This window comes from Apibacter muscae, from assembly GCF_007845635.1.
GTDB classification, from domain to species: Bacteria; Bacteroidota; Bacteroidia; order Flavobacteriales; family Weeksellaceae; genus Apibacter; species Apibacter muscae.
Genome location: NZ_SELG01000029.1, coordinates 1 through 57,671, shown reverse-complemented (window position 1 = coordinate 57,671; position 57,671 = coordinate 1). Strand labels below are relative to the sequence as shown.

Genomic DNA, 57,671 nt, shown 5'->3' with positions numbered 1-57,671 from the left:
TATAATTTTAATTTATAGCCTCAATTCATATATATACACTGCTTATAAAATTAGTTGGGGAATTAGTTGTCTGATAGCAATGGTTATGGTTTATTTTACGAATTGTAAACAAGCATATCTATATACGCGTTTTTGGGTTGAAGCCTGTTCAAGCTTTCCACTTTTCCTCTTATATATATTTAAATAAGTAAAAAGCCGTCATAAAAATTATGACGGCTTTTAGCACTCATTAAAAAGTTGTTATGAGTTTTAACGGAATCTATCTACAGATTTTATAAGTTTTTCGTCCTTATTGATATATTTATTTGCCATGGCAAGCAGAATAATCAGCAGAACCGGAACAAAAAATTCAACACCTTTCATAGGAGAAAGAACTCCTCCAGGAGAGCTTAGTAGATGGTAAACCATATAACTAATTAACATTACGTTGATAATTATATTTAGATAATTAATTTTCATTTGTATTTTTCTCTTTTTAAAACTAAATAGAGAAAAGAAAGACAATATACCAATCAAAAATAATAGACACATATCTATCCAATCATCAGGAATAAGGTCAGTAATAAATCCAGCAACAAGACTTAATATTCCAGTAATCGTTAAAAAAATACTCTGAATTCTCTGAATCAAGATTTATAGTTTTAAAGCTACAAATATAAAAAAAATTCGTGTTTTAATAAAATATTTTGTAATATTGCCTTACAAACTACTAAAGATTAGTAAAGTATATTCTATAAATTAGAAAGTCACTACTTTGTCTTAAACAAAAAAACAAATTAATCAAGTTTATTTTTTACGATAATAACAACATTTAAATCATTTTATTTAACATATATATGTTTGAGGAACAGAAGCTAAAAGCAATGAAAGTTGCTGAATTGCAAGAGATTGTAAATAAATTAGGTATTAAAACTTCAGGGTTAAAAAAAGCGGATTTAATAGAATCTATTTTATCTAAACAAAAAAACGAAAAAAATATAGATAACTCAGAATCCCATAATTCTACTTCAGAATTATCCACAAATCATAAGAAAGTCCTTGAAGAAGATAAATCTCAGAGAAAAAGAATCGTATCTAAACAGTCTCAAGATAAGCCTTCAAATCCCAAACAAGTAGAAATAAATGTAGAAGATAATATTAAAAGTTCTTCTATTGAAGAAAAAAAAGATAGAATTCCTGAGGAAATTATTGTAGAAAGTCAGCAGGCAAGACGTTCTCAAGTTATTTTAAAAAAGAATTCTGGTAGCACTCATTTTCAAAAACCAACAGTAGAGAAAGAAGAAAGAAAAACTACAGATGATGTAGAAAAAAATAATTTTCAAAAGAAAAGAAAGCCCAACGACTACAATAAACCCAATAATCACCATTCTAATAAATATAGATCTTCAGAATATGAATTTGAAGGCATAATAACAGCGGAAGGGGTTCTTGAGATTACCCAAGACGGTTACGGCTTCTTACGCTCATCAGATTTTAATTACCTATCCTCTCCTGACGATGTTTACGTATCACTGTCTCAAATTAAACTCTTTGGATTAAAAACTGGAGATACAGTTACAGGAGAAGTTCGCCCCCCTAAAGAAGGAGAAAAATTCTTTCCTTTAGTTAAAATTATTGAAATAAATGGAAGAGAGCCTTCTTATGTTAGAGATAGGGTTTCTTTTGAACATTTGACTCCATTATTTCCAGAAGAAAAGTTTAAATTAGCGGGTGTAGGAGCAACGCTGTCCACTCGCGTGGTAGACTTATTTTCTCCAATAGGAAAGGGGCAAAGAGGAATGATAGTGGCTCAACCCAAGACAGGAAAAACTCTTTTATTGAAAGATATTGCAAACGTAATATCTATGAATCATCCAGAGGTATATATGATTGTACTTCTTATAGATGAGCGACCGGAAGAGGTGACAGATATGCGAAGAAGTGTAAAAGGAGAAGTTATTGCTTCTACCTTTGACGAATCTGCAGAAAAACATGTTAAAGTAGCTAATATAGTTCTTTCAAAAGCGCAGAGAATGGTTGAATGTGGGCATGATGTTGTAATATTGTTAGATTCAATCACAAGACTAGCAAGAGCATACAATACCGTATCTCCAGCGTCTGGAAAAGTACTATCCGGAGGTGTAGATGCCAATGCTTTGCATAAACCAAAAAGATTTTTTGGTGCAGCTAGAAATATAGAAGGAGGAGGATCTCTTACTATTATAGCGACGGCTCTTATTGATACGGGTTCTAAGATGGATGAAGTTATCTTTGAAGAATTTAAAGGGACAGGAAATATGGAGTTGCAGTTAGATAGAAAAATTGCAAATAAAAGAATTTATCCTGCTATAGATTTAGTTTCATCATCCACGAGAAGGGATGATATTTTACTAGACCCAGTTACGCAACAAAGGATGTGGATTCTAAGAAATCATTTAGCTGATATGAATTCTTTAGAGGCTATGGAATTTTTAAAAAATAGATTATCTAAATCAATCTCTAACGAAGAATTTTTACTTACTATGAATAAATAAGTTATAGTTCTTATTTATTCAAGAGATTTTTATGAATGTTTGTAAATTAATAACTATTTGGATTTAACGGTTAGTAAATTCATCATTATAAACATTCAATAAAAGAAAAAAGGTTGATAATAATATAGGTCCAAAGATTAAACCTAAAAAACCAAATATTTTCATTCCAAAAATTACTCCGAAAATTGTAATTAATGGATGTACGTTGTCTAACTTTTTTAATAAAGTAAATCTAGCTATATTATCAGAAGATCCAACGATAATAAATCCATATAAAACAATAAATATTGGTTGCCAGGTTTGTCCAGAAGTAAATAATATAATTCCTATGGGCAGATAAGCTAAGGTAGCCCCAACTAAGGGGATCATTGCAGCAAATATAGTTACAGCAAACCAGAACCATAAGTTATCTAAACCAATAATTATATAACCAATAGTTGCTATAATACCTTGAATCAATGCAACGGCTGGTATGCCAATGGAATTGGCTAATATCATCCTTTTTAAACGATTTCCTAATTTTAAAGTATTTTCTAATTTTAAAGGAGACCATTGGGTTAAAGTACTCTCTAGTTTACGAATATTCATAATCATAAAAAAGAAAATTAAAAAAGAAAATACAAAAACAACACCTACATTTATAGTAGAATTAAGAATTTGAGGGATAAATTTTCCAGCCCAACTGCTTACCTTTAAAAGGTTTTCTTTACTTAAAAGATCAAAATTATACTTCGTTTGTAAATCATGCATAATTTTAAGAATAGAATCATTTAAGTTTTTGGAATATGCAATAGCTGTTGATACTTTGGAATAAGTTAGTTCTATAATAAGATAAACAGGAGCTGAAATAAGTATAAATGCTAATATAAAGATTAAAAAAACCGTTAACCATTTATTCCATTTCTTTTCTTCAGTCAGTTTTAAAAATAAATCTCTAGATAGGGTATATAAAGTAATAGCGCCTAATAAACTTGGTAGAAATATTACCAGTTGGCTGAATATTAAGGTAAATAGTAGCAATAATATAACAATAAAGAGAACTTGATGTATAGTTTTTTTGCTTATTTTATCAACCATTGTGTATTTAAATTTGATGTAAATATAAAATTAAAATGTAAAAAAATGATTGAATTTATTATAATGCTAGTTCGGTTTAGTTAATTTTTTTTCAACCCAAATAGTTGCAAAAGGAAAGAAGGCTGACATTAAAGCAAATACAAAATCTTCATCGTCCCACTTATACAATTTGCGTGCATAAATTGCTAATATTAAGTACGCCGTAAAAAAAAATCCATGAATAATTCCCGCTGGAATCATAATAATAGGAGTATTAAACATATATTTTAAAGGCATAGCAACAAGAAAAAGCAGAAAGCAACTAAATCCTTCAGCATAACAAACTAATTTAAAATATTTATCTAAATTATTATTATTCATAGTACGAATATACCATCAATTTGCAAATTTAGAATTATAATTTGATTATTCGCTTATGAATGATTAATATTGTATCGAAAATGGCTTAATTTATATGAATACTATATAGAAATTCGAGTATGAAAAAATATTTTATCTTCTTTTTATTATTTTTATTACCTTTTGCTGGAAAAAGTCAATCTAAAATTAACGTAATCTTTCAAATTGTTGATGCTAAAACTAAAAAATGTTTAAGTAACGATTTAAATAAAGAAATTACCTTTCAGTATAAATATGATTCCTTGTTTAAAGATGTTAAAACATTTACTACAAATAAATGTTTTAATAGTTATACGATTTCTAAAAAAACAGGTAGATTTAAAATATTAATTTCAGTATCAGGATATCAAACTCAAGAAATTATTTTTGATGTTAAAGAAAAAACATTAGGTCCGCTATATCTAGGCAAAGTTTATGTTAACCTTCCCAATAATCAACAAATGTTGAAGAAAAACAAGTTCAATAAGAACCAAGGGATTGTCGTGAGTGGTAAAAAGGAATATCTAAAACCTAAAGAGATTCCCAAACAAAATCAAGATAAGATAGGAGATAAGGATTCTACTGTAGGAATACAATATACTAAAAGCATAGGTGAAGATAGTATATCTACTCTTCCAAGTTTAAAGTCGAGTACTTTAAAACCCACTCCATTTAACAATAATGATGACAATATTTATTTATATGATAAAGATAAATTACTTTCCTCAAATCCTAACACGAAGTGGAATGTAGATAACCATAGCAATAAATATAAACCTTTGTCAAGTTTTCCTATTTTAAATAAAAATGAAACGTCAAATGTTTACACTCCTATTGATAATTCTATAAAAAATCATGAGAGTGAGGAAAAGCCATTAGAATCTAATGTTCATATAAACAACGAATCAACTCTAAATCTCATATTTAAAATAGTTGATAGTAAAACAAATGCTTGTTTAGCAGATGATTTAAATAAAGAAATTAAATTTCAATACAAATATGATTCCTTATACAAGGATGTAAAAACATTTAACACAGCTAAGTGTTATAATAGTTATACGATTTCTAAAATACCAGGAAAATTTAGAATTTTAGTATCCACTATAGGTCATCAAACTCAAAGTATAGACTTTGATGTTGTAGAAAGTCTTCCTGATACCTTACTTATAGGTAATGTTTACATGAATAATATTGGAAATATAGGGGAAGTTCCGGATACTCTAAGCAATAGCGAAATAACAAATATGGAAGGAGTGGTTGTAGTAGGTGGAAAAAAAGAAATGATAAAAGTGGAAGCGAATAAAACCACATATTCAGTGAAAGATAATGAGTTACTTTCAGGGGGTAATGCAGAAGAAGCATTAACTAAAATCCCAGGTGTTATTAAAGGTTATGGGGGAGAATTAACCGTTAATGGTAAAAGTATGGCTATATATATAGATAATTCACCTACCGGTTTGTCAGGTTCTGATTTGGAAGGATTATTGCAAGGAATGCCTGCAAGTTCGATTGAAAAAATAGAAATAATTTCTAATCCTGGAGCTTCTTATGAAGCTAATACTGGGGGAGGGATTATTAATATAGTTACCAATGGAAGAGCATCACTGGGATTAAATGGTACGGCAACCGTGAACTATCGTTTTAATAAACTAAATATTGTTAGCCCATCAATCAGTTTAAATACTCGTAGAGGATCTGTAGGTTTACAGCTAAACTCAGGCTTTAGTTATAGAGAAAATGAAACTTTTACTTCCAATAATAGAGAATTCACCTCATTTTCACCCTCTATTTTAATGATTCAAAATAATAATAATAGTAGTTACAATCGTTTCTATTATTTTAGACCCTCTGCCAATATTCGTTTGAATGAAAGAAGTAATATTCTTATAAACTATAATTTTAATTATAGCCATGATAATAATTCTAACTTGGGTGTATTATTAGGTATGGACAATACAGGAAATTTAAATCTTATTAATAATTTTAATTCAAAAAATGATAATACGAATCATGAAATCATAGCAAAGTACAGAACAGAAATTGATAGTTTAGGGAAAGTATTTGATATTACTGCTTATTACTCTAATTTCAATAAAAATTTGCAAAATAGAGGTATACAAAATAATTTAGGTATATATGACTATTCAATAAATGAAATCGACTCAAAGTCAGATAACTTCTATCTTAAATCAAATATTGAAATACCTATCCATGAATTAGATTTAACAATAAATGCGGGTGGAAAATTTTCCTTAAATAGTTCTACAAGCAAAGGAAGATATAATTTATTAAATAGTTCACCATTAATTTTTGAAAATCCCAATTACAATACTTTTATGGATTTCAAATACGATGAAAATCAATATGCATTATATACGGAATTAAGCAAAAACTTTAATAAGTTAAGTATAACCGCTGGTTTAAGATATGAAAACTTAGAATATACTAGTAAAGTAAAAGAAAGCTTACAAAAATCAAAACATTCATTAGAAAAATTTTACCCATCATTTAGCTTATTGTATAGGCTTAATTCAACCATCAATTTTAATGCTTCCTATAGGAAAAGTATTTCGCTTCCTTCTTATACTAGCTTAGACCCAAATATTACAGGGTATTATGATGAATACAATACCACTACGGGTAATTTATTTTTAGAACCCAATTATTATGATAATTATGAAGCGTCTATAAGCGCATTCAATTATTTAAGACTCGGTTTTCAATATACTCATTCAAAAAGCATTAACCTTATGAGTTATGAGAACGCACAAAATTCGTTGGTGGTAAATCAAACAACTAAAACTTATAACGGAGTGAATAGTTATAATATATCCTTAGGAGTTCCAGTGCCGTTTGGGTTAATTACTAAAGGGAAAAAGTTTTTCGATGAACCCATGAATGTAAATAAAATGAGTTTCTTATATTTTTATACGATGTATAATTACTATAAGGTTGATGACTATCCTTATATGGATAAAGTGAAACCTATGTGGTTTTATGCTTTATATACTCAAATTGTTCTTCCTAAAGAAATAAAATTAACAGGATTTTACTTATTTAGTTCCAAAGATGGTTATTTCCAAATATATAAATCACAACAGCCGATAAATTATTCTAACATAGAATTATCAAGATCTTTCTATAATAATAATTTAAAAGTTTCTTTAGGGATGAATAATGTATTTAGCCCAACTAAATTAAAAGCACAGATTACTAATCCGAATTTATTAACCAATTTTTATCAAAGGAATCAAAATCAATTATACTATATAAAACTATCGTATAATTTTGGTAAACTTAAAAATATGAAAAAAGAGAATACGGAAATTGAAACCGATAAGACTAAGGAAAGTAATCAACTAATTCCAACACCCTTAAATCCTTAAAATTTAAAAGGTCGGCTTATTTATAGCCGACCTTTTTTAAAATTATTTTTTTAGCATTTTTATATGTTCAATTCCATCTTCTAAATATATTTTTCCAATTTCTTCAAAACCTAATTTTTTATAAAAATTAGTGGCGTAAAATTGAGCACTTATTTTAATAGGCTGTTTACCTAGAAGATTGTATAAATTTTCAATTGATTTATTCATAAGTATTTTACCTAAACCAATAGAACGAAATTTGTTTTTTACAACAACTCTTCCAATAGAAGCTTCAGTAAAGGAAATATTCTTAGGTAGAATTCTAGAATATGCACCCAATTCATTTTTTATATATATTAACATATGATAAGCTTCTAAATCTTTGTCATCTAAATCCTGATATATAGAGTTTTGTTCAATAATGAAAACTTCACTTCTAAGTTTTAATAAATGATAAAGCTCAGTTATTGACAATTCATTAAATCTTTTAATTTTTAGAGATATTTCCTCAGATTTATTTTGCATTTTTTATAAAGTATTCAACTTTTTCAACCATTTCTTTAGAACCACAAATAAAAGGCGTGCGTTCATGTAATTCAGACGGAGTTATATCTAATATACGATGAAATCCATCGCTAGCCTTGCCACCGGCTTGTTCTGTTAATAAAGCGATGGGGTTGCATTCATACAACAAACGTAATTTACCTTTAGGCGCATTGGAATACGAAGGATAAATATATATTCCACCTTTTAATAGATTTCTATGAAAATCCGCCACTAACGATCCAATATAACGAGAGGTATAAGGACGATCTTCATTTTCTTCTTGACAATATTTTATGTATTTTTTAATGCCTTGTGGGAATTTTATGTAATTTCCTTCATTAATAGAATAAATTTTCCCATTTTTAGGAATTTGAATGTTAGGATGAGAGAGATAAAAAGTGCCTAAGGAAGGATCTAAAGTAAAACCATTAACCCCATTTCCTGTCGTATAAACAAGCATGGTAGAAGAACCATAAACAATGTATCCAGCAGCAACTTGATTTTTTCCAGGTTGTAAAAAATCCTCAGCCTGAACGGAACCTTCTAAAGATGTTCTTCTATAAATAGAAAATATGGTTCCTACGTTTACATTTACATCAATGTTTGAAGATCCATCTAAAGGATCAATAAGAACCACATATTTGCTTAAATTAATATTATTTTTAGCATGAACTTTAATATAGTCCTCATTCTCTTCGGAAGCAATTCCGCATACCACTTCTCGATTATTGAGCGCAGCTATAAAAGTTTCATTAGCAAAAACGTCTAGTTTTTGCTGTTCTTCGCCTTGGATATTATGATTCCCCATAGCACCAACAATATCAACCAAACCAGCTTTATTAACTTGTTGGTTAACTACTTTAGCTGCTAGTTTTATGGAGCTTAAGAGCCTAGAAAGTTCTCCTGATGAATATTGGAAATCGGCTTGTTTCTCAATAATAAATTCACCTAAGGTTTGTGGGTTTTTAGTTTTAGTATTTGTCATTTTAATTCAATTATGAATTTTTCAAATATATTCAAATTTTAAGTAGTTATTTAGTTATAAATAGATTTGTCATATATTTGTTAATATTCCTATGAATCAGTAGCGTTTTTAAAAAAATCTTGCTTAGATGTTCGATTAATGATACAATTAGTAAGAAAAAGAAGATTAGAAACGATGAAGATAGAATATAAAATTGATAAACAATGAGCTTAATATCTATTAAAGATTTACAATATGTTTTAAAACTAAAAAAATTTGGCTTTCTAGGAAAAAGCGTTGCTTGGTTATTAATGTATATTTTAAGACTAAACAAAGTAAATGAAGTATACGATAAGGTAAAAGATTTATCAGCTCAAGAAGCATATCAGAGAATTTTAGACGAACTAAAAGTAACCTATAAAATACATGAAGAAGATTTAAAAAGAATTCCCGAAAGCGGACCATTTATCATAGTTTCAAATCATCCTTTAGGGGCATTAGACGGAATAATACTTATGAAAATTATTTCTGAACGAAGATCGGATTTTAAGATTATGTCTAATTTTTTACTAAAAAAAATAGAACCTTTAAAAGATATAATTATACCCGTTAACCCATTTGAAACACGTAAAGATGTTTTTGATAACAAAATGCCAATTATGGAAGCTTTACGATATTTAAAGCAAGATCATTGCATAGCAATGTTTCCTGCAGGAGAAGTTTCGCATTACAATAGAAAAACAAAAAAATATGAAGATAGGGAATGGCTAGAAGGTAGTTTGAAATTAATGAAAATGGCAAAAGTGCCCATTATTCCTATTTATTTTCACGCAAAAAACAGCAATTTTTTTTATAAAATGTATGACATTCATCCGGATCTACAAACGGCAATGCTTCCGGTTGAAATGGTTAGGAAAAGAAAAAAACCGATACAAATACGAATAGGGAAATCCATTTCCGTTAAACAGCAAAATGATTATCCTACAATTAAAGAATATGGAAACTTTATAAGGAGTAAAGTGTATATGCTAAAATCTTTTTACACTGTTAATAAAGATCCATTTAAAAATTTAAGATTTCTTTCAGTCGCAACAATGATGAAATCGGCGAATTCTGCCAAACAGAAACCTATCATAGATGAAACTCCAAAAGAATGCATCTTAAAAGAAATAGAATTACTTAGAGAATTTAATTGTGATTTGTTTACCAATTATCAATACGAAGTTTTTTTTGCAAAACCCGAAAAAATCCCTAATATCTTAAGAGAGATTGGCAGGTTGAGAGAAATAACCTTCAGGGAAGTAGGTGAGGGAACCAATGAAGCTTTTGATTTAGATGAGTTCGATCAGTTTTATCGACATCTTTTTCTTTGGGATAGTGGAAAACAAGCCATAGTTGGTTCCTATAGAATGGGAATGGGAGAGGAGATCTACAAAAAACATGGAATTAAAGGTTTTTATACAGCTTCATTGTTTGAATATGACCATGAAATACAACCTTTTTTTAGAAAAAGTATTGAAATGGGACGTGCATTCATAATGAATGAATTTCAGCAAAAACCAATGCCGTTATTTTTACTATGGAAAGGAATTGTTCATGTATGTTTAAGAAATCCTTATTATAAATATTTGATTGGAGGAGTAAGCATTAGCAATCAATTTTCAAATTTTTCAAAATCTATAATGGTAGAGTTTATGCGCTCGCATTATTACGATGCTTACGTGGCGCAATTTGTACATCCAAAAAATGAATTTAAAGTAAAATTAAATGATACTGAAAAAGATCTTTTTTTTGGCGCGGCTGAAAATGATTTGAATAAATTTGACAAATTAATAGACGAATTAGAACCCTCTTTAAGATTACCTGTACTTATAAAAAAATACTTCAAACAAAACGCTAGAGTAATAGCATTTAATGTAGATCCTAAATTTAATGATGCTATTGATGGATTAATGTATATAAGAATAAGTGACATTCCTAGTGATACGATTAAACCAGTTCTCGATGAATTACAAAAAGAAATGGATAAAGAAAAAATTAGTAGTTAATATATTATTAAATATTTTTTAACTAAAATTTTTGTCATTTAATTTTAAAACAATAATATTTACTAAACAATCTTATTAACAAAACATAAGTTTTTTAATTTTTAGCTTATTTAGCTAAATAATACTCAATATTTAATTGTTTTTTATAAAATTCTAATAATTTATTTTCACACTAAATTGTTATCGTTAAATTTTATATATTTATCGTATTAATTTAATATAAATAATGATAAACAGTTTATTAAATAAAAAATCTATTAATCAATTAGATACAGTTAAAGTAAAGCAGGGGAGATTTGTAAATTTTACTGATTCTGTATCTGTGGAAGAGCCTCTCGAGATTAGAATTTTGTTTGGATCGACTGGAAATAAAACGGAAAAAAATATTTCTATTACCATGAGAACTCCAGGGAATGATGTGGAACTGGCAATAGGTTTTTTATTTACAGAAGGAATAATTAATTCCTATAAAGAAATAAAGACTGTGAAAAGTACCGAAGAAGGTACTCCTTTATTGCAAGAAAATAGAGTTATAGTAGAGTTGTCAGACGGCTATAATCCGGAGATAGGAAATTCTGATCGGAATTTTTATACAACATCTAGTTGTGGTGTCTGTGGTAAAAGCTCCATACAGGCTATAAAAACAGTGAATAAGTATCAAAATATTAAAAAAAAATCATTAAAGATAAATACAGAAATTTTTTATGCTCTAGCCGAGGTATTAAAGAAAACCCAATCAAATTTTGAAATTACAGGGGGTATTCATGCATCAGCAATTTTTGATTTAGAAGGGAATTTAAATGCTATGAGAGAAGATGTTGGTAGGCATAATGCACTAGATAAATTAATCGGGTATTTTTTAATCAATAATCATTTGCCACTAAATGATAAAATACTTTTATTAAGTGGAAGAGCAAGTTTCGAACTTATTCAAAAAGCATCAATGGCAGGGGTTTCATTAATAGCTTCCATAGGAGCTCCGTCAAGTTTAGCAGTAAGTATAGCAAAAGAATTTGATATGACATTGATTGGGTTTTTAAAGAAAGATAGTATGAATATTTATCACAAATCATTAAAGCATTCTTTTTACTAAAAAGTATTTAGAATATTTAAATCAATATTCGTAATAATATAAACATAGATTATAAGTATACTACTAAACAGAGAATAGTTATGGCTAAAGATAATAATACAGAAAATTTAGAATCAAAGGATCCAAAAGATGAAAATCCATATAATTTAACAGGAAAATTAAAAGTAAGTGATCCAGAAAAAAAGGCAGCTGGTTTTACAGCAGTAAAGGTTTCGTTAGAAAACCTGATTGATGAAAAAACTTTATTAAGAGGAGGAAAGGCATTATTTAGCATGAATCAATTCACAGGGTTTGATTGTCCCAGTTGTGCATGGCCAGATCCAGATGATGAACGATCTTCTCTAGGTGAATACTGCGAGAATGGTGCAAAAGCTTTGGCAGCAGAAGCTACTAGTAAAAAACTTGATCCAGAATTTTTTCAGGAAAACTCTGTCTATGAGCTTTCAAAACTTGATGATTTAAAAATTGGAAAATTAGGTAGATTAACTCACCCATTATATTTACCTCCGGGGGGAACCCATTATCAAGCCATTGAGTGGCAGGATGCATTTAATAAAATAGCAAATCATCTTAATGAATTAGATTCACCCGATCAAGCAGCATTTTATACCTCTGGTAGAACCAGCAATGAAGCTTCATTTGTATATCAGTTATTTTGCAAAGAGTTTGGAACCAATAATATGCCGGACTGTTCAAATATGTGTCATGAAACTTCAGGTACAGCATTGTCTCCAACCATAGGTATAGGTAAAGGAACGGTTAAATTGGAAGATCTGTACGAAGCTGAGATTATCATTAGCATCGGACATAACCCAGGCACTAATGCTCCAAGAATGTTAAGCGCTTTAGAAAAATGTAAAAGCAATGGAGGTAAAATTATTTCAATAAACCCTTTGCCTGAAGCAGGTTTATTTGGATTTAAAAATCCACAAAAAATTAAAGGTATGCTTGGTGGAGGAGTTAAGTTAACGGATGTTTATTTACCGGTTAAAATAAATGGGGATATGGCTTTATTAAAAGCTTTAGAGATCCTATTATTTGAATTTGAAAAACAATCCCCAGGTAAAGTTCTAGATAAATCATTTATTCAAGAAAAAACCGTAGGCTTTGAGGAATTTTCTAAACAATTTTCTAAATATAAATTAGAAGATCTGTCCGTAGAATGTGGTATTTCCGTACAACAATTGCGTGAAGTTGCAGAAATGTTAGCCTTTAAAAATCGAATAATTATCTGTTGGGGAATGGGTATAACTCAGCAACCCAACGGTGTAGATATGGTGAAAGAAATGCTTAATATTCTCTTGATGAAAGGGAGTATAGGAAAGAAGGGAGCCGGTGTTTGTCCAGTGCGTGGACATAGTAATGTGCAAGGGAATAGGACAATGTTAGTGAATCATAAACCTACAGATGAACAACTAGATACGTTGGAAGAAGTATACGGATTTAAAATGCCAAGAAGTCATGGTTATGATGTAGTTCATACCATTAAAGCTATGCACGAAGACAAGGTTAAAGTTTTATTCTGCATGGGAGGAAATCTTTTATCAGCAGCTCCCGATACAAACTTTACGTCTAATGCGATAAAGAAATTAAACCTTTTAGTTACAGTTTCTACCAAATTAAACAGAGGACATTTAGTACACGGTAAAGAATCAATTATTCTGCCTACGTATTCACGTTCAGATATGGATATTATGAACGATGAAGTTCAGATTATAAGTACCGAAAACTCCATGGGAGTAGTACAAGCATCCAAAGGGGTTTTAAAACCAGTTTCCAATAATCTGATTAATGAAATGCAAATTGTTTGTAGGATGGCTATAGCAACTTTTGGAGAAAAAAGTAAAGTTAATTGGAAGCGTTTTCACGATAGTTATGATGCTGTTAGAGATGATATTGCTAAGTGTATACCAGGTTTTGAAAATTACAATGAGAGAGTGCGAGTGAAGGGAGGTTTTTATCTGCCTAATGGAGCAAGAGACAAACAGCAATTTTCTTCAAGCTATAACTATAAAGCACCCTTTACTATTTCTGACGTGCCAGAAAATAAATTGGAAGATGATGAATATTTAATGGGGACAACACGAACACACGATCAATTTAACACAACGATATATGGAATGGATGATCGGTACAGAGGGGTGCATAATGAGCGTAGAGTGATCTTTATGAATGATGATGACATACAAAAAGCAGGGTTAAAGAATGGGGATAAAGTTGATTTATTTAATTACGATAATAATGTAGAAAGAATTGCTCCACTGTTTATAGTAGTTTCTTATAATATTCCTAAAAAGAATACTATGACCTATTTTCCTGAAACGAATGTATTAGTGCCTATTGATAATACTGTTAGAGGTAGTAATATGCCAGCATCTAAATACGTAAAAATTAAAATTAAAAAACACGATCCTAAAATTTATGATAGAATTGAGGTGTAGCTTCGTAAGCTCAAAATTATAAATAAAGAAATATTAAATTTAGCGTTATAAAAAAATAATAGATTTATATAAGGCTAAGTCAAACTAAAACCTGATTCATAAATAATTGAATCGGGTTTTAATTTTTCAATCTTATTTTTGATAGAATTAGAAGCTAAAAATTAATTTATTAAGTTAATAGATAAAATTAAATTTAGAGAAATTATATAATAGTAATTTACTAGAGTAGTATTTTTTTATTAAGAAAGCAATCTATAAAAAAACAAATGAATAAATAATATATTTATATCATTATTATATAATTTTATTTAAATTTGCTCATCAAAAAAAACTAATTATAATTAATTATTCTAATATATAAGTATTTATACTTATTAAATCCCAACCATCTTACTATAGATTAAAGTAATATCAAGCACTCATATTATGCTTTATGATAAAGATATATGTGTTCAGGATTTGGTATGCACAATTAATAACCTTTTAATAATTACTTATGACAGAAAAATCAAGAGTAAAACTAACTCCTTTTCAAAGTCTATTCTACTATGAATGGCTAAAGAATCCATTGCGGAACGATTATAATATGGTAATGGATAGTTTTGTAAACGGTGATCTATGCGTTAAAAAGTGCGAAGCTGCATTTTTAAAATTAGTGAATGAGCACTTTGTTTTTTTTCATAATCCTAGGGTTTATGAAGGAACTTTTTATTGGAAGTTAAGAAACAAAGCTAAAAAAGTAATAGATTATTTTCCTGCTAAATTAACGGAAGATGAAATCTACAATTATATTTCTAAACCTTTTAATCTTGAAAAAGATCTGCAACTTCGATTAGGTATTGTAAAGCTAGAAAAAAGTAAATACAGGATACTTTTAGTAATATCCCATTTAGTTATTGATGGTATTACAACCAACCAGATTTATGAAAAATGGGCAGCCATTTATAACGGTATAGGATATACAACCTTTTCATTTGAAAAACAAATGGAAATGCACAATCAATTAAACGAATATTTTGATTCAATTTTAATTAAAAATAAAGAGGAAATCCATGGGTTTTGGAAAAAACATTTAGAGAACCTTACCGGAATTGATTTAAATTTTTTAAAAAATAATCTTTCAAGTCAAAAAAGCCCCAAACGTTTAGTTAGTGAAATTGTATTTACCTATGATGGAACTATATATAATCAATTAAACAGTTTAAAGCATCTTTATAAGATAACCCCATATGTGTTTGGACAACTAGTTTTAGCAATTTTATTGCATAAAGTATCAGGAGCAGATAATATCCCTATTAGTTACCCCATTGCTATTCTAGAAGGGACTGATTTTATTTACGGGGCTCATGTAAATACTATGATTGTAGATTACAGGTTTCATGAAAAAACAACTTTAGAAGAAACCATCCAGAATGTATTACAATTTTTTAAAGATCTAAAAACTTCAAAAGCAAAATATTTACCAACCTCACAAATCGTTCAATATGCAGAAAATTCAAATATACTAGATATAGGTTTTGCTCAAACATTTTTACGAGATTTTGAGCCAAATTTAGATGGAATTACGTTTGAAGAAATAAACCATGAATACCAAATTGATCTAGTTAATCAATTGTTATTTGAACAAGAATTACACAATAAAAATATTAATTATAGAGTAAAGTATGATAAAGATTTATTAGATGAAAATTTAGTAAAAAATTTTATTCAACTATATCAAAAGTTGTTTTTAGAAATATTAAACGATTTAATTAGTGAGAATAAAAATAGAGAAATCACTACTTACAAATTACTAAACGAAAAAGAACCAGAATATTTTAAAATAGTAAATAAATGGAACCAAACGTATGTTCATAAAAATACTGCTCCTACAATTCATGAAATATTTGAAAAAAAAGTAAAGCAGAATCCTCTCAACAAAGCACTTATTTTTCAAGATGTAGAATATACTTATAGTGAATTAAATGAAAGAGCAAATAAATATGCAAAGTATTTAAAGGAAAAATATCAAATTAGAAAAGGAGATATAATAGTACTTGTTCTTGATCGTAATGAACATATTATAACTACTATTTTATCTATGTTAAAATTGGGTGCAATTTATGTGCCTTTAGATCCACTCTTGCCTGATTCAAGAATTGAATATGTAGTTAAGGATACACATTCAAAGCTAATTATTACAAATAAAAATTATTTTGAAAGAATTTTTAAAATTATATCCGAAGTTGAAATTATTGATAAAGAAGAGTTATGGGATAAAACATTAATTCATTATTCAAGTGATAACTTAGTGAATTTAACGAATCCAGAAGACATCGCTTACATCATTTACACAAGTGGAACTACGGGTAATCCAAAAGGAGTTATGGTTATGCATAAAAATGTAACCAATTTAGTTTTCAATGCGGATTATGTATCAATTGATAATACAGATAGAATACTAAGTTTGTCAAATTATCAATTTGATGGATCTGTATATGATTTTTTCACTGCTTTATTGCATGGTATTCCTTTAGTATTAGCAGATAAAGAAGATTTAATAAATTCAGCACTTTTAAATAAAAAAATTAAAAAGTATAAAATTACCAATGTTCTAATAACTACAGCTTTATTCAATATGCTAGTTGATGAAGATTTGTCTGGTTTTAGAAATTTAAAATATATTCTTATTGGAGGAGAAGCAGCCTCTGTAGTTCATGTTTCTAAATTTGTAAAAAAGTATCAGAATGTTACACTAATTAATGCCTATGGACCTACAGAGACCACTACTTTTTCTACTTGTTTTTTGATCAATCCTCAAAAAATATACAATATTATTCCCATTGGGAAACCCATACCTAATGTTACTAATTATATTTTAGATAAAGAAAGAAATCCTGTTCCAGTGGGAGTTGTAGGGGAGCTTTATATTGGAGGTGATGGAGTGTCTAAAGGATATTTGAATAATTTACCATTAACATCAGAACGATTTATTATTAATCCCTTTCAAACTGAGAAAGAAAAAGAATTAAATTACAATTCTACCATTTATAAGACTGGAGATTTAGTAAGATATCTTCCAGATGGTAACATTGAATATATAGGAAGAAATGACTTTCAAGTAAAAATAAGAGGATTGCGCATTGAATTAGGCGAGATAGAATCGGCGTTTAATTCTATAGAAGGCATAAAAAATTCTATTGCTTTAGTGAAGGACAACGGTGAAGGAGCAAAGTATATTGTTTGTTACTATTCTTCTAGCCATGAAATGGGTGAAAATTTATTAAGAAACGATTTAGGTAATAAACTACCGGATTACATGATTCCTTCTGTCATAGTTCCATTAAAAGGTTTTGCTTTAACCGTGAATGGGAAAATAGACAGAAATCAATTACAAGAACCTACATTTACGATTAAACAAAATTATGAAGCTCCTGAAAATGAGGTTGAGAATAAAATTTTGGGAATATTTTCGAGTATTTTAAATATAGATTCTTCCAACATAGGTGTGAATGATGAGTTTTATAAATTAGGAGGTAATAGTATACAGATCATTAAACTATCTGCGCAAATAAATAATAACTTTCAAATAAAAGTTCCAGTATCCGAATTATTTGACCACTTAACAATTAAGAAATTAGCAAATTATTTATACAAATATAAAGGATATAAAGATATTAATATCCAAAAATATTATTTTAAAAATGTAGAAGATCAATGTTTGTCATTTGCGCAACAACGTTTATGGTTCATAGATTATTTCGAAGAAGGAACCTATGCATACAATATTCCCCTCTTGTTTAAATTAAAAGAACAGGTAAATATAGACTTACTTAAACAGTCCATTACTAAAATTATAGATAGACATGAAGTCTTGCGGAGTTTAATTAAAACAGATCAATGGGGCAATGGCTATCAATACGTTAAAGATTTAAAAGATCGACCCCTAATAATTAACACAACAAATTTCAAAAGTCAAGAAGAACTAGATGAATTAATGTCTAAGGATGTTTGGCATATATTCAAATTAGAAGAAGAATATCCGATTAAAGTACAAATTTTTCAAAATGAAAGGGATCTTTATTTAAGCGTAGTGGTACATCATATAGCTTTTGATGGTTGGTCTACAGACATATTTATAAAAGAATTGATATACAACTATGAATATTTCAAATTAATAAAATCTGAAAATCCAATTCATGCAGAAAAGTATTTGTTACCAGATCTTAAAGTTCAATACAAAGATTACGCAATCTTTCAAAGAAACTATTTAAAACAAGAACTCTATAATAAACAATATGCTTTTTGGAAAAAACAATTGCAAGGCTACGAGAGGTTGAATTTATCAACAGATCATAAACGCCCATTAAAGATGGACTATAAAGGAGAAGATATAGAATTTCATCTGGATGAATTTACAAGCAAGAGATTGGTTAGTTTAGCTAAAGAAATGAATATTAGTTTGTACAATTTACTATTAAGTGGATATTATTTATTACTATCGGCTTATAGCAATCAAGACGATATTCTAATAGGCTCCCCGGTCGCTGGTAGAAATCATTCACAGATTGTAGATAATATTGGTTTCTTTGTAAATTTACTTGTTTTAAGACAAATCATTAATGATCAACAATCCCTCTATAATTTTATTTTAGAAGTATCCAGAAACTCAACAGAAGCACAGAATAATCAAGATTTACCGTTTGATCATTTGGTGGATGCATTTGGAGGAGAAAAAGATCGATCTAGGAATCCAATAGTTCAAGTGGTATTTGGCGTTCAGGCCTTTGCTAAAGAAGTTGAGGATAAGGAAAAAAATATCTTAGAATTTTACCAAGGAAGTTTTTCGCGAAATTTTAATATAGCCAAATTTGATATTATGACTATGTTGGATGATTCAGGAGATTCCATTAAAGGGGTTTTTAATTACGCAACTAGCCTTTTTAACAAGGCAACCATAGAAAATTATATATCAACATATATAACTATCTTAAAACAATTTGCGGATTTAGGTTTGCAAGAGATTAAAAATAAAAAAATTGAGAATATTAAATACCTAAATAAAACACAATTTGATAAAATCATCTACACATTTAATCATACCAAGCAGATTTACGATTCTAACAAAACCCTTGTTCAATTGTTTGAAGAACAAGTACTAAAGAATCCAGACAAAGTTGCTATTATATTTGAAAATAAGAATTTTACCTATACAGAGATTAATCAAAAAGCCAATCAATTCGCTAATTTTTTAATAAGTAAATATAAAATAAAGATAGGCGATAGAATCTCTATGTATTTAAATAAGTCCGAAAAACAAATTTACACAATCCTTGGGATCCTAAAAACTGGGTCTGCATATGTACCTATGGAGCCTGTAATGGCTGAGGAACGATTGAGCTACATAGTCGATAATATAAAAGCAAAATTAGTTATTACCGAAAAGGCTTATAAAAGCAACTTAGAAAAATTAATAAATAATCCTGCTCAATCAATTCTTGTTATTGACGATCATTCCTATGAACAAGAAATAAATATAAGCAACCCAGTCCAAAATTTAGATTTGAATATTTCATCTGAAGAAATTGCCTATATCATATATACAAGTGGAACAACTGGAAGTCCAAAAGGCGTAAAAATAAAACATAAAAACACCAATAATTTAGTAAGCAATGCTAAATTACTATCAATGAATGAAACGGATATAGTTTTGAGTCTATCCAGTTATCAGTTTGATGCTTCTATTTATGATTATTTTTTAACACTTCTATCCGGTGCTACAGTAGTTTTAACATCCAAAGAAATATTTTTAAATCTTGAAAAATTAGATGAATTAATTGCTAAATATACAATAACTAATATTTTTGTAACGACATCCTTGTTCAATGTCCTAGTTGATGAAGGGATTAAAAACTTAGATTCTGTGAAATGTATAGTTTTTGGAGGTGAATCTGCCTCTTATACTCATATATCAAGAATGCAAAAATCTTTTCCAAAAATTAAGCTAATTAATGGATACGGACCAACAGAAACGACAACATTCGCAACTATAAATACTATAGATACCCTTTTAGAAGATAATACCCCTTCTGTTTATATTGGAAAACCATTAAATAATTATACCACTTATATTTTAAATAAAAATTTAAAACCTTTACCTTTAGGTTCTATCGGAGAATTATATATTGGGGGAGATGGAGTTAGTGATGGATATTTAAACAATTTAAACCTTACAAAAGAAAAATTTTTAAACAATCCCTTTCAGACAGAAGAAGAAAAAAAAGAAAATTATAATCAAATTATTTATAAAACCGGAGATTTAGCAAAATATTTACAGGATGGACAGATTGAGTATATAGGCAGAAACGATTTCCAAGTTAAAATTAGAGGTTATCGCATTGAGTTAGGCGAAATTGAAACTACCATATGTAAATATCCAAAGATCAAAAAGGCAACAGTAGTAGTAAACCAAACTTCCTCGGAAATTAAAAGCTTAGTTGCATATTATGAAGCCGATAAAGAAGTGAAGGAAGATGAATTAAAAGATTTTTTAAGCAAATCTCTTCCAGATTATATGATTCCTAATCATTTTATACATTTATCAGCATTTCCCACTAATTCCAATGGTAAGCTTGATAGAAAAGCCTTGCCAGAAATAACTAAAATTAATCAAACCACGTGTATTAAACCCCATACAGACAATGAAAGAAAACTAATAAAAATTTATAGTGAAATTTTAAATTTAAATAGTACAGAAATTAGTACAGAGGATGACTTTTTTAGTCTTGGAGGGAGTAGCATATTGGCAATTAAGGTAATGAACGCAATTAAAAAAGAATGTAATGTAAGCATTGATGTTGCATCTATTTTTACCAATAGAACCATAAAAAAATTAGCTCAAAAAATCAATGAAGGACAAAATACTTTTACCCAAGTAAAAAAGATTACGGTAGATCATCCCGAAGATCAATTATTATCATTTGCTCAAGAACGTTTATGGTTTATAGAATCTTATGCCGGAGGAAGTGATGCTTATAATATACCCTTAATTTTAAAATTCAAAAATGAAGTCAATTATAAAATTGTAGAAAAAGCATTTATACGGCTGTTATATAGACATGAAGTATTACGAACATTGATTAAGACGACTCATGAGGGTATTGCTTATCAACAAGTGATCAAAGACTTACCTCAACCTTTTATTATTAAAAAGGCAACGGTTGATTCTAAAATGGAATTACATAAGTTAATACAAACCGATATTCATAAAAAATTTAAATTAGAAAAGGAATTTCCATTTACAGTTGGCTTATATACATTAGACAATGAGTTATATCTTTCTTTGGTAGTTCATCATATAACCTCAGACGGGTGGTCTCTAGATGTCTTTATGAGAGACTTGATGAACAATTATTTATTTGAAGAAAAAAATCAAAATTCTTTAGAATTAAAGAATGATAAACCATTGACAAACCAAGAAAACTTGTTACAATATAAAGATTATGCATTATGGCAAAGACAATTTTTACAAGGAGATGAACTTAAAAAGCAATTGGATTATTGGAAAAAGCATTTAGAAAATTATGAGACATTAAACCTACCAACTGATAGAATCAGACCATCTCTAATTGACTATAAAGGCGCTTATGTAAATTTCAGTTTAGAAGCAGAACTAAGTAATTCTTTACGTTTAAAAGCTAAAGAACTAAAGGTGAGTCTATATAGTTTACTTTTAAGCGGATATTATTTAATGCTATCTGCCTTTAGTAATCAAGAAGATATAGTAGTAGGAACCCCTGTAGCCGGCAGGCATTATGAAGGAATAAAAGATTTAATAGGTCTCTTTGTAAATACATTAGTTCTTAGGCAAAAAATAAATGCCAGCCAAAGTATCGCTTGTTTTATAAGTGAGGTGGGTGAAAACGTGAATAACGCATTAATGCATCAAGATTTGCCATTTGAAAAGTTAGTTGACGAATTAAAACTTGAGAAAGATTCCTCTAGAAATCCTATTTTTCAAGTCATGTTTGGAGTACAATCATTTGGAAAAGATCAAAGAGAAGAATACGAAAATATTTTTACCCTTTACGAAGATTTAGAAGGTTTGGGTTATTCACCGGCAAAGTTTGATCTTACTACCATGTTAGACGATTCCGAAGATAAAATATCAGGGATATTTAACTATGCGGTTAGTTTGTTTGATAAAGATACGATACAAAACTACATCCATGTTTATCTTAAAATTTTAGAGCAAATAGCAACAGTTTCAATAGAAACTAAAAAGCTAAACCAGATCTCTTATATAAACGATGATGAGCAATATAAAATTATAAATCAATGGAACCACACTTATGCAGATTTTCCATTAGAAAAAACCATGCATCAGAAGTTTGAAGAACAAGTAACCCGAACGCCCGATCAATGTGCGGTAAAGTATAATAATGAGGAGCTAAGTTATAAAGAGTTAAATGAAAAAGCCAATGCATTCGCACAATTTTTAATTACCACTTATAAGATTAAACCAGACGAGCTGATCCCTATATGTATGAGCCGATCAACAAATTTAATGGTTGCTTTGTTAGGGATTTTAAAATCAGGAGCAGCTTATGTTCCCATTGATCCAAAGGCTCCACAAGATCGAATATCCTACATATTGAATGATACTAAACCTAAATTAGTTGTAACCGATGATGGAACCAAAATAGAAAAAATTCAGACAACATCCTTAGATATTATAACTCTAAACTTCGAATTTATCTATCAATTGAAATCCACCTATTCTGTTTTAAATCCAGAAGTTGAAATAACCTCTAAGCATTTAGCTTATGTCATTTATACAAGTGGTACAACTGGAAATCCCAAGGGGGTAATGGTAGAACATAAAGGAGTTATTAATCGGATGGAATGGATGCAAAATTATCATCCAATTTTACCGTCCGATATAGTTCTTCAAAAAACGAACTATACTTTTGATGTATCTGTTTGGGAGCTATTTGGAGCCAATTGGTATGGAGCAACCCTAATTCTTGCAGATTCAGAAGAATATAAAGACAATTTATATCTCATTGAACTTATAAGAAAAGAAAAAATTACGATGATTCATTTTGTTCCATCCATGTTAGCCTCATTCGTAGAAACATTAAACAACTATCCAGATAAACAGAGCCATGTATATACACTTCAAACTTTATATTGTAGTGGAGAAGCATTGGGATTAGAGGAAGTAAAACAATTCCAAAAGTTAGTTCCCCAGTGCAATATTTACAATTTATACGGGCCCACAGAAACTACAATTGAAGTTTTATATTATGAATGTAATACAAAAAACCTCTCTAAAGTTTTAATAGGAAAACCCATAGCCAATACCTCAGTTTATGTCTTAGATAAACATTTAAGACCTTTGCCGGTAGGGGCAATAGGAGAGCTATGTATAGGAGGGGTTCATGTAACAAGAGGGTATTTAAACCAAGAAGAATTAACCAAAGAAAAATTTTTAGATAATCCATTTCATAATTTTCAGATCACCGAACACTATGAAAATAAACGAATTTATAAATCTGGAGATTTAGTTAAATATCATAAAGATGGAAATCTGGAATACCTAGGGCGCAATGACTTTCAAGTTAAAATTAGAGGTTTTAGAATTGAATTGGGTGAGATTGAAGCAAGTATGTTAACACATCCGCAGATAAGCCAAGCAGTAGTTGTTGCTAAAGAACATGATTCAGGAGAAAAGTACCTAGCCGGTTACTATGTTTCTGAGATGCCTATCGAACAAAGTGAATTATCAAAGCATCTGCTTAACAATTTGCCAGATTATATGGTTCCAAGTATTTTTATTCATATGTTTGAATTTCCTTTATCTACAAGTGGAAAGTTAGATCGAAAACAATTGCCTAGTCCCAAATTTACAGGGGATAAAACGTATATTGCACCTAAAACAGAGGAAGAAAAGAAATTATGTGCACTTTTTGCGGAGATTTTAAAGATAGACATTAAAGAAATAAGCGTTGAAGATAGCTTTTATAGATTAGGAGGAAGTAGCATAAAAGCTACCCAACTCACTCATAAAATAAATAATTTATTTGGATCTAAAATTAAATTAATAGATTTATTAAAAGCTCCTTCTATACGGGAATTAGCCTTGCTAGTTCAAGACATTAAACTATACTGCCCAATAGTAGAATTGAACAATAGCCAGAATAAGCCCTTGTTTATGATCCATCCAGGAGTGGGAGGTTGTGAAGTATACGAATCCTTAGCTACTAAACTAAACCCTTATTATCATTGTTATGGAATTGATTCGTTTAACTTATACAACGTAAATAAAATTCTAGAATTGTCAAAATTGGCAGAATATTATTTACTATCCATGGATGAAATACAAAAATCTAAAACATCTTATAATCTTTTAGGTTGGTCTTTGGGTGGACAAATAGCTTTAGAAATAGCTGTACAACTTGAAAGAAGAGGGGTTAAAGATATTAAAGTCTATTTGCTTGATACATGGATCAATTTTAAACTAAGGCATGGACTTGATCACGCTGTTGATAGGTTTATATCCAGATTTGGAAAAGATATCATGGAGCGAGAAAAAATTTTAGAATTAATGGAGGTCGATAACATCATTCAAAGTCAACCATTGTCCGGTCTATTGCAACATACAAAAGTAATTTTGTTTAAAGCATTAGTACCTATAGAAGGGCTAGAGGATGATCGTATGGTAATTTGTCCATACAATAATATTGAAACCTCAGTTAAAAATTTTGATCAACTACGAGCAGTAAATTTAGAAACCGATCATTTTTCTATTCTTGATAAAGAATTTGATATCATGAATAATATGATTGGTTAGAATTTAGATCTATACTATAACTTACCTTTTCAGATAATGAAAAGGTAAGTTTTTTATTTAAAAGGTATATGTAAAGCCTGATAATTCATGGGTTTAGAAGGATTTTTTATGGCAAACTTACATACGTAATCTTCATGTATGTCAACCATATGTATGGAGTAATTATTTCCATCCATGAAACAATTTTGATTTATAATCTCAAAAGAATTTAAACTTATATTTAAACCTGAACTTTCCGCTTTTAGTACAGCTTCTTTTTCAGTCCAAAGCTCATAAAAATTTTTTAAAGAATTGTTATTTTGGAATATTTGATGCCATTCTGATGAGGTAAAACATTCTTGATAATCCTCTATTTCAATTGGAACAATGGCTTCAACATCAATGCCAACCTCATTCGTAGAATTAATAATGCAAACCGCTAATTCTTTAGAATGACTAATATTAAAAAAGATAGGATTATTTTTTAGGTATGGCTTCTTGTATGGATTGTATATCATATTTTGAACAACAAAACTAGAAGAATAACCGAAATATTTAGCACCATTAATTAGAAGGGCATATCCTAGTAATAATCGTAATGCATCTTCTGTGTTTTTAAAACCATATATTTTGGATTGAATGCCGGTAGGCAAAATCTTAAGGTAAGATAGCAAAGTATTTTCTAAAGATTGATCAGGGATAAAAGAATAAAAAATTTTCAACTGTACTTAAATTTAACCATTCATTGGGATAAAAATACTCATTTCATTGAAATAAAATTTAGGAATACTATTAGTTTTAAAAAGTCCCAATGAAGAAATTCAATTAAAAGAATTGAAACTAAGAAATAATTAAAAACATATTGCAAAAAGCAAAGGCAATAAATAAATTTTATATAAGCTTTAGGATAAATAGATATATTTACAAAAAAATATAAATTACAACGATAGAAACTTAATATTTTATGGGAAATAAAAAATTAAAAAACCGCTGGCTAATGGTGGTTTCAGCAGTAAGTATGCATCTTTCCATAGGTTCAGTATATGCATATTCTGTGATGGTAAAACCCGTTAGTGAAATTTTTAATGTTAATGGCAGTGTAATCAATTGGGCTTTTAAATTAGCAATCTTGCTACTTGGTTTTTCTGCCGCTTTTATGGGAAGATGGGTAGAAAAGGTAGGTCCAAAAAAAAGTGGAACAGTCGCTGGAATTTTTTACGGAGTTGGAATTATAGGTTCAGGTTTAGCCATTTACCTGCATTCCCTACCACTTTTTCTTTTTTGCTATGGGGTTATAGGAGGCATAGGCTTAGGAATTGCTTATATAACACCTGTTAGCACCTTAGTAAAATGGTTTCCAGACAAAAGAGGATTGGCTACCGGCATGGCAATCATGGGATTTGGCTTTTCAGCTTTAATCTTTGGTCCCTTAATGCAAATACTATTTGAAAAAGTAGGAGTAACCTACACCTTTTTTATTTTAGGAGTGGTTTACTTGGCAATGATACTATTAGCGGCAAGTTATATAGAAAGACCTCCAGAAAACTATTTACCCCATGGGTTTAATCCCGGAGAAGGGGCGACCCTTAAAAAAGATTTATCCAATATTGATGCAAAAGCCGCATTAAAAACCGCTAGGTTTTATTATATCTGGATTATGATGTTTATTAATATTACTTGTGGAATTGCTTTAATTGCAGCCGCCAGCCCTATGACACAAGAAAAACTAGGCTATACTCCTTTGCAGGCAGCTGCTTTGGTAGGAGTTATTGGAGTGTTTAATGGTTTGGGTAGAATCATGTGGTCCAGCCTTTCAGATTATTTAGGGAGAGCAAACACCTTTATATTATTTTTCTCCTTTCAAATTTTAGCCTATTACTTTTTACCACAGATTACCATTGAAATAGTATTTTTAGTAATATTATTTACTGTAATAACCATGTATGGAGGCGGTTTTGCTACCTTACCTGCTTTTTTAGGGGATCTATTTGGTACCAAGCAGTTAGGAGCCATTCATGGGATGGTTTTAACTTCATGGGCGTTGGCAGGAGTTGCAGGACCATCCATCTATGATTACGTAAAAGAAACTACAGGATCTTTAACCATTACTTTACAAGTATTTTCAGCAATGTTTATAATTGCCTGGATAATATCATTGTTAATGAAACGTTCAATAAATAAATTAAAAAGAAGTTTAAATAATGCTTAATATTTTAAACCTCTAATTTTAAAAAGTTAAAATAGGTATAATACATTCATCAACATTCACTGTTTCATCCGATCAATAAATAATGAACAGAAATTAAATAATAAAAGCTTTATGATATTAGAACAATTAAAAAATGCACCCGAAAGTATAGAATTTAATGAGGTAATAGCATATATTGATAATCACTACAATTTTACACCAACCTCATTTAAAAATGGTGATATAAACAATGAATCTGGACAAAATAACGGATCCTGCAAAGTATTTAGCTTTGCAAAGTTACATCAAGTCTCCAAAGAGAAAACACTTTTTCTATTCGGGAAATTTTATAGAGAAGATGTACTTAAAAATCCAGAAGGAACCGATCATGCCAATATTCGAAATTTTATGAAATACGGTTGGGAAGGCATGGGCTTCAAAGATCAGGCATTGAAAAAAAAAGTAGCCTAAAATTTAAATTGTATTCAGAAAATATAGATTCATTTTAAAAGCCCCATTATGGGGTTTTTTATTTGCTTATAACAACTGTAATAAAAGTTACTTACTTAAAGATGTAAGGATTTTAAAACTTAGTTTATTTGAACTGCTCTATTTTTTTCTTGAAAAAATAAGTTTTAAAGTGAATGCAGGGTAAATTTTAAGTCATCGCAATTTATCAATAACTATAGTATAAATAATTCACAAGTCATAATTAATTGGAATGGGGATTCTTTTTTGCGAAAGAATAGTGAAATTTTTCGTATTATACCCTATAATTTTAATATTGAAAGTACAGATAGAATTCATAGAAAACCTTGTTTTAAACTTCATATATAAAATAAAAAATAAATATTTTATATTTAATTCATCAAAAAAAGTAAACCATATTTTAATTTTATTATATCTTTACGAGATAAAATTGAATTATTATCAATTATTTATGATGTCAAGAACATACAGTTCCGTGCCCGATGGAAAAGGAAGCATTATAGCCTGTACCATAAAAATAGACGGCAAAGAAGTACTCCACCAAAGCGGAAGCTACCATTTGGAGATGAAACAAAGCATGTGCGAACATTCCACCTTTCGACTGCTTTGCCCCGCCGATGCCTTTGAAACCTCCCGAGACTTTCCCCTCACCAATAGCAAAAACCTATTCGGAAAAAAAATATACATATCTTTTAAACAATTTGGAGAAACTACCTTTATCTTTCAAGGAATTATAACCCAGCTCAATTGGAAAATAGAAGACAACAATCCCCAATTAGAACTTATCGGACAATCTCCCACCATTCTTTTAGAACAAGGAGAACTCTGCAAAAGCTATGAAAACCAAACGCTCGAACAAATAGTCACCCAAACCTGCGAAGGTTTACCCAGAGACATATTTGAACTAAAAGTAAAACCCAAGTATAAAAATAAGATACCCTACAACGTACAATACCAAGAAACCAACTTTCAATATTTACAAAGACTAGCCAAACGATACGGAGAACTCTTATACTGGAATGGAGAGCAGCTCGTTTTTGGAGGATACGGAGGAAGAAAAATTCCAAAACAAGAAGGAGAAGATGCCCAGTACCTCCAATTACAAATGAAAGCCCAACCCCAGAAGTTAAACCTATACGCCTATCAATCCGAATACGATATACTTCATCAACTAGATAGCGATCAGCTACAAAAAAAAGGATAATCAACCATTATCAAGAATTCGCCCTAGAAACCTCAGAAAAGCTCTTTACACAAAAGCCACAGTTATTTTATAATTATCCATTATTAAACCATATCCATTATGACCTGTATGACACATTAGAAAGAAAAAGACAAGCCCAGCAAAACGTGTTTTATGCCCAAGCCAAAACCAACAATCTCAATTTAAGAGTAGGAGATCTAGTAAAGTTATCCGCTTGGACCCCTGACAGCAAAATATTTAAAAACGGAATCTCCCCCCCCTAGAAACCTATACCATACTGGAAATCAACCATCAATACGAAATGGGCAACGGATATACCAATGAATTTATAGCTATGCCCTGCGACCAGTTTATACCCCCGTACTACAATGAAAAAGCCTACCCAAAGGCAGAAAAGCAAAGAGCCCTAGTAACCGATAACAACGACAGCCTAGGCTTAGGAAGAGTAAGAGTACGTTTTGACTGGATGAAACCCGAACAACAAAGCCCATGGCTCAGAATCGTTTTTCCCTATGCCGGAGCAGGAAAAGGACACTATTTCCTGCCCGAAATAGAAGAAGAAGTAATGATAGACTTTGAAAATGACAATATGGAAAAACCATTTGTCATAGGAACCTTATACAATGGCAACCAAAAAAGCAACTATTACAACTCCAAAAACCAATTAAAAGCCCTGCATACCAAACATGGACACGTCCTTGAATTTGATGAAAGAGAAGAAAGCATTGGTATTACCATAAAAGACAAGAACAACAACTATATACACCTAAATACGAAAGAAAATAATCTGGAGATGGAAGCCTTAGAAACGATTCGTATGAAGGCTAAGAACATGGAGATCGATATACAAGAGAGTATAAACACGAAAGCAGGAAAGGATATTAAAACTACCGCAGGAGAAGAGATCTACCAACACAGTGGAAAGAAAACTCTGCTACATAGTAGTCAGAATATGGAAGTAGAAGCCATGAACCACCTAGACCTCTATGGAAAACAAAAACTAATCACCTATACACAAGGGAATGCAGAAATGGGAGCTTTGGGGCAGATGCATGTGCATGGAACAAGTGCTTTATACTCCGCCAAAATCACTTTGGATTATAAGGCTCCGAATATGGGTAGAATATCTGAAGAAGGTGATTTTTTATATAGTAAAGAGGGTGAAATTATAATGGTAAAATGGGTAAATAAGAAAGGAGATAAAATTATAACTGATTTAAGTGAAAATAAAAGAGCTTCAATATGGATTCAAACAAGAAATATAAAGGAAGGAGAAACAATAACTATAAATGTAGAGGAGAAAGATATACAAGGGAATATAAACAATATTGAATATAGTGGGATAATAAATTCAAATGGAGAAGCTTTATTAAGTAGTATTTTTAGTTTTAAAAAAGATTTATAATGGGAGAAAATAAAATATTGAAAGCTACTATTACTAAAGCTACAATAGGTAGTAAATCTAAGCCTCTAAATGAACATTTAGGGAATACAAATTTATATTCTTATATCATAGTTATAGGTTTACAAGCCCATGCTGGAGATTGGAAAAAAAATGCTGTAGCACCTTTCTATGGAGGTTATGTTGGGGAAGGTAGCAAATTAATGTTTGTGCATCAAGCTTTAAGAAGAATGAAACTTAACAATGGAGATATTAAATATGAAGTCTTACTATGTAATAGTATTGTACCTACACATTATTACTCTAAAAATCAAGTAACAAAAATAACTGAAGCTGTAAGAGGTTATGGAGGAATACTTATAGAGGTTAAAAATGCAGATGAAATTATTAATTATATTAATAAAGGAGATATTAAAAAATCAAGTACTAAAAAAAGAAATAATTTTATAAAGCAATTAATATTTTACTCACATGGATTGGTTGGAGAATTAGCTTTAGGAATGCCTCCTCTTGGAAATAGCACAAGCTTATCTATTAAAGAGGAAGAAGTTAATAAGATGAATAAGATTGCATTCTCAAGTGCTTGTAATATTTATAGTTTTGCTTGTAGAACAGGGTTGGGTAATCATAAAGTTGATAAGTCTGTATATATAAATCCGAAAGGAAATAAAAAAGACCCTAATAATAAATATAATTTATTATCCTCTGAAAGTTTAGCTCAAAAATTAGCCGATAAAACAGGAGCTACAGTTTTTGCTTATTTATGTCGTTCTGATTATGCAGAAACATTATTTACAAAGGATGAATTATGCTTTAAGGATTATTATCAAGCTAGAGAGAAAAAAAAGACAAGAGTTGAAAATGCTCGTTGTGGTGATACTTATAAGCATCTACTCAATCAAAATTATAAATTAACTGAGGCTGAAAAAGCAAGAATTAAGGAATGGAAAGAAATAGAATCAAATATGATAATGATTGATAAAGCATGGTTTGACCCCGATGGAGCAAGGCATCCTGTTAAGGGAGGAACTACACCTGAAGGAACTCCTAATGATATGAAAACATATAAACCTAAATACTGATTTAGTATGAATTTATTTTGTAAAGGAGTAGTATATAGTTTATTATTCTTTTTGTTTATTACATATTCTCCTCCTCTTGTTGAAACTATTGATCCTTGCTCTGCTACCCCAAGTTATGAGTATTCTAATACTATATTTATTATTATTTTTTATACTATTTTGTTTTTAATACTAGGTAGTTTTTATACTTCTCATATAGTAAAAAAAAAATATATCCTTTTAATATTAGTATTTTTATTACCTATAATATCTTTCTTTTTTAGTTATATTATAATATCATATCTAATACATTCTGAATTTTTAAGTAACAATAACATAATTAATTACATTAGAACCTATGATGAATGTTATAATAATAAAGAAGTAAAAGAAATTCCGTTAAATATATTATGTTCGATAATTTTATTTATTAGTTCTTATTTAACATTAAAAAAAAGGTGAAATAATGAAAATCATAATTCTTTTATTAACAATATTAATTTTATACAGTTGTAATATGAAAAATCAAATTTGCAAAACAGAAGATAATAGATATGAAATTTGGGGAACTACTCCTTTTGATGTAACTAAAAGGATAGAAGAAGAGGGATGTCGTTGCCTTAGCCACACTCTATTATGGAATCCTAAGCCTAAATTTTTTGATTATAAACAATTAAAAGAGATAAGAGAAAAACTACCAAATTGGTTATCAGAAAATGCATCAGATTTTTCTAAACAAGATAAGGAAGAATTTATACAAGAGTTAGCTAGAATGACTGATGGTGAATTATTACAAAAATTGATCTATCAATATTCTTTTTTTAGAACTAGTCAATATGAAGAAATTTATGTTTTTACATTGAAAATAGCTAATATACAGGCTTACTGTATAAATTATAATGAAGTATACAGTAATTATAATAACAAAGATATTTATCCTGAAGGAGATGAATTTTATGATAGGTTAAAAAAATATTATCCCATAATAGAAAATGAAGCATGGGCTGAAAATGAATTTGGTGATTCAGGAATTATTCCAGTTAATAATAAATCTAATAAACAACCTACTAGTAAATTTTTATTAGAAAATTAATTCAGTAAAAAAAATGCCCCATCCAATTATCCAAGACACCCAATTAGAATGTTCTCAAGGAACCAAGCCAACCCCAATACAGATAACCAGCCAAAGTTTCGTATGTATAGCAGGCAAATTACAAGCCACTGAAGCAGACAAAGAAGCTAACACCAACATTATCCCCTTTGGACTATGCAAACTAAAACCCATCTCAGGAGGCTATTTACCCTGCCAACCTGCCTTAATTAAATGGCAAAATACCTCTGTTTTTACCATAGACGGAAAACAAGAACTAACCACCGATTCTTTTTGTATGTGTTCCACAGGAGGAAAAGTAACACCCAAAACAGATATAAACAGTAGTTTTGAAAATATACAATAGTTAACTAGCCCAAAATCTAAATACTTCAAGGTATTAAATTAGGACTAATAACATAATATTTTAAGGATGGAGAATCAATAAATTGGGTGTAGCACTCAAAAATTTGTATCTATTCAATTAGTTGTAAAACAATGATAGAAAGATATTTTCAAGGTTAAACCTTTGGGTTATTGAAAATATTTGTTAAAAAACATATAATAACCTAAAAAAATATATATACAAAAAACAATTGTATATTACTCTATTTGCTTATTTCTATGCAGTGGAGTATATGAAAATCAAGTAGTTGAGGCGATATATGTATAAAAATTTCCTTTGGGATTAAAAAAAAATGAATTAGAATTTTAAATTTTTTAAAAGGCAATTATACTCATTTTATTTTTGAGAATGAATAAAAAAATCGCTAATCAATTTGGATTGATTAGCGATTTGCTTGGTACGGATGAAGGGAATCGAACCCCCACGCCTCACGGCACTAGATCCTAAGTCTAGCGTGTCTACCAGTTCCACCACATCCGCATTTACTGGAGTGCAAATATATAGTATATTTTCTAAATCACAAAGAAAAAATAAAATTTAATTTCCAGTCTTTTATCTGGATAAAAAAGACACAAAACTGGAAATTACCGAAGCATTGATTAGGTCAACGAAAAATGCACCAACTAAAGGAACGATTAAAAAAGCTTTATGAGAATTCATGTATTTAGAAGTGATGGCTTGCATATTTGCCACTGCTGTTGGAGTTGCACCCATTCCAAAACCGCAATGACCTGCGGCTATAACTGCCGCATCATAATCTTTCCCTAAAGCTCTAAATGTCACAAAATAAGCATAAGTAATCATTAGTAAGGTTTGTGCTCCTAAAATAATTAAGATAGGAATTGCAAGATCAATCAACTCCCATAGTTTCAGTGAAACCAAAGCCATAGCTAAGAATAAAGATAAAGAGACATTTCCAATAACATCTATACAACGATCAAAAACATCAACTTTAAAAAGATGAGAAAGAATATTTCTTACAATCACACCACAGCCTAAAGCCCAAACAAAATTTGGGATCTTAATAAAAAAGTCAGGGTAATTTTTTATCATAAATTGACTCATAAGAAAAGCAAATCCTATACAGATAGCAAACATTGTAATAGCTTCTAAGGTAGAATTTACTGTAATAAGTCTAGGGGTTTCCGGATGTTCAAAGGTAGTATCTACAGTATTTGCTTCCTTACCATCATTGGATAAATGATCTTTTTTTAATGGAATTAATTTTTTGGTTTTTATAAGCCTCTCCGCCAAACCACCACCGATAAGTCCACCTAAGACTAAGCCAAAAGTAGCACAAGCGATCCCTAGCGTAGTAGCACCGGAAACTCCTAAATTTTCTAAAGTGGTACCCCATCCGGCAGCAGTTCCATGCCCACCGGTAAGGGTTATGGATCCAGCAACAAGACCCAATCTTGGGTCAACCCCCAACAATGAAGCAATACTTACCCCGACCAAATCTTGTAAAAGTATAAATACAGCAACTACAATGGTTAACACTAAAAACGGTTTACCTCCTTCTTTTAATCGTGAAAAGTCAGCGCCTAAACCTATAGAAGCAAAAAACATAAGCATTAAACCTTCCTGTAAAGAGGTATCAATGGTAATACTAACGTTAGACGTATAATGCAGTACCGTTAGTAAAAATGCAACTAATAATCCCCCGGCAACAGGTATGGGAATATTAAATTTTTTTAAAAAGCTAATCTTTTTAGTCATAAAATTCCCTATAAGCAATACCATTGAAGCTATAATTAGGGTAAAATAGCTATTTAATTCAAAATTCCCCATATACAAATTGATTTAATGGGTTCTAATATAGAATTTTAATTATTTATTTCAAACTATTTGAGGGATTTTTTATCCTTTTTATAAATTCTATATGTAAGGGAGATAATAAATGAATGGTTAAAAGTTAAACAAGCTATATTCATTATCTTGAGTAATTTTACTTAAATTCAATATGATCTAAGTTCTCAATATGAAGAGGAATGATTCAATTAAGATTATTACAGAACAACTATATAAATTCAGTTGTTCTGTAACATTATATTTAAAGTTAATTATTTAATAAAAATTTTTTAAGTTCTATAAAATCATTTTTTATAGGCTTCGCTAGGCTAGTTTTATTTTCTAATTCTTTTACTTGTGTAGGAATTTGAATTTCATTTTTTAGATTATCGGAATAGACATCAATGAATTTACATGGATGGGCGGTAGATAAAAATATAGTGAATTCTTGAGCGTTGCAAATTTCTTTGGCTCCTAAATAAGCAACTGCGGTGTGGGGGCAAGCAATGTAGTTGTATTGCTGATAAAGTTCTTGTATTCCAGATAATGTTTCTTCATCTGTAAAGGAAGCGGAGGAAACTATTTCTTTTATTTTTTGAAGATCATTATTGAATAATTCCATAATACGTACCCAATTGCTAGGATTACCTACATCCATAGCGTTTGATAAGGTTTGTATCGAAGGTTTTGGCGTAAAAACACCACTTTGTAAATATCTAGGAACTGTATCGTTAATATTTGTAGCAGCTATAAAATGTTGAACCGGTAACCCCATTTTATAAGCAAGTAATCCAGCGCCAATATTGCCGAAATTTCCGCTAGGAACCACAAAGTTTATACTTTTTTTGTTCTGTCTTAATGCTTGCGCATAAGCATGAAAATAGTAAAATGTTTGAGGGATTAATCTAGATATATTTATGGAATTGGCTGAGGTGAGATTGAAATGTTCATTAAGTTCAGGATCATTAAAAGCCTCTTTAACCATGGATTGACAATCATCAAAAGTACCATCCACTTCCAAAGCTCTTATATTTTGTCCGTTGGTGGTTAATTGTAGTTTTTGTATTTCGCTTACCTTTCCTTTGGGAAATAATATGGTCACTCTAGTTCCTTCAACCCCTAAAAAACCTTGGGCAACTGCTCCGCCAGTATCTCCAGAAGTAGCCACTAAGATATCCAAGGTTTTATCATTTTTATCTGAGAGATAAGCCATAATACGGCTCATGAATCTTGCACCAAAATCTTTAAAGGCTAAAGAAGGTCCGTGAAATAGTTCTAAAACTCCTAATTCGTTTGAAAGCGGTACTACCGGAGCTTCAAAATTTATAACCTCTTCAATGATTTTTTTTAAATCTTCTTCCGGGATTTCGTTTCCTAAAAATGCTTGAGTGACTAGAAAAGCTATTTCTTGGAAATTATAACGATCTATATTATTTATAAAATCAGAGGATAATTGAGGAATTTCAACGGGCATATACAAGCCTTTATCAATCGGAAAACTGTTGAAAACAGCTTCTTTAAAAGAAACTCTTAAATCTTTATTATTAGTGCTGTATAACTTCATATTAAACTGTTTTTTAAGGAAATTATTTAATAACGATAGCGCCATGGGTATTTATCCTAGAGGAATAGCCGTTACTTCCTATTTGTTTATTTTTTAATTGTAATTGTAAAGCTTCGGTAATTTCTTTAGCCTTACCTAACCCTTTAGTGAAAGCTACGACAGAAGGGCCAGAGCCTGAAATGCCAAAACCTAAAGCTCCAAGTTCTTTAGCTATTTCTTTCATCTGGTCAAATTCTGGAATTAAGATAGACCGAATAGGCTCAATCAATTTATCTTCTAAAGATCTAGAAATAAGCCCATAATCTTCTAAAAATAAACCTGAAATTAGTCCTGCAATATTCCCCCATTGGTGAACCGCATTTTTTAATTCTATTTGTGTTCTTAATATTTGCCTAGCAGCGCGCGTGGGTACTTCTACATGTGGGAAAATAATAGAACAACATAGTTCCTTAGGGGTAGGTAAATTAATAACTTCCAAAGGATGGTAACTTTTGATAAGTGTAATGCCCCCCAATAATGAAGGAGCCACATTATCTGCATGCCCATATCCACAAGCCAATTCTTCTCCTTTTAAAGCAAAAGGGAGAAGTTCTTGCCTGGTCAATGGCTCTCCAAGCAATTGATTGATTGCAAACAATCCAGCAATTGTACTAGCGGCGCTAGATCCCAAACCACTTCCAATAGGCATTTTTTTGTTTAGTTCTATTTCTATACCTAAATCTTCTCTGTTAAGATGTTGCAAAACCATTTCAATACATGCACCCACAGTGTTTTTTTTAGGATCGGTGGGTAATAGTCCTTCATCTCCGGTTATTTTTTTTATAACTACTCCAGGAGTATTTACGCGAGTTAGTTTCACTTCATCGCCAGGTTCTTCAAGAGCTAAGCCTAAAATATCGTAGCCACAAATGAAGTTTGCAGAAGTTGCTGGGGCAAAAACATGGATACTATCTTTTTCTTTCATTCAAGATATTTAGAATTTTACAATGGTAAACGTATTTTACAAAGTTATAGTAAATCTATGGAACTATACAATAGATTAAAAACTGATGTTTAATAAATAAAGGGTTTAAAGCTTTATTTAAACCCTTTTATCAATAAAATATTTTTGAAAATATTAATTAGCTCCTACATTAATTAAATCTGCAAAAACCCCGGCCGCAGTAACCTCTGCACCAGCACCAGGACCTTTAATTACTAAAGGATTAGATTTATATCGTTCAGTGGTAAATGAAATAATGTTATCACTGCCGGTAAGGTTGTAGAATGGGTGATTACAATCAACCATTTCTAAACGAACAGTAGCTTCACCATTTTCAAGTTTACCAATGTATCTTAGAACTTGATTATTATTTTCTGCTTGTTTTTTTATTTGATTGAAATAATCCTCAGATTTCTTTAATTCTTCATAAAAAGCCTCAACGGTTGGAGCTTTTATACAACTTTCCGGAAGAATTTCCCCGAGTTTGATGTCTCTTTCTTCTGTTGGGTTGCCTAACTCTCTAGAAAGTATCATCATTTTTCTCATAAAATCCTTTCCACTTAAATCATCCCTAGGATCAGGTTCAGTAAAACCCAATTCTTGTGCTTTCTTCACAACATCATGAAAAGTTGCATCACCCTTAAAATTATTAAAAATATAAGAAATGGTTCCGCTTAAAATAGCTTCAATTTTTATGATTTGATCTCCGCTAGTCATTAAATCCTTTAACGTTCTTATAATGGGAAGACCGGCACCTACGTTGGTTTCATAGAAAAAATCTACACCCCGTTTCCTTGCCGTATTTCTTAGTAAGTTATACTCATCGAAAGAAGAAGAATTGGCGATTTTATTACAAGTAACTACAGAAACATTGGATTGAAATAATTGTTGGTAGAATTTACTAGTTTCAGGACTGGCGGTGTTATCTATAAACACACAATTGGACAGATTTAATTGTTTAATTTTTTCTGTAAATTTTTCTAAAGTTACCTTTTCGCCACTTTCCTCTAAAATATTCTTCCAATTTTCTAAATCTATTCCATCTTCGTTAATAAACATTTTACGGGAGTTGGAAATACCTACAATTTTTACTTCAATATCATTATTTTCTCTAAGATATTTACTTTGCTTTTCAATTTGTTTAAATAACGTGGAACCAATATTACCCGTACCCACATTAAAAACATGCAGAGTCTTAGTTAATTCAATAAAGAAAACATCATGAACAGCATTGAGAGCTTTAGAAATATTTTTGTTTTTTATTATGACAGAGATATTGTACTCCGATGAACCCTGCGCAATGGCGTGAATATTAATTCCATTCCTCCCTAAGGCATGAAAAAATTTGCCGGAAATCCCAGGAGTTTGTTTCATATTTTCTCCTACAATGGCTAATATAGAAAGATTTTCCTCAACAGTGAGTGGATTTAGTTTATGGGTTTCAATTTCAAGTTCAAATTCACGATTGAAAACCTCTTGGGCTTTTGAAATGTCTTGAGGCTCAATGGCAAAAGTTATACTATGCTCGGATGAAGATTGAGTGATAAGAATAACATTTATATTTTCTCTTGCTAAAAGTGAAAATAATTTACCACTAAATCCAACTTTTCCAATCATGCCACTACCGGTTACGTTTACTAAACTTACATGATCTATAGAGGAAATTCCTTTAATAGGATAGGAATTTTTTTGAACTGTTTCTTTTATTTGGGTACCTTTAAAATCAACATTAAAAGTGTTTTTAAGAGTAATTGGAATTTTTTTGCTAATAGCAGGAATCATAGCTGGAGGATAAATGACCTTAGCTCCAAAGTAAGACAATTCCATTGCTTCTGTATATGAAACCTCAGCAAGAGGAAAGGCTTTTTTTACAATTTTAGGATCTGCTGTTAGCATACCATCAACGTCAGACCATAGCTCAATTTCATCAGCATCAATAGAAGCAGCTAAAATGGCTGCTGTATAATCGCTACCTCCACGCCCAAGAGTTGTAATTCTGTTGTCTTTGGTGGAAGCAATAAAGCCGGTTGCAAATAATATTTTATCTTTATTATTCGTGTAAAATTCTTGGATTCGTTTTTCAGTTTCCGGGAAATCTACTTTTGCATTCCCAAAATAATCGTCGGTTTTTATTAAAGTAGAAGTGTCAACAAATAGGCTATTAGGAAAATATTGTTTGGCAATTTGGCTAAGTAAAAAAGTGGAGCACTTCTCACCGTAGCTTAAAATAAAGTCTTTGCTCTGTAAACTTAATTCTCTAAGGTTTAGTACCGCTTGTAAGAGATCCTCAAGCTCATTGATATAAATTTTTATTTGAGTTAGAACAGGGTTCTGGTATTTAACTTCAATTAAATCTTTAATAACTGTAAAATGCCTTTTTTCAAGGTCTTTAAGTTCATCTTTAAAATTGATTCCAGTAGCTGCTTGTTCCGAAAGTTGGGTTAGTAAGTTTGTAACTCCACTCATGGCAGAAGAAACAACGATAAACTTTTCTCCTTGCGAGTATTTGTGTTGTAAAATATCTATTATCCTACGGATGCTTTGACTGGATTCCATTGAGGTTCCTCCAAACTTAACTACTTTCATGAGATTTTCTTCATTTAAATACAATTTTAGTGAATTTTTATTTTCTAAACTAAAAATATGAAAGTTAGTTTTGAATTTATGTGTGTTTTTAAACAAGAATTACACAATTATTTGTTTGCCCTAATTCTACTTAAGGATACTTGTGACATGCCTAAGTAGGAGGCAATAATTCCTAAAGGTACTCTTTGCAAAAGTTCTGGATGATTTTTTAGCAAATACTGGTATCTTTCCCTTCCTGAATGGAACAGTTGAAATATTAATTGATTTTCGGTTTTTATAATTTCCTTTTCAATAAATTTTCTCCCCCAATTAGCAATATGAATATCTTCAAGAAATAATTTTTCAAGAGATAGATTATTTATTTTATACAGTAAGCAGTTTTCAAGGGTTTCAATGCTTTCGTAACTAGGCTTATTTTCCACATAATTCCTCATGGAACATATTACATGACCTTCAGTACCTATCCAGAAGGTAGTTTCTTTACCATTAATCGTACTAAATGCTCGAACTAAGCCCTTAGATAAAAAATAAGTTGAATTCTTAATAGTACCTTCCTCGCTAATTAAATATTTTTTTGGATATTTTATTTCTTCAGATAGCTGTACAATCTTATCTAACGAGGCATTTGGGATATTGTATATAGAAGTTATTATGGTGGATAAATGCATATTTTCCTATAAAAATTTTAATAAACTTCATTTTTTAACAAATGTAAAAAATGTTTTCTAGGATTTTTTGGAAATTTGCACTTCTAAAAATTGTGTAATGAATTGGATAATTTTAATCGTAGGTGGATTATTTGAAGTAGGCTTTACCTATAGTTTAGGACAAGCAAGAGAATCTCAAGGAAATTCTAGTTATTTATGGTATACTATTTTTGTGATTTGCTTATTTGCAAGTATGGGATTACTTATGAAAGCTACCCAAACCTTACCTTTAGGTACCGCCTATGCCGTTTGGACTGGAATTGGAGCGGTAGGGTCTGTTTTAATGGGTATTCTAGTTTTTAAAGAACCGGCTACTTTTTGGAGAATCTTTTTTGTTACTACTCTTATTGCTTCTATCATAGGATTAAAAGTAGTTTCTAATCATTAAAAACTTTTAATTAATAAAATTTGTAAGAAAATTTTTATTTTTTAGGCTTCTAATAATAAAACAATTGAAGATAGGATTGGTAGTTTTTTTATAATATCAAGCAAATCAATTTCTGTAAATGTAATATAAATAGTTATTTATAATTTATGTGTTGATTATTCCAAGCTTTTTTGTAGTTGTCTTTTTATTAATTATAATATATGCTAGACAGTTGTAAAATACTAAATAATAATATTTTTTTCTTTATAAAGATGTTTTAAATTTACATCATGTCTGATTTATTAGATCCTGATAAAAATAAATATACCGGAGAAGAATTGGCTCAGGAAGAGCAGGTACGTCCCAAGAATTTTTTTGAATTTACGGGGCAAACCCATATTATGGATAATTTAGAGATTTTTGTTAAAGCTGCAAAGCTTAGAAATGAATCTTTAGATCACGTTTTGTTACATGGGCCTCCGGGTTTAGGAAAAACTACTTTAGCAAATATAATAGCGAATGAATTGGGGGTAGGTATTAAAATTACCTCCGGCCCAGTATTAGATAAACCTGGAGATCTTGCCGGATTACTTACCGGTTTAGAAGAAAATGATGTGCTTTTTATTGACGAAATTCATAGATTATCTCCAGTAGTAGAAGAGTACTTATATTCTGCTATGGAAGATTATAGAATTGATATTATGATAGAAAGTGGTCCAAATGCACGTTCCGTTCAAATTAATTTAAATCCATTTACCTTAATAGGAGCCACCACGCGTTCCGGATTACTGACTGCACCTTTACGTGCTCGTTTTGGAATAAATTTCCGTTTTGAATATTACAACACGGAATTATTAAGTACCATTGTTGAAAGAAGTTCACGCATTATGAACATGCCGATTGAGCAACAAGCTGCTATTGAAATTGCATCTAGAAGTAGAGGAACACCTCGAATTGCCAATGCTCTATTAAGAAGAATTCGGGATTTTGCACAAATTAAAGGCAATGGGAAAATTGATTTAAAAATAGCAGATATAGGGCTTGAAGCCTTAAAAGTAGATCAACACGGGTTGGATGAAATGGATAATAAAATTTTAAGTTCTATCATTGAAAAATTTAAAGGCGGACCTGTGGGATTAACTACGATAGCTACTTCGGTGGGTGAAAATCCAGGAACTTTAGAAGAAGTTTACGAGCCGTTTCTTATTCAAGAAGGATATTTAATGAGAACACCTCGAGGTAGAGAAGTAACAGAAAAGGCTTACAAACATTTAGGTAAAAAAGTTAAATTTAAAGGAGATCAATCAGAATTATTCTAACCCGTATGAAATCATATTTATACTTGCTTATGGCAATTTGTTTTGAAGTAGCGGCAACATCTACTTTACCTAAAACGGAAGGTTTTACTAAATGGAAGCCTTCAATTATATTTTTCCTATTATTTTTTGTTGCTTTGTTTGCATTAAATAAAGCTATCAAAACGATACCTATTGGTATTGCTTATGCCATATGGGCGGGAATAGGGATCGTTTTGATAAGCGGTGCGGGATTTGTATTGTATAAACAAAAGTTGGATACACCAGCCATTATAGGAATTCTCTTTATAATTATAGGAGTTGTAATTATAAATCTTTTTTCTAAAACTGCAGGGCATTAAAATAATTAAACCATGATTCTAATCAAAAATGCAACCCTAATCAATGAGGGCAAATCTTTACTAGGTTCTGTACTACTTAAAGATAATATTATTTCAGCTATTTACTTTTCAGAAGAAATACCTGAACAAATAATCAATCAATCCCAAATCATTGATGCGGAAGGTTTATGGCTTCTCCCTGGAGTTATAGATGATCAAGTACACTTTCGGGAGCCCGGCTTGGTACATAAAGGAAATATAGAAAGTGAAAGCAAGGCTGCAATAGCAGGAGGGGTAACTTCATTTATGGAAATGCCTAATACAAACCCACAAACTGTTACAATTGATGCGCTTAATTATAAATTTGAATTAGCTTCACAAAAATCTTACGCCAATTATTCCTTCTTTATGGGAGCAACCAATGATAACATAAAGGAATTAAAAAAAGTAAATCCTAAAGAAGTTTGTGGTATTAAAATTTTTATGGGTTCTTCCACTGGGAATATGTTGGTAGACAATAAAAAAGCCCTTGAGACTATTTTTTCAGAGATTGAAATGTTGATAGCTACTCATTGTGAGAGTGAAGAAATTATTAAATCTAATATCCAAAAATATAAATTAAAATTTGGAGAGAATATTCCTATTTCTTACCATCCTCTGATAAGAAGTGCAGAAGCCTGTTATGCATCCTCTTCCGAAGCAGTAGAATTAGCTCATAAATGTGGAACCCGTCTTCATATTTTACATTTATCAACAGAAAAGGAATTAAGTTTATTTGAAAACAAACCTTTATCTCAGAAAAAAGTAACCGGAGAGGCTTGTGTTCATCACCTCTGGTTTACAGATGCGGAGTATGAAACCTTAGGTTCTAAAATTAAATGGAATCCGGCAGTAAAAACCAAGCAAGACCGAGAGGCTATCTTAGAAGCAGTAAAACAGGGTAGATTAGATGTTATTGCTACGGATCATGCTCCTCACTTAGTGGATGAAAAAGAAGGAGGATGTCTACAAGCAGCTTCCGGTGGACCTCTAATTCAACATTCTTTACAAATTATGTTGGAGCTAGTTAAACAAAATAAAATTACAAAAGAAGTAATAGTTGAAAAAATGTGTCATGCACCGGCAGAACTATTTCAAATTTATAAAAGAGGTTATATACGTAAAGGTTATTATGCCGATTTAGTATTAGTGAATCCTAATAAACCTTATACAGTAACTCAAGAAAATATTTTATCTAAATGCAAATGGTCGCCATTGGAAGGAAAAACATTTACAACTTCTATTGAAAAGACTTTTTTAAATGGAAAATTAGCTTTTGATAATGGTACTATTAATCAGGTTAGAGGAGAGGCTTTAAGTTTTGAACGATAGATAAAATAAGAATTAAAACAATAATCAGAGATTGAATTCTATTTAATTGAAAATTAACGCAATCATTGATTATTATTTTAGCTTTTTATGATTCTTGATAAATAATTTTATTTTAAAGCTTGATACAATATTAAAAATTGAAGATTACCTCATAAATTTAGATCGGCTTCTCATATTTGGGTTTATCATATTGCTTCTAGAAACGTTAACCCTTTTCATTTGTTCCTTCATCATTTTAATTTGATCTCCCAGCATATTAGAACTGTCCAATTTTTTTGCTTCATTTAATAAACGTTCAGCTTCCAATTTATTTCCGCGCATCATAGCACCGGCAGCTATATTTAGAGTAGCTAAAGCTCTGTCGTGCTTAAAACTTAAACCATAATCTAAGGCAGCTCTCATAAAACCCTCTGCTTTAGCTGGGTTTTTTTCAGCTTCTGTAATACCCATTAAATAATTATAATATCCCAATTGTTTTCGAACAAGTTGTCCTTTGGTATTGGTTATTTTATTTAACCAAGAGCGAGCGCCAGCAAGATCTTGCTTTCGCAATTTCCAAAAAGCCAATAAAATATATTCATTTCTAAAAAATAATAAAATAGGAATTGCAGATAAAAGGATCATAACGATTCCTAAACCTATATTTCTGTTAAACATTAAATATATGCCTAGACCAATGATAGCAACTGCAATAACTAACTTAATATATTTATTCATGACAATACGGAAATTCAATTTTTCACAAAGATAGTAATATAGATCAAAAAAAGGAATCTATAAAATTGATTTACTATAAATATCTTTAGGTTTACTATAAATGTTAGGGTAGATACCAGTAAATTTGATTATTTAAACGGAGGGCTATTTTATAAAACTTGTAATGTTTATTATAGAAAAATATTTCATTGTGGGAAATTGAGCCATAGGGATTCAAACGGATGGTAGTTGAAAAATTCCCTTGTTTCAAATTAGAAAAGCATAAATCAATTTCATTGGACTTAGAATAATATTCGTAGTTTAGTTTTTCATCCTTAGCAAGAGTTAGAGAATAACAACTATCTGGTCCTTGATTTTTTAAAAATAAGTAAGATTTACCATTCGAAAAGCTATTATTAATATAATATTCTTTATTCCTAGAATGTAACTTATACGAAATAATTTTTTCATCGTTGAAAATATTATTTATAAGGATGGAATCTTTGCTATAATCTACTTCAATTCTATAAGGGATATCTTCAGTGATTTTGTGTTTTATTAATTGTTGCTGCAAAAGAAAAGTTTTCTTTTCAGATGTATTAGGATTATTATTACTACTTCTACAACTAAATACAAGAAATAAAAGAATAGCAAAGTAAGAGGAAAAAATTCTTGCCATTATGAATTGGAATACCCAAACGCTTTTAAATCTTTATCATTAGATCTCCAGTCTTTTTTAACTTTTACAAATAGGTTTAAAAATATTCGAGAATCAAAAAATTTTTCTAAATCCAATCGAGCTTCTATACCAACTTTTTGAATTTTTTCTCCTTTATGTCCAATCAATATTCCTTTTTGGGTTTCTCTTTCAACGTATATTACTGATTCTATACGAATCATGTTATCTTCTTCTTTAAAACTTTCTGTAACAACTTCTACGGAATAAGGAATTTCTTTTTTATAATGTAGAAGAATTTTTTCACGGATACATTCGTTTACAAAAAATCTTTCAGATAGAGTTGTAAATTGATCTTTATCGTAATAAGGAGGAGATTCGGGTAATAAACTAATAATTTTCGGTATAATTAAATCGGTATTTAAACTGTGTAATGCAGAAATTGGTAGAATTTCTGCAGTCGGAATTTGCTCATGTAAAATTTCAACCGCTTGGGAAATTTGTTCTGAATCTTTAGAATTATCAACTTTATTTAGTAATACCAGGATTGGAACTTTAGAGCTGTTTATTTTATTTAATAAATATTCAGAAGGATTTTTTTCATCCCTAAGTTCAGTTAAATATAGAAGAATATCAGCGTCATGGAAGGAATCTTTAACAAATTCATTCATCTTTTCCTGCAATTCGTAGGCGGGCTTTTGAATAATACCTGGGGTGTCAGAAAAAATAATTTGAACATTGGCATCATTCCAAATACCAAAAATTCTATGACGCGTAGTTTGTGCTTTGGAAGTAACAATGGATAATTTTTCTCCCATTAATAGATTTATTAAGGTAGATTTACCCACATTCGGTTTGCCTATAATGTTTACAAATCCAGATTTAAAAGGCACTTCGGTCATAAAATTTATTTAGTTCTATATTTTTTATTTAAAGCCTGTAAAATAGCCCAAGTTTCTGCATCAATTATGCCATCTCCTTTTTGCGGTCTAAAATGCCACTGGAAAGCTCTAGTAACAAGTTTTGTATTTTTATCATAAACTCCGGTTAAATTCACAGAATAACCATATTTTTTTAGAGCTTTCTGAAATTCTAAAACAGAATTGTAAGGAGCAATATCAGGCTCATACATATTTAAGAAATAGAGCTTATCTTTTTCATCGTACCAAGCCCCTAATTGGTGTTCTTTGTATAATTTTTCCCATGGAAAAGCCGGACCTGGGTCTTGTTTACGTAAAGGAGCGATATCACTATGTCCAATAATATTAACTGGGTCTATATCGTAACGCTCCGCAATATTTTTAACAAGGGAAATCACTTTTTTTATTTGGTAGTTAGGAAAAGGTTGAAAAACCATAGAATCTCCTATCTTTTTATATCCACTATTAACTATTTCAATACCTATGGAAGTATCGTTTAAATTTACCGCATTTCCCCACGAACTAATTCCTGCATGCCAAGCTCTTTGATTCTCGCTGACTAATAAATCAATTGAATCATTAGGCAAATCATTCACTAAATAATGAGAGCTAACATTGCCTTTTTTTGCCAAAATTTTCACTGAGGTTGGATAATCAGAAACTGTGTAATGCAGTACAATAAATTTTACTCTATGGTTAGAAGCAACAGAAGGAAAATTTTTTTTAGAGATAATGTAATCTTTAAGGTTTGCCTGTTCAACAAAATGATATTTTGGGTCAACATCAGTTACGTATATAGTGTCGTGTACTGTTTTCGTTTTAACAATCACTTTTTCTTGAGTGCTACAACTGGTTATAATTAGAGTTAACACAAAGGTGCAGATCAGTAACTTCAGTATAAATTTCATGTATTTATTTTTATCTAACAAAAATATAAAAAAATCTTTGATAAAAGGGGTTGATTAAAAAACTTAAAAAAAATTTGCATAATTTAAAACTTACAATTACTTTTGCACTCCATTTAATCAATATTTGAATTGATTATTATTGAAGGAGAGTTGCCGGAGTGGTTAACGGAGCAGTTTGCTAAACTGTCGGCGGGAAACTGCCGCGTGGGTTCGAATCCCACACTCTCCGCTGGGAAGATTTTCGGGGTGTAGCGCAGGTGGTAGCGCATCTGGTTTGGGACCAGAGGGTCGCAGGTTCGAGTCCTGTCACCCCGACTTTTTTATAGTTCGGTCGCGTAGCTCAGCTGGATAGAGCATCTGCCTTCTAAGCAGACGGTCAAAGGTTCGAATCCTTTCGCGATCACAAAATAGAATCGTAAATAATTATATACTAATTGTTTGCGATTTTTTGTTTCTTGATTTAGACAATATTTAGACAACGATTTTTATTTTTATAAAAAAAGAAAAGAGGATGTAATTAAACCTCCTCCTTAAATATTATATAAAAAAATCTTTAAATTATTTATTTAGATAACTTTTCAATTAATTCATCTCTATCTTTTATCATTCTTTCATAAAGTTCAACTACTTTATCTAGTGGATTGAAAGTGCAATTATATGAATTAAAAGATTCTACCTTATCATTAAAAGTATTAATGTAGTTGATAGTAGCTTCATCATTCATATTTTTAATAGCTTCTACAGGTACTTTTAAAGCCTGAGAGACTTTCTCTAATATTTTATCTTCCAATTGTTCTTTTTGTTCATAATCTGATACCGTAGACTGGGTGACTCCTAAATCTAAGGCTAAAGATTCTTGTTTGATTCCCAGCATTTCTCTTAGTCTTTTTATGTTTCTTCCCTGATGTACTTTTTTAGGAGCTATATCTGTATTCATAAACAAAGGATTTTAGCTTATCTATGAAAATACCACTAAAAGCAGAGAATTATTTTATACGATTATTTTCTGTATCTGTATAATAAATAGAACTTCTGAAAAAGATAAATGAAATAAAATTTACCTTAAACTTAAAGCATTTAATTTTATAATTTCTATAAATACTAAAACCTTATGTTTCACTTTCTTCTTTAATTTTAGTTCAGATTTTATATATATTTTTTAAGTAATATCATGTATTACAAACATTAAACTCTTTGATTAAAAAAGAAAAGTACTAGCAAATTAAGAAATCTCAATTTATAATTATAAATTTTATGTTTATTATTTTACATTAGGATATAATTTATATCTTAGCAAAATAATCTTAATTATAAATTATGTCATCATTCCTCGCAAAATTATTTTTAGATGGAGAAACCTATACCATTTTAAAATGTAAATACCAATTTGACAAATTAACCGATCCCACTTTTAAACCCTCCGGAGAAGTGGTTGGCGGTAAAATAAAATTAACCATTGAAAGCCGTGGTCATGTAGGTTTATTGGAATGGATACTTGCCAGAGACAAAGAAAAAGAAGGCTACGTTGAATTTTATCGCAGGGACGGGATGAGCAGACAACTAAGAATTGAATTCAAAAAAGCTTTTTGTATTCGTTATAAAGAGAAGTTTAACTCCGTTGGAAATGTACCTATGCATATATCCTTTGTTATTGTTGCTCAAAAACTAAAATTTAATCATTTAGAATTCCATAACGATTGGGTGATCTAATCGTTTTTATCTAACTCAAAAATTTACATTACTAACTATTATGGATCATACAAATTCCCCGTATGTGTATCACCGTAAGGGAAACGGAGATTTTTCTGATACTTCAGCGGTGGTTACTTTGAACGGAAAGGAAATTTCTTTAAGAAATTCCATAGAGGTAAAGATTTCTCAGGAAATGCTCTCTCATACTACTTATCATTTAATTTGCCCTAGCGAAGCTTTTGGGGATAAAGACGCTTATCCGCTAAGTAATTCTAAACAGCTGTTAGGTTCTAATTTATCTATACAATTCCGTAAAAAAGGAGAAACAATTGCTCTTTATACAGGAGTAGTTACTCGGGTAAATTATAAGAAGAAAAATAAATATCCTTTTATTGTAATTGAGGCTAAATCTTTTTCTGTATTACTGGATACTCAAAAAAGATGCAGAAGCTATCTAAATCAATCTTTAAAAGAAATTTTAAACAAAGCTTTTTCTGAATATTCGGGGGATCGGGTGGAATTTATTTGCGAGCCTAACTATTCTTCTCTTATTCCTTATACGGTTTCGTATAACGAGACTATTTTTGCTTTTATGCAAAGACTAGCCATCCGTTACGGTGAATACTTTTTCTGGAATGGCTCGCAACTGATTTTTGGTAGAGGCAACCAAAGAAGAACACCTATTTATGAGGGTCAAGATTATTTGGAATACGAAATAAGTACCGGGGTTGCCCCCCAGCATTCTATTCGTGAGAACTATTATCCATCTGCGGCGTCTGTTCAAAGTTTAAATAGTAAAACTTTTGCGCCTAGTAATTCTTTGTATTTGGTCAATCCTTTTTTACATCATGCCGTTACAGAAGCTAAAAAAATATACCCTTCTTCTGAAACTTCTTTTTATTTTGATGCTTTAAGTGAAGACCAAGATATAGAACAACAAAATAAACTAAAAATACAGCAATCAGCCTTAGAAAATTTGGTATGGGTAGAGGCTAAAACCACGCAACCGGGTTTGCGTTTGGGTGATATTGCAAAAATGTTGGCGCATATTCCGGAAATACAAACCTTTGAGAATGGAAAGAAGGTTCCTATTGAAAGTTATTTAATTCAAAAAATAGAACATACTTATGATACGCATGGGTATAGGAATGAGTTTTCTGCTATACCTAGGGAACAGCTGATTGCTCCGTATTGGGATGAGAATGCTTATCCTCGGGCAGATGACCAAAGTGCAGTGGTGGCGGAGGTGGATGATCCGCTGAAAATGAACCGGGTAAGGCTTCGGTTTTTCTGGCAAAAGGGCGAGAGTGAATTAACTCCTTGGGTGCGATTGGTGCAGGGATATGCGGGGCAAGATCGGGGTTTACACTTAATGCCGGAAAAGGGAGAAGAGGTTTTGGTTTCTTTCCGCAGGGGAAATGCGGAGTTTCCTGTGGTTACGGGTTCTTTGAATAATGGTAGCCAGATTAGCAACTACCAAACAGAAGATAATCGGTTTAAGGTTTTGAAAACGAAGCAGGGGGAAAAGCTGGAGTTTGAGGAGCTGAAGAATATTGTTCTTGCGGATCGTAAGGGTAACCAACTGCATATTGAGATTGATAAGGATACGCTTACCTTAAGGGCTTTGGATATTATTAATATTTTGGCGCCTTATATTAATATTGAGGCGGAGAAAAACCTAACTCTGCGTGCCGGGCAAAAAATGCTATCGGAAGCTTTTGAAAAAATGTTGGTCAATACTCCTTTTATGCAACAATTGGTAAGCGATTATTACCATACCCAGGCAGGAAAGGCTTTGATAAACTCGCAAAACGAAATAAAGCTGGAAAGCCCGGAAACTTATGTACAGGGGGGACAAAAGCTGTTTTTACATTCCGATGAATTAGCAACTCTAAATTCTAAGGGTATTGCAGAGTTTAGAGGGGAAACCAAAAATGCGCTTAGTAATAAAGCTGATGTTTACACCCCTCAACAATACAAAATAGAAGCGAAATGTACAGTTCAGTTTCGCCCGCATAATAACTGGGATGGAGAATTTGGTTTTGACTGGATGCGTTTGGGCGATACTGGAAGAAACCCGGGAGATACCAAAGCGTATAAAGATATAGTAGGAAAAAATAGAGATGGTGGTAAAATTTCCAATAATAATTACGGAAATAACATTGTTCCGGACAGTGCAGAATATACCAAACTTTTAAAAAAGTACAATGTATTATCTGTTCCCTTTACTAAGGATTTCTACATTGTACCCTGGGCTAGTTTATTTAAAGATAAAACAGCTAAATTTAGTTTGAAATTGCATATAGAAGAACCTCCTAAAAAACTGGAATTTAAGTACGACAAAACCCTTTTTCAATTAAATAAAACAGAAATAACCACCAAAACCAAAGGAAAACACACCTTACCCGATTATTTAACTGTAAAATGTATAAAGACCTTTAATGCTGACCAATACATTGATGTTTATGCCGATGAAAAACTGGCAGGTAGACTAAAAATACATAAAAACGGAAAGGTAGACCGGCGTAAAATAGATATTGTATTAGCTCCTGTGAAAACAAATATTATTAATAAATCAAAAACCGGAGAAACTGGTAAAATAACAGGAGAAGAAGCCAAACTAAAAAAATATTTAGGACAGGCTTTAATTACTCCCAATATAATTATTGATAATTCCGTTGATCTTCGTAATAACCGTATTTTTGAACGAACTTTTATAAGAGGGGGACAGCTTGTTTATGGACATGATTCTTCTGGAAGAGGAAAATTACATACTTACATGATAAGTAATTATAACTTAGCAGGAAAATATCCGGGAGCCTTTATTATTTATATATTCGATCTTCCTTGCCCGGGTACCGGTGGAGAGGTTTTTGAAATTCCTTCCTATTTTGCTTTGGTTTACAAGTATGCCAGCAGGAAGCCTACTTGCTTGGTTCATGAATTATTGCATGGCTTGGGCTTATACCATACTTTTGATAATGATAGTACTTTTACCTTTCCTAAAAAAACAGAAAATATTATGGATTATACCGCCACCCGCTATGCTACCTGGAAATGGCAGTGGGATTTAATTAGAAAACATTCGCAAGTAAAACCTGAATAAATTATGAAAAAATATCTTTTTTTTATTTTAGTAATTCCTGTGTGCATTTCCTGCCAAAAGCAAGAAACCAGTAAACCTATAAAAACCATTTCCTCAACCCCAGTACAACCTAAAGATAGCCTTATGGAAAAATTTAATATACAAGAATTTAATAAACATCAAAAAAACGATGAATGGGAATATATAGATAAAGATGGAAATGAAATTAGAAATATAAAAGATGGAAATGAAGGCTATATTATAAAAATTACAAATAATAAAAATATTTTTGACATTAATAAATATTTTTATCCTAATGGCAACATTGCTCAAAAAAGTTTTCAATTTCATGGAAATGCTTTTATTAGAGGAGTTATGACTGATTATGATGAAAAAGGAAATATAATAAAACAAACTGATTATGATGCTCCTTACAAAGATTACCCTTGGGAAAAGGTAAAGGTTTGGATGGAAAGTAAAAATATTGATCTACTAGATCCTCTTACCCGAGTTTGGAGAGAGATTGATAATGATAAACCCATCTGGTATATAAGCTGGGATACTAAAAAACTAGATAAATATAGTAACCAAATTATCCAAAATGTAGAAATTAATGGAAAAACAGGGGAAATTATTAAGGAATATACTTCTTCTTTTGGGGAAGAGATTCCTGAAAAGTATAGATAATCGGATTTTATTGGATATGAAATTTTTAGCTATATTTCTATTTACTTTACTACTTTCTTCCTGCCAGAGACAAGAAACCAGTACATCTATAGAAACTATTTTCTCAACTCCAATACAACCTAAAGATAGCCTTATGGGAAATTTTAATATACAAAAATTTAATAAACATCAAAAAAACGATGAATGGGAATATATAGATAAAGATGGAAATGAAATTAGAGAAACTTACATTGAGGGAGATGGATATGTAGTGGATATTAATTACTTAAAATACCCTTTTAGTACATATAAATTTTTTAATACAAAAGGAATTATTAAAACTAAAGGAAATTATTTTCATGGAAATGGTTTTAATAAAGGAATTTGGACTGATTATGATGAAAAGGGAAATATAATAAAACAAACCGATTATGATGCACCTTACAAAGATTACCCTTGGGAAAAGGTAAGGGTTTGGATGGAAAGTAAAAATATTGATTTAATGGATCCTCTTACTTCCGTAGGAAGAAACAATGATAATGACAAGCCTATTTGGTATATAAGCTGGAGTATTCCATTGAATGAAGTAGGTACACAAACTACTTATAATGTGGAAATTGATGGAAAAACAGGTAAAATTATTAAGGAATCTTCAGAAACATTCGATAGAGAAGGATAAATTTTAATTAAACATGAAAAAAAGTATATTATTCTTTAGCTTATTAAGTATTGTCTGTTCCTGCCAAAAGCAAGAAACCAGTACATCTATAGAAACTATTTCTTCAACTCCAATACAACCTAAAGATAGCCTTATAGGAAAATTTAATATACAAGAATTTAATAAACATCAAAAAAATAATGAATGGGAATACACTAAGGATAATAAAGATTTTTTTTTAAGAGATGTGCAAGATGAATATTGGATGGAAGTTTCAGAAAAAAATAATCCTTTTATTCTAAGAATTAATTATTATTTAAATGGAAATCGTAAACTAAAAGCTCTATCCTTTCATGCAAATGGGTTTACTAAAGGATTGGTTGTAGAATATAATGAAAAAGGAAATATAACAAAACAAACTGATTATGATGCACCTTACAAAGATTACCCTTGGGAAAAGGTAAAGGTTTGGATGGAAAGTAAAAATATTGACCTACTAGATCCTCTTACCCGAGTTTGGAGAGAGATTGATAATGATAAACCCATCTGGTATATAAGCTGGGATACTAAAAAACTAGATAAATATAGTAACCAAATTATCCAAAATGTAGAAATTAATGGAAAAACAGGGGAAATTATTAAGGAATATACTTCTTCTTTTGGGGAAGAGATTCCTGAAAAGTATAGATAATCGGATTTTATTGGATATGAAATTTTTAGCTATATTTCTATTTACTTTACTTATTCTACTAGTTTCTTCTTACATAAATTAAATTTTATAGTTAGCATATGCCACAAACCATAACTGAAACTGCAACGCTACAATGCAACCAAGGAACTGCCGAAAGTAAACTTTCAGTAAGTAGTCAAAATTTCTTTTTTATCGGCGATCATGCTATTGCTACCGAAGCGGATAAACAAACGGGAGTGAATATAAAGCCTTTTGGTTTGTGTAAATTAAAACCAATTCCGGGTGGATATTTGCCGTGTACACCTGTACCTACCAACTGGGCTGAAACAACAAAAAAGGATGAGCTAAACGGAAATAAAATACTACTGGATTGCTCTGTTTGTCCTTGCACTACTGGAGGAACTATCTCCGTAAAAGAGAAAGGACATGGAGAAGAGCAGGAAGGGTAGAAAGTGCATTAAAAAATTATCAATGAACTTATTTCCAAATTAAGCCTAAAGAATAATAAATTTCAAAGTCTGCAATAGATGAAAAAATTATTATAGCTTTTAATTTTCTACTTATCTTTTTTATTTAAGGCTGAAAATAATATGTATATAATTAGCTAACGATATTTCGCAAAACAGTGGTAAAAAGACATTTCTGTCCAGTGGTACCAATACGTACCTTTCTGCGATGAGTGATGTGGATATTTTGGCTCATAAGAGAATTATTGGTTATTCTAAGGGAATTACGGAGTTTGGAGCTATGAAAAATATGCATGTGTATGGGGGTAATTCGTTGATTACGGCTCTGAATAAGATTGAATACAAGGCTCCGGATATGAATGAGGTTACAGAACCGGGGAAGTTTATTCATGATGACTCTCCGCAGATTGTGGAGATGTTTTGGTCCTATGGGGATGACTTTATTCGTTTAAATGAAAAATCCAGATTCTATGTAGATATGAATTTGCATGCACTTACTCGAAATTATAAACCGGGAGAATCTATAGACTTTGTTTTAAAAAATGAGGATGATACCCCACTTGCTAAAGAATTAGATATACTAGAGTTATCTGGGGTGGTAGATGAAGATAACCAAATTATACTTAAAGATGTTTTTAAAGATTACACTTTAAATTTAACAAAAGAAGATCCCCAACAAGAGGAAGAAGATTTTAAAATTTAAACAAAAATAAATTAATATTATGGCAATAATAGTTTCAGCACAAGGATTTGAATCTCCTCCTATTAATCCGATAAGACCTAAATGGAGTGATGTGTATAAAAATTATCCAAAAAAAAGTGCTACGGAGGATATGTTTGGACCCAATGTATATAAATCTATGTATGGAGATGATTATGATTTAAATACTCACCTATTAGATAATAAGCATGAACTTTATAATGCTTGTGCTGCAAAAGTTTCAATAGCCCTAGTGTTATCAGGAGTAGAATTAAGAAGAATTAGTGGGATTGGTATAGATTTTATAGCAAGACAGGGGCCTATGAAAGATAAAGGATTTATAAGTACTGCTTCTAAAATGAAATTATGGTTGGAAAAAACATGGGGAGGTCCTTATTGTCAGTGGAAAACTAGCGAAACATGTCCCAATTATTCAATAGGAGAATTTGGACTTACTGTTGAAAATAGAAAAGAAATATATGTAATGTTAGCAAAAAATCCTACAGATTTTGGAGCTGGAGGGCATGTAACTTTATGGATAGGTGGAAATCAAAAGGTCTTTGGAGGAAATCATTATGATAAAAGTGCTAAAGCTATGTATTTTTGGGAATTAAAATAAATATGTATGAAAAAGTATATAATACTATTGGTCTTATTAACAAGTTTAACAGCCTGCTCACAAAAAAATAAATTATCCACTTTCAGCAGTGAAAATGAATTAATCTCCATTCCTGAGGATACACTCATTAAAGATCGTCTAATTATTGAAAAACTTTCTAAAGACATACAAGCATACCAAGATTTTAGAGAATTAGGATGTTCTCTTTGTTACGACAAATACAGCAAGGATTCTACTGAAATTAATTTTGGAAATACATTTATCGATTTATTTAATTTTTGTGAACCTATTACTCCAAGAATTAGAAGGACACCTATCGGAGTTGATTCTGTGAAATGTCGTGTTTTAATACGATTTATAGGGATTGAAAAAAGAAATAAGGCTAAATCTTTTTTTGAAGACTATATTCAAAAAGAAAGTAAGGGTGAAAAATTATCATTAAAATCTTGTAAAGAGTTATTTGATAAGAAAGAATTGAGAAATTACTATCTTTTTTTTATAAATAACAAAACTACTTTTATGGAAAGGGTATCTGAAGAAGATGACTATCTAAATTTTGGATATGCCAAAGTATATACAGAGTAAAAAAATAATGAAAAAAACAGCATTTTATATAGGGATTTTTTTGTTTAGCACTAATTTATCATTTTCTCGAAAAACAGATAAAATTAAAGAACTTAAATCTTTTGCATTATCTGTCTGTATACAGGATAATTATAAAAAATTAAATCCTGAATTTGATTCAAAGGATTATACAAATTCCTTTATTGTTGGAGATATAGTCACTATTAGCACCCCTAATCTAGAAATTTTATCTATGATAACACAAAAGATTTTTATAAACCAATTCCTTCTAGTGCTTCCTATGAAGATAATAATGCTAATATGGTATGTTATAATTGTATAGAATTTTATAATTCAAAAAAGCTTAGAAAATTTATTAAAAATATTCTTAAAGAAGATTCTGATTTATAATTTAAATATAGGAGATTGATATTAAAATAAATTTGCATGAAAAAATATATAATATTATTGGTCTTATTAATAAGTTTAATAGCCTGCTCACAAAAAAATAAATTACCCTCTTTCAGCAGTGAAAATGAATTAATCTCCATACCTGAGGATACACTCATTAAAGATCGTCTAATTATTGAAAAACTTTCTAAAGACATACAAGCATACCAAGATTTTAAAGAGTGGGGTTGTTCTCTTTGTTATGAAAAATATAGCCAGGATTCTACTGAAATTAATTTTGTAAATACATTTATCGATTTATTTAATTCTTGTGAACCTATTACTCCAAGAACTAGAACCTCTCCTATCGGGGTTGATTCTGTGAAATGCCGTGTTTTAGTAAGACTTGTAGATGAAAAGAGAAATAAAGCTAAATCTTTTTTTGAAAACTATATTCAAAAAGAAAGTAAGGGTGAGAAATTATCATTAAAATCTTGTAAAGAGTTATTTGATAAGAAAGAATTGAAAAATTACTATCTTTTTTTTATAAATAATAAAACCACTTTTATGGAAAGGGTATCTTATGAAGATGACTATCTAAATTTTGGATATGCCAAAGTATATACAGAGTAAAAAAATAATGAGAAAAACAGCATTTTATATAGTGATTTTTTTGTTTAGCATAAATTTATCATTTTCTCAAAAAACAAATAAAATTAAAGAACTTAAATATTTTGCATTATCTGTCTGTATACAGGATAATTATAAAAAATTAAATCCTGAATTTGATTCAAAGGATTATACAAATTCCTTTATTGTTGGAGATATAGTCACTATTAGCACCCCTAATCTAGAAA

Annotated in this window: 46 protein-coding genes and 4 tRNA genes (1 of these 50 running past the window's edge); 33 read left to right on the top strand and 17 right to left on the bottom strand. The window is 30.4% G+C overall.

Annotated features, from left to right (window positions below):
* A protein-coding gene (locus ETU08_RS02360) for a UbiA prenyltransferase family protein (protein ID WP_146261409.1) crosses the window boundary here: on the top strand, window positions 1–187 show its end. The gene continues 587 nt to the left of window position 1, outside the view; 187 of the gene's 774 nt are visible here — the last part of the coding sequence; its start codon lies beyond the left edge, outside the window; it ends in the stop codon at window positions 185–187.
* Window positions 188–249: 62 nt separating this feature from the next.
* Here ETU08_RS02360 and ETU08_RS02355 read toward each other — a convergent pair whose 3' ends face one another.
* Window positions 250–630 (bottom strand): DUF4293 domain-containing protein, encoded by a 381-nt coding sequence (locus ETU08_RS02355; RefSeq protein WP_146261408.1) that lies wholly within the window; start codon window positions 628–630, stop codon window positions 250–252.
* A 206-nt stretch (window positions 631–836) separates the two neighbouring features.
* Between ETU08_RS02355 and rho the strand changes: the two genes are divergently transcribed.
* Window positions 837–2,513: a transcription termination factor Rho gene (gene rho, locus ETU08_RS02350; protein WP_146261407.1), complete on the top strand. Its 1,677-nt coding sequence runs from the start codon at window positions 837–839 to the stop codon at window positions 2,511–2,513.
* A 63-nt stretch (window positions 2,514–2,576) separates the two neighbouring features.
* On the opposite strand, the gene ETU08_RS02345 is transcribed toward rho, so the two are convergent.
* Together ETU08_RS02345 and ETU08_RS02340 are read right to left on the bottom strand one after the other, a co-directional pair.
* Complete coding sequence (locus ETU08_RS02345; protein WP_146261406.1) at window positions 2,577–3,590, bottom strand: AI-2E family transporter; 1,014 nt, start codon at window positions 3,588–3,590, stop codon at window positions 2,577–2,579.
* A gap of 66 nt (window positions 3,591–3,656) precedes the next feature.
* On the bottom strand, window positions 3,657–3,950 hold the full coding sequence (locus ETU08_RS02340; protein ID WP_146261405.1) for a DUF3817 domain-containing protein: 294 nt from the start codon (window positions 3,948–3,950) through the stop codon (window positions 3,657–3,659).
* Window positions 3,951–4,069: 119 nt separating this feature from the next.
* Between ETU08_RS02340 and ETU08_RS02335 the strand changes: the two genes are divergently transcribed.
* Window positions 4,070–7,354 (top strand): TonB-dependent receptor domain-containing protein, encoded by a 3,285-nt coding sequence (locus ETU08_RS02335; RefSeq protein WP_146261404.1) that lies wholly within the window; start codon window positions 4,070–4,072, stop codon window positions 7,352–7,354.
* A 42-nt stretch (window positions 7,355–7,396) separates the two neighbouring features.
* Here the strand turns inward: ETU08_RS02335 and ETU08_RS02330 are convergent, their stop codons facing one another.
* Window positions 7,397–7,858 carry a GNAT family N-acetyltransferase gene (locus tag ETU08_RS02330; RefSeq protein WP_146261403.1) on the bottom strand — a complete coding sequence of 154 codons (462 nt, stop codon included), beginning with the start codon at window positions 7,856–7,858 and terminating at the stop codon, window positions 7,397–7,399.
* Window positions 7,848–8,864, bottom strand: a complete 1,017-nt coding sequence (fbp, locus tag ETU08_RS02325; RefSeq protein WP_146261402.1) for a class 1 fructose-bisphosphatase — start codon at window positions 8,862–8,864, stop codon at window positions 7,848–7,850. The genes ETU08_RS02330 and fbp overlap by 11 nt, the downstream gene beginning before the upstream one ends.
* 203 nt (window positions 8,865–9,067) lie before the next feature.
* Between fbp and ETU08_RS02320 the strand changes: the two genes are divergently transcribed.
* The 4 genes from ETU08_RS02320 to ETU08_RS02305 all read left to right on the top strand — a co-directional run bounded on the left by ETU08_RS02320 (window position 9,068) and on the right by ETU08_RS02305 (window position 25,259).
* The gene (locus ETU08_RS02320) at window positions 9,068–10,891 is read left to right on the top strand and encodes a bifunctional lysophospholipid acyltransferase family protein/GNAT family N-acetyltransferase (RefSeq protein ID WP_146261401.1); all 1,824 of its coding nucleotides are present in this window, start codon (window positions 9,068–9,070) and stop codon (window positions 10,889–10,891) included.
* 226 nt (window positions 10,892–11,117) lie between these two features.
* Window positions 11,118–11,984, top strand: a complete 867-nt coding sequence (gene fdhD / locus ETU08_RS02315; RefSeq protein WP_146261400.1) for a formate dehydrogenase accessory sulfurtransferase FdhD — start codon at window positions 11,118–11,120, stop codon at window positions 11,982–11,984.
* A gap of 80 nt (window positions 11,985–12,064) precedes the next feature.
* Window positions 12,065–14,425 (top strand): FdhF/YdeP family oxidoreductase, encoded by a 2,361-nt coding sequence (locus ETU08_RS02310; protein WP_146261399.1) that lies wholly within the window; start codon window positions 12,065–12,067, stop codon window positions 14,423–14,425.
* A gap of 496 nt (window positions 14,426–14,921) precedes the next feature.
* Window positions 14,922–25,259 carry a non-ribosomal peptide synthetase gene (locus tag ETU08_RS02305; RefSeq protein ID WP_146261398.1) on the top strand — a complete coding sequence of 3,446 codons (10,338 nt, stop codon included), beginning with the start codon at window positions 14,922–14,924 and terminating at the stop codon, window positions 25,257–25,259.
* 53 nt (window positions 25,260–25,312) lie between these two features.
* Here the strand turns inward: ETU08_RS02305 and ETU08_RS02300 are convergent, their stop codons facing one another.
* Entirely contained in the window at window positions 25,313–25,960 is a 648-nt protein-coding gene (locus ETU08_RS02300; protein ID WP_146261397.1) for a 4'-phosphopantetheinyl transferase family protein, read from the bottom strand.
* 242 nt (window positions 25,961–26,202) lie between these two features.
* Between ETU08_RS02300 and ETU08_RS02295 the strand changes: the two genes are divergently transcribed.
* The 7 genes from ETU08_RS02295 (at window position 26,203) to ETU08_RS02265 (ending at window position 33,039) form a co-directional block, all read left to right on the top strand.
* Complete coding sequence (locus ETU08_RS02295; RefSeq protein WP_146261396.1) at window positions 26,203–27,447, top strand: L-lactate MFS transporter; 1,245 nt, start codon at window positions 26,203–26,205, stop codon at window positions 27,445–27,447.
* A gap of 111 nt (window positions 27,448–27,558) precedes the next feature.
* On the top strand, window positions 27,559–27,897 hold the full coding sequence (locus ETU08_RS02290; RefSeq protein WP_146261395.1) for a HopJ type III effector protein: 339 nt from the start codon (window positions 27,559–27,561) through the stop codon (window positions 27,895–27,897).
* Window positions 27,898–28,366: 469 nt separating this feature from the next.
* Window positions 28,367–29,119 carry a contractile injection system protein, VgrG/Pvc8 family gene (locus ETU08_RS02285; RefSeq protein ID WP_185145259.1) on the top strand — a complete coding sequence of 251 codons (753 nt, stop codon included), beginning with the start codon at window positions 28,367–28,369 and terminating at the stop codon, window positions 29,117–29,119.
* A gap of 301 nt (window positions 29,120–29,420) precedes the next feature.
* Entirely contained in the window at window positions 29,421–30,524 is a 1,104-nt protein-coding gene (locus ETU08_RS02280; RefSeq protein ID WP_146261393.1) for a phage baseplate assembly protein V, read from the top strand.
* Window positions 30,524–31,603, top strand: coding sequence for a hypothetical protein (locus ETU08_RS02275; protein WP_146261392.1), 1,080 nt, complete (start codon window positions 30,524–30,526; stop codon window positions 31,601–31,603). The genes ETU08_RS02280 and ETU08_RS02275 overlap by 1 nt, the downstream gene beginning before the upstream one ends.
* 496 nt (window positions 31,604–32,099) lie before the next feature.
* Window positions 32,100–32,675 carry a hypothetical protein gene (locus ETU08_RS02270; RefSeq protein ID WP_146261391.1) on the top strand — a complete coding sequence of 192 codons (576 nt, stop codon included), beginning with the start codon at window positions 32,100–32,102 and terminating at the stop codon, window positions 32,673–32,675.
* Between the two features lie 13 nt (window positions 32,676–32,688).
* Window positions 32,689–33,039, top strand: coding sequence for a DUF4280 domain-containing protein (locus ETU08_RS02265; protein WP_146261390.1), 351 nt, complete (start codon window positions 32,689–32,691; stop codon window positions 33,037–33,039).
* A gap of 434 nt (window positions 33,040–33,473) precedes the next feature.
* On the opposite strand, the gene ETU08_RS02260 is transcribed toward ETU08_RS02265, so the two are convergent.
* The 6 genes from ETU08_RS02260 to ETU08_RS02235 all read right to left on the bottom strand — a co-directional run bounded on the left by ETU08_RS02260 (window position 33,474) and on the right by ETU08_RS02235 (window position 40,669).
* Window positions 33,474–33,558: transfer RNA gene (locus tag ETU08_RS02260), tRNA-Leu, on the bottom strand.
* Window positions 33,559–33,630: 72 nt separating this feature from the next.
* Entirely contained in the window at window positions 33,631–34,869 is a 1,239-nt protein-coding gene (gene gltS / locus ETU08_RS02255) for a sodium/glutamate symporter (RefSeq protein ID WP_146261389.1), read from the bottom strand.
* Window positions 34,870–35,137: 268 nt separating this feature from the next.
* A complete protein-coding gene (thrC, locus tag ETU08_RS02250; protein WP_146261388.1) occupies window positions 35,138–36,433 on the bottom strand; it encodes a threonine synthase in 1,296 nt (431 codons plus the stop codon).
* Between the two features lie 22 nt (window positions 36,434–36,455).
* A complete protein-coding gene (locus ETU08_RS02245; protein WP_146261387.1) occupies window positions 36,456–37,397 on the bottom strand; it encodes a homoserine kinase in 942 nt (313 codons plus the stop codon).
* A 153-nt stretch (window positions 37,398–37,550) separates the two neighbouring features.
* Window positions 37,551–40,001, bottom strand: coding sequence for a bifunctional aspartate kinase/homoserine dehydrogenase I (thrA, locus tag ETU08_RS02240; protein WP_146261386.1), 2,451 nt, complete (start codon window positions 39,999–40,001; stop codon window positions 37,551–37,553).
* Between the two features lie 107 nt (window positions 40,002–40,108).
* A complete protein-coding gene (locus ETU08_RS02235) occupies window positions 40,109–40,669 on the bottom strand; it encodes a Crp/Fnr family transcriptional regulator (RefSeq protein ID WP_146261385.1) in 561 nt (186 codons plus the stop codon).
* Between the two features lie 97 nt (window positions 40,670–40,766).
* Here ETU08_RS02235 and ETU08_RS02230 point away from each other — a divergent pair, with 97 nt between their 5' ends.
* The 4 genes from ETU08_RS02230 to ETU08_RS02215 all read left to right on the top strand — a co-directional run bounded on the left by ETU08_RS02230 (window position 40,767) and on the right by ETU08_RS02215 (window position 44,082).
* Window positions 40,767–41,096, top strand: a complete 330-nt coding sequence (locus ETU08_RS02230) for a DMT family transporter (protein WP_146261384.1) — start codon at window positions 40,767–40,769, stop codon at window positions 41,094–41,096.
* Between the two features lie 269 nt (window positions 41,097–41,365).
* Window positions 41,366–42,394 carry a Holliday junction branch migration DNA helicase RuvB gene (ruvB, locus tag ETU08_RS02225; RefSeq protein ID WP_146261383.1) on the top strand — a complete coding sequence of 343 codons (1,029 nt, stop codon included), beginning with the start codon at window positions 41,366–41,368 and terminating at the stop codon, window positions 42,392–42,394.
* Between the two features lie 5 nt (window positions 42,395–42,399).
* Window positions 42,400–42,732: a DMT family transporter gene (locus ETU08_RS02220; RefSeq protein WP_146261382.1), complete on the top strand. Its 333-nt coding sequence runs from the start codon at window positions 42,400–42,402 to the stop codon at window positions 42,730–42,732.
* A gap of 12 nt (window positions 42,733–42,744) precedes the next feature.
* A complete protein-coding gene (locus ETU08_RS02215) occupies window positions 42,745–44,082 on the top strand; it encodes a dihydroorotase (protein ID WP_146261381.1) in 1,338 nt (445 codons plus the stop codon).
* A gap of 144 nt (window positions 44,083–44,226) precedes the next feature.
* Here ETU08_RS02215 and ETU08_RS02210 read toward each other — a convergent pair whose 3' ends face one another.
* The 4 genes from ETU08_RS02210 to ETU08_RS02195 all read right to left on the bottom strand — a co-directional run bounded on the left by ETU08_RS02210 (window position 44,227) and on the right by ETU08_RS02195 (window position 47,282).
* On the bottom strand, window positions 44,227–44,799 hold the full coding sequence (locus tag ETU08_RS02210; RefSeq protein WP_146261380.1) for a DUF2892 domain-containing protein: 573 nt from the start codon (window positions 44,797–44,799) through the stop codon (window positions 44,227–44,229).
* A 103-nt stretch (window positions 44,800–44,902) separates the two neighbouring features.
* Window positions 44,903–45,457, bottom strand: a complete 555-nt coding sequence (locus ETU08_RS02205) for a hypothetical protein (protein WP_146261379.1) — start codon at window positions 45,455–45,457, stop codon at window positions 44,903–44,905.
* The gene (gene era, locus ETU08_RS02200; RefSeq protein WP_146261378.1) at window positions 45,457–46,356 is read right to left on the bottom strand and encodes a GTPase Era; all 900 of its coding nucleotides are present in this window, start codon (window positions 46,354–46,356) and stop codon (window positions 45,457–45,459) included. The genes ETU08_RS02205 and era overlap by 1 nt, the downstream gene beginning before the upstream one ends.
* Before the next feature lie 5 nt (window positions 46,357–46,361).
* Window positions 46,362–47,282 carry an N-acetylmuramoyl-L-alanine amidase gene (locus ETU08_RS02195; RefSeq protein ID WP_146261377.1) on the bottom strand — a complete coding sequence of 307 codons (921 nt, stop codon included), beginning with the start codon at window positions 47,280–47,282 and terminating at the stop codon, window positions 46,362–46,364.
* Window positions 47,283–47,426: 144 nt separating this feature from the next.
* Here ETU08_RS02195 and ETU08_RS02190 point away from each other — a divergent pair.
* From ETU08_RS02190 to ETU08_RS02180, 3 genes are all read left to right on the top strand, one after another.
* Window positions 47,427–47,511: transfer RNA gene (locus ETU08_RS02190), tRNA-Ser, on the top strand.
* A 13-nt stretch (window positions 47,512–47,524) separates the two neighbouring features.
* Window positions 47,525–47,597 (top strand) — tRNA-Pro (locus tag ETU08_RS02185).
* A 14-nt stretch (window positions 47,598–47,611) separates the two neighbouring features.
* Window positions 47,612–47,685, top strand: a tRNA-Arg gene (locus ETU08_RS02180).
* Between the two features lie 159 nt (window positions 47,686–47,844).
* On the opposite strand, the gene ETU08_RS02175 is transcribed toward ETU08_RS02180, so the two are convergent.
* A complete protein-coding gene (locus ETU08_RS02175) occupies window positions 47,845–48,219 on the bottom strand; it encodes a helix-turn-helix domain-containing protein (protein WP_146261376.1) in 375 nt (124 codons plus the stop codon).
* 380 nt (window positions 48,220–48,599) lie between these two features.
* On the opposite strand from ETU08_RS02175, the gene tssD reads away from it, so the two are divergent.
* From tssD to ETU08_RS11945, 12 genes are all read left to right on the top strand, one after another.
* The gene (tssD, locus tag ETU08_RS02170; RefSeq protein ID WP_146261375.1) at window positions 48,600–48,992 is read left to right on the top strand and encodes a type VI secretion system tube protein TssD; all 393 of its coding nucleotides are present in this window, start codon (window positions 48,600–48,602) and stop codon (window positions 48,990–48,992) included.
* A gap of 40 nt (window positions 48,993–49,032) precedes the next feature.
* Window positions 49,033–52,080 carry a type VI secretion system Vgr family protein gene (locus tag ETU08_RS02165; RefSeq protein WP_146261374.1) on the top strand — a complete coding sequence of 1,016 codons (3,048 nt, stop codon included), beginning with the start codon at window positions 49,033–49,035 and terminating at the stop codon, window positions 52,078–52,080.
* A gap of 3 nt (window positions 52,081–52,083) precedes the next feature.
* The gene (locus ETU08_RS02160) at window positions 52,084–52,746 is read left to right on the top strand and encodes a hypothetical protein (RefSeq protein WP_146261373.1); all 663 of its coding nucleotides are present in this window, start codon (window positions 52,084–52,086) and stop codon (window positions 52,744–52,746) included.
* 16 nt (window positions 52,747–52,762) lie between these two features.
* A complete protein-coding gene (locus tag ETU08_RS02155; protein ID WP_146261372.1) occupies window positions 52,763–53,404 on the top strand; it encodes a toxin-antitoxin system YwqK family antitoxin in 642 nt (213 codons plus the stop codon).
* 13 nt (window positions 53,405–53,417) lie between these two features.
* Entirely contained in the window at window positions 53,418–54,074 is a 657-nt protein-coding gene (locus ETU08_RS02150) for a hypothetical protein (RefSeq protein ID WP_146261371.1), read from the top strand.
* 98 nt (window positions 54,075–54,172) lie between these two features.
* The gene (locus ETU08_RS02145; RefSeq protein ID WP_146261370.1) at window positions 54,173–54,523 is read left to right on the top strand and encodes a DUF4280 domain-containing protein; all 351 of its coding nucleotides are present in this window, start codon (window positions 54,173–54,175) and stop codon (window positions 54,521–54,523) included.
* 226 nt (window positions 54,524–54,749) lie between these two features.
* Window positions 54,750–55,244 (top strand): hypothetical protein, encoded by a 495-nt coding sequence (locus tag ETU08_RS02140; protein ID WP_146261369.1) that lies wholly within the window; start codon window positions 54,750–54,752, stop codon window positions 55,242–55,244.
* A 19-nt stretch (window positions 55,245–55,263) separates the two neighbouring features.
* A complete protein-coding gene (locus tag ETU08_RS02135) occupies window positions 55,264–55,860 on the top strand; it encodes a T6SS effector amidase Tae4 family protein (protein WP_146261368.1) in 597 nt (198 codons plus the stop codon).
* 6 nt (window positions 55,861–55,866) lie between these two features.
* Complete coding sequence (locus ETU08_RS02130) at window positions 55,867–56,445, top strand: hypothetical protein (RefSeq protein ID WP_146261367.1); 579 nt, start codon at window positions 55,867–55,869, stop codon at window positions 56,443–56,445.
* A 7-nt stretch (window positions 56,446–56,452) separates the two neighbouring features.
* Window positions 56,453–56,767, top strand: coding sequence for a hypothetical protein (locus ETU08_RS02125; protein ID WP_146261366.1), 315 nt, complete (start codon window positions 56,453–56,455; stop codon window positions 56,765–56,767).
* A 104-nt stretch (window positions 56,768–56,871) separates the two neighbouring features.
* Window positions 56,872–57,447, top strand: a complete 576-nt coding sequence (locus ETU08_RS02120; RefSeq protein ID WP_146261365.1) for a hypothetical protein — start codon at window positions 56,872–56,874, stop codon at window positions 57,445–57,447.
* A 7-nt stretch (window positions 57,448–57,454) separates the two neighbouring features.
* Window positions 57,455–57,671, top strand: a 217-nt coding sequence (locus ETU08_RS11945; RefSeq protein ID WP_375764687.1) for a hypothetical protein, incomplete at its 3' end; no start/stop codon positions are given.

What these genes read in the sequence shown, in the direction of transcription:
- era (WP_146261378.1), bottom strand. Translation starts at nt 46,356, where the DNA reads ATGACCGAAGTGCCTTTTAAATCTGGATTTGTAAACATTATAGGCAAA.
- ETU08_RS02345 (WP_146261406.1), bottom strand. Translation starts at nt 3,590, where the DNA reads ATGGTTGATAAAATAAGCAAAAAAACTATACATCAAGTTCTCTTTATT.
- ETU08_RS02175 (WP_146261376.1), bottom strand. Translation starts at nt 48,219, where the DNA reads ATGAATACAGATATAGCTCCTAAAAAAGTACATCAGGGAAGAAACATA.
- ETU08_RS02160 (WP_146261373.1), top strand. Translation starts at nt 52,084, where the DNA reads ATGAAAAAATATCTTTTTTTTATTTTAGTAATTCCTGTGTGCATTTCC.
- tssD (WP_146261375.1), top strand. Translation starts at nt 48,600, where the DNA reads ATGTCATCATTCCTCGCAAAATTATTTTTAGATGGAGAAACCTATACC.
- fbp (WP_146261402.1), bottom strand. Translation starts at nt 8,864, where the DNA reads ATGACAAATACTAAAACTAAAAACCCACAAACCTTAGGTGAATTTATT.
- ETU08_RS02140 (WP_146261369.1), top strand. Translation starts at nt 54,750, where the DNA reads ATGAGTGATGTGGATATTTTGGCTCATAAGAGAATTATTGGTTATTCT.
- ETU08_RS02290 (WP_146261395.1), top strand. Translation starts at nt 27,559, where the DNA reads ATGATATTAGAACAATTAAAAAATGCACCCGAAAGTATAGAATTTAAT.
- rho (WP_146261407.1), top strand. Translation starts at nt 837, where the DNA reads ATGTTTGAGGAACAGAAGCTAAAAGCAATGAAAGTTGCTGAATTGCAA.
- ETU08_RS02155 (WP_146261372.1), top strand. Translation starts at nt 52,763, where the DNA reads ATGAAATTTTTAGCTATATTTCTATTTACTTTACTACTTTCTTCCTGC.
- fdhD (WP_146261400.1), top strand. Translation starts at nt 11,118, where the DNA reads ATGATAAACAGTTTATTAAATAAAAAATCTATTAATCAATTAGATACA.
- ETU08_RS02220 (WP_146261382.1), top strand. Translation starts at nt 42,400, where the DNA reads ATGAAATCATATTTATACTTGCTTATGGCAATTTGTTTTGAAGTAGCG.
- ETU08_RS02235 (WP_146261385.1), bottom strand. Translation starts at nt 40,669, where the DNA reads ATGCATTTATCCACCATAATAACTTCTATATACAATATCCCAAATGCC.
- thrC (WP_146261388.1), bottom strand. Translation starts at nt 36,433, where the DNA reads ATGAAGTTATACAGCACTAATAATAAAGATTTAAGAGTTTCTTTTAAA.
- ETU08_RS02295 (WP_146261396.1), top strand. Translation starts at nt 26,203, where the DNA reads ATGGGAAATAAAAAATTAAAAAACCGCTGGCTAATGGTGGTTTCAGCA.
- ETU08_RS02215 (WP_146261381.1), top strand. Translation starts at nt 42,745, where the DNA reads ATGATTCTAATCAAAAATGCAACCCTAATCAATGAGGGCAAATCTTTA.
- ETU08_RS02340 (WP_146261405.1), bottom strand. Translation starts at nt 3,950, where the DNA reads ATGAATAATAATAATTTAGATAAATATTTTAAATTAGTTTGTTATGCT.
- ETU08_RS02245 (WP_146261387.1), bottom strand. Translation starts at nt 37,397, where the DNA reads ATGAAAGAAAAAGATAGTATCCATGTTTTTGCCCCAGCAACTTCTGCA.
- ETU08_RS02130 (WP_146261367.1), top strand. Translation starts at nt 55,867, where the DNA reads ATGAAAAAGTATATAATACTATTGGTCTTATTAACAAGTTTAACAGCC.
- ETU08_RS02150 (WP_146261371.1), top strand. Translation starts at nt 53,418, where the DNA reads ATGAAAAAAAGTATATTATTCTTTAGCTTATTAAGTATTGTCTGTTCC.
- ETU08_RS02125 (WP_146261366.1), top strand. Translation starts at nt 56,453, where the DNA reads ATGAAAAAAACAGCATTTTATATAGGGATTTTTTTGTTTAGCACTAAT.
- ETU08_RS02195 (WP_146261377.1), bottom strand. Translation starts at nt 47,282, where the DNA reads ATGAAATTTATACTGAAGTTACTGATCTGCACCTTTGTGTTAACTCTA.
- ETU08_RS02120 (WP_146261365.1), top strand. Translation starts at nt 56,872, where the DNA reads ATGAAAAAATATATAATATTATTGGTCTTATTAATAAGTTTAATAGCC.
- ETU08_RS02165 (WP_146261374.1), top strand. Translation starts at nt 49,033, where the DNA reads ATGGATCATACAAATTCCCCGTATGTGTATCACCGTAAGGGAAACGGA.
- ETU08_RS02270 (WP_146261391.1), top strand. Translation starts at nt 32,100, where the DNA reads ATGAAAAATCAAATTTGCAAAACAGAAGATAATAGATATGAAATTTGG.
- ETU08_RS02280 (WP_146261393.1), top strand. Translation starts at nt 29,421, where the DNA reads ATGGGCAACGGATATACCAATGAATTTATAGCTATGCCCTGCGACCAG.
- ETU08_RS02305 (WP_146261398.1), top strand. Translation starts at nt 14,922, where the DNA reads ATGACAGAAAAATCAAGAGTAAAACTAACTCCTTTTCAAAGTCTATTC.
- ETU08_RS02310 (WP_146261399.1), top strand. Translation starts at nt 12,065, where the DNA reads ATGGCTAAAGATAATAATACAGAAAATTTAGAATCAAAGGATCCAAAA.
- ruvB (WP_146261383.1), top strand. Translation starts at nt 41,366, where the DNA reads ATGTCTGATTTATTAGATCCTGATAAAAATAAATATACCGGAGAAGAA.
- thrA (WP_146261386.1), bottom strand. Translation starts at nt 40,001, where the DNA reads ATGAAAGTAGTTAAGTTTGGAGGAACCTCAATGGAATCCAGTCAAAGC.
- ETU08_RS02330 (WP_146261403.1), bottom strand. Translation starts at nt 7,858, where the DNA reads ATGCAAAATAAATCTGAGGAAATATCTCTAAAAATTAAAAGATTTAAT.
- ETU08_RS02205 (WP_146261379.1), bottom strand. Translation starts at nt 45,457, where the DNA reads ATGGCAAGAATTTTTTCCTCTTACTTTGCTATTCTTTTATTTCTTGTA.
- ETU08_RS02230 (WP_146261384.1), top strand. Translation starts at nt 40,767, where the DNA reads ATGAATTGGATAATTTTAATCGTAGGTGGATTATTTGAAGTAGGCTTT.
- ETU08_RS02265 (WP_146261390.1), top strand. Translation starts at nt 32,689, where the DNA reads ATGCCCCATCCAATTATCCAAGACACCCAATTAGAATGTTCTCAAGGA.
- gltS (WP_146261389.1), bottom strand. Translation starts at nt 34,869, where the DNA reads ATGGGGAATTTTGAATTAAATAGCTATTTTACCCTAATTATAGCTTCA.
- ETU08_RS02320 (WP_146261401.1), top strand. Translation starts at nt 9,068, where the DNA reads ATGAGCTTAATATCTATTAAAGATTTACAATATGTTTTAAAACTAAAA.
- ETU08_RS02210 (WP_146261380.1), bottom strand. Translation starts at nt 44,799, where the DNA reads ATGAATAAATATATTAAGTTAGTTATTGCAGTTGCTATCATTGGTCTA.
- ETU08_RS02335 (WP_146261404.1), top strand. Translation starts at nt 4,070, where the DNA reads ATGAAAAAATATTTTATCTTCTTTTTATTATTTTTATTACCTTTTGCT.
- ETU08_RS02145 (WP_146261370.1), top strand. Translation starts at nt 54,173, where the DNA reads ATGCCACAAACCATAACTGAAACTGCAACGCTACAATGCAACCAAGGA.
- ETU08_RS02285 (WP_185145259.1), top strand. Translation starts at nt 28,367, where the DNA reads ATGATGTCAAGAACATACAGTTCCGTGCCCGATGGAAAAGGAAGCATT.
- ETU08_RS02275 (WP_146261392.1), top strand. Translation starts at nt 30,524, where the DNA reads ATGGGAGAAAATAAAATATTGAAAGCTACTATTACTAAAGCTACAATA.
- ETU08_RS02135 (WP_146261368.1), top strand. Translation starts at nt 55,264, where the DNA reads ATGGCAATAATAGTTTCAGCACAAGGATTTGAATCTCCTCCTATTAAT.